At 37.9% G+C, this 57,671-nt stretch carries 51 protein-coding genes, 1 tRNA gene and 4 pseudogenes (2 of these 56 cut by a window edge); 17 read left to right on the forward strand and 39 right to left on the reverse strand.

The features are described 5' to 3' along the window. Positions 1–88 carry the start of a ParB N-terminal domain-containing protein gene (locus tag ACM03V_RS19745; protein ID WP_414622503.1) on the reverse strand. 173 nt of this gene lie to the left of the window's left edge, so only the first 88 of its 261 coding nucleotides appear in the window; it begins with the start codon at positions 86–88; its stop codon lies off the left edge, out of view. Positions 89–318: 230 nt separating this feature from the next. Between ACM03V_RS19745 and ACM03V_RS19750 the strand changes: the two genes are divergently transcribed. Further along, positions 319–1,920: a SpoIID/LytB domain-containing protein gene (locus tag ACM03V_RS19750; protein WP_414622504.1), complete on the forward strand. Its 1,602-nt coding sequence runs from the start codon at positions 319–321 to the stop codon at positions 1,918–1,920. A gap of 222 nt (positions 1,921–2,142) precedes the next feature. Here the strand turns inward: ACM03V_RS19750 and ACM03V_RS19755 are convergent, their stop codons facing one another. After that, on the reverse strand, positions 2,143–2,442 hold the full coding sequence (locus ACM03V_RS19755; RefSeq protein ID WP_414622505.1) for a ferredoxin: 300 nt from the start codon (positions 2,440–2,442) through the stop codon (positions 2,143–2,145). A gap of 396 nt (positions 2,443–2,838) precedes the next feature. Between ACM03V_RS19755 and ACM03V_RS19760 the strand changes: the two genes are divergently transcribed. Then, the gene (locus tag ACM03V_RS19760) at positions 2,839–3,801 is read left to right on the forward strand and encodes a Gfo/Idh/MocA family protein (protein ID WP_414622506.1); all 963 of its coding nucleotides are present in this window, start codon (positions 2,839–2,841) and stop codon (positions 3,799–3,801) included. Between the two features lie 326 nt (positions 3,802–4,127). After that, positions 4,128–6,005 (forward strand): DUF3352 domain-containing protein, encoded by a 1,878-nt coding sequence (locus ACM03V_RS19765; RefSeq protein WP_414622507.1) that lies wholly within the window; start codon positions 4,128–4,130, stop codon positions 6,003–6,005. Between the two features lie 11 nt (positions 6,006–6,016). Here ACM03V_RS19765 and ACM03V_RS19770 read toward each other — a convergent pair whose 3' ends face one another. From ACM03V_RS19770 to ACM03V_RS19790, 5 genes and pseudogenes are all read right to left on the reverse strand, one after another. Then, a complete protein-coding gene (locus ACM03V_RS19770) occupies positions 6,017–6,277 on the reverse strand; it encodes a type II toxin-antitoxin system RelE family toxin (RefSeq protein ID WP_414622508.1) in 261 nt (86 codons plus the stop codon). Next, on the reverse strand, positions 6,270–6,500 hold the full coding sequence (locus ACM03V_RS19775) for a hypothetical protein (RefSeq protein WP_414622509.1): 231 nt from the start codon (positions 6,498–6,500) through the stop codon (positions 6,270–6,272). The genes ACM03V_RS19770 and ACM03V_RS19775 overlap by 8 nt, the downstream gene beginning before the upstream one ends. A 42-nt stretch (positions 6,501–6,542) precedes the next feature. Continuing rightward, positions 6,543–6,710: pseudogene (locus tag ACM03V_RS19780) on the reverse strand (type II toxin-antitoxin system HicB family antitoxin); the annotation flags it as partial. Continuing rightward, on the reverse strand, positions 6,697–6,834 hold the full coding sequence (locus ACM03V_RS19785) for a type II toxin-antitoxin system HicA family toxin (protein WP_414622510.1): 138 nt from the start codon (positions 6,832–6,834) through the stop codon (positions 6,697–6,699). The pseudogene ACM03V_RS19780 and the gene ACM03V_RS19785, both read right to left, overlap by 14 nt. A 69-nt stretch (positions 6,835–6,903) precedes the next feature. Then, positions 6,904–7,215, reverse strand: coding sequence for a TIGR03792 family protein (locus tag ACM03V_RS19790; RefSeq protein WP_414622511.1), 312 nt, complete (start codon positions 7,213–7,215; stop codon positions 6,904–6,906). Between the two features lie 136 nt (positions 7,216–7,351). Here ACM03V_RS19790 and ACM03V_RS19795 point away from each other — a divergent pair, with 136 nt between their 5' ends. From ACM03V_RS19795 to ACM03V_RS19805, 3 genes are all read left to right on the forward strand, one after another. Next, the gene (locus tag ACM03V_RS19795; protein WP_414622512.1) at positions 7,352–7,675 is read left to right on the forward strand and encodes a phasin family protein; all 324 of its coding nucleotides are present in this window, start codon (positions 7,352–7,354) and stop codon (positions 7,673–7,675) included. Between the two features lie 161 nt (positions 7,676–7,836). Beyond that, positions 7,837–8,373 carry an FKBP-type peptidyl-prolyl cis-trans isomerase gene (locus ACM03V_RS19800; RefSeq protein WP_414622556.1) on the forward strand — a complete coding sequence of 179 codons (537 nt, stop codon included), beginning with the start codon at positions 7,837–7,839 and terminating at the stop codon, positions 8,371–8,373. Positions 8,374–9,256: 883 nt separating this feature from the next. Next, on the forward strand, positions 9,257–12,355 hold the full coding sequence (locus tag ACM03V_RS19805) for a DUF4114 domain-containing protein (protein WP_414622513.1): 3,099 nt from the start codon (positions 9,257–9,259) through the stop codon (positions 12,353–12,355). Between the two features lie 329 nt (positions 12,356–12,684). Here the strand turns inward: ACM03V_RS19805 and ACM03V_RS19810 are convergent, their stop codons facing one another. The 7 genes from ACM03V_RS19810 to ACM03V_RS19840 all read right to left on the reverse strand — a co-directional run bounded on the left by ACM03V_RS19810 (position 12,685) and on the right by ACM03V_RS19840 (position 17,167). Continuing rightward, complete coding sequence (locus ACM03V_RS19810; protein WP_414622514.1) at positions 12,685–13,299, reverse strand: Uma2 family endonuclease; 615 nt, start codon at positions 13,297–13,299, stop codon at positions 12,685–12,687. A gap of 83 nt (positions 13,300–13,382) precedes the next feature. Continuing rightward, entirely contained in the window at positions 13,383–13,607 is a 225-nt protein-coding gene (locus ACM03V_RS19815; protein ID WP_414622557.1) for an ATP-binding protein, read from the reverse strand. Between the two features lie 72 nt (positions 13,608–13,679). Further along, complete coding sequence (locus ACM03V_RS19820) at positions 13,680–13,859, reverse strand: hypothetical protein (RefSeq protein WP_414622515.1); 180 nt, start codon at positions 13,857–13,859, stop codon at positions 13,680–13,682. A 162-nt stretch (positions 13,860–14,021) separates the two neighbouring features. After that, positions 14,022–15,002, reverse strand: coding sequence for a glutathione S-transferase family protein (locus ACM03V_RS19825; RefSeq protein ID WP_414622516.1), 981 nt, complete (start codon positions 15,000–15,002; stop codon positions 14,022–14,024). 243 nt (positions 15,003–15,245) lie between these two features. Then, a complete protein-coding gene (locus tag ACM03V_RS19830) occupies positions 15,246–15,518 on the reverse strand; it encodes a transposase (protein WP_414622517.1) in 273 nt (90 codons plus the stop codon). A gap of 107 nt (positions 15,519–15,625) precedes the next feature. Beyond that, on the reverse strand, positions 15,626–16,513 hold the full coding sequence (locus tag ACM03V_RS19835) for a HAMP domain-containing protein (protein ID WP_414622518.1): 888 nt from the start codon (positions 16,511–16,513) through the stop codon (positions 15,626–15,628). Beyond that, complete coding sequence (locus ACM03V_RS19840) at positions 16,514–17,167, reverse strand: response regulator transcription factor (RefSeq protein ID WP_414622558.1); 654 nt, start codon at positions 17,165–17,167, stop codon at positions 16,514–16,516. Positions 17,168–17,179: 12 nt separating this feature from the next. Between ACM03V_RS19840 and ACM03V_RS19845 the strand changes: the two genes are divergently transcribed. Continuing rightward, complete coding sequence (locus ACM03V_RS19845; RefSeq protein ID WP_414622519.1) at positions 17,180–17,578, forward strand: hypothetical protein; 399 nt, start codon at positions 17,180–17,182, stop codon at positions 17,576–17,578. Positions 17,579–18,202: 624 nt separating this feature from the next. On the opposite strand, the gene ACM03V_RS19850 is transcribed toward ACM03V_RS19845, so the two are convergent. From ACM03V_RS19850 to ACM03V_RS19880, 7 genes and pseudogenes are all read right to left on the reverse strand, one after another. Continuing rightward, positions 18,203–19,342, reverse strand: coding sequence for an alkene reductase (locus ACM03V_RS19850; protein WP_414622520.1), 1,140 nt, complete (start codon positions 19,340–19,342; stop codon positions 18,203–18,205). 312 nt (positions 19,343–19,654) lie between these two features. Next, positions 19,655–20,392, reverse strand: a complete 738-nt coding sequence (locus tag ACM03V_RS19855) for an SDR family oxidoreductase (protein WP_414622521.1) — start codon at positions 20,390–20,392, stop codon at positions 19,655–19,657. A 98-nt stretch (positions 20,393–20,490) separates the two neighbouring features. Then, positions 20,491–21,087 carry a TetR family transcriptional regulator C-terminal domain-containing protein gene (locus ACM03V_RS19860; protein ID WP_414622522.1) on the reverse strand — a complete coding sequence of 199 codons (597 nt, stop codon included), beginning with the start codon at positions 21,085–21,087 and terminating at the stop codon, positions 20,491–20,493. A gap of 493 nt (positions 21,088–21,580) precedes the next feature. Next, a pseudogene (locus ACM03V_RS19865) lies at positions 21,581–22,178 on the reverse strand (Uma2 family endonuclease). Between the two features lie 726 nt (positions 22,179–22,904). Further along, positions 22,905–23,033 (reverse strand): hypothetical protein, encoded by a 129-nt coding sequence (locus ACM03V_RS19870; protein WP_414622523.1) that lies wholly within the window; start codon positions 23,031–23,033, stop codon positions 22,905–22,907. 286 nt (positions 23,034–23,319) lie between these two features. After that, positions 23,320–23,958, reverse strand: a complete 639-nt coding sequence (locus tag ACM03V_RS19875) for a histidine phosphatase family protein (RefSeq protein ID WP_414622524.1) — start codon at positions 23,956–23,958, stop codon at positions 23,320–23,322. A 118-nt stretch (positions 23,959–24,076) separates the two neighbouring features. Then, positions 24,077–25,936, reverse strand: a complete 1,860-nt coding sequence (locus ACM03V_RS19880; RefSeq protein ID WP_414622525.1) for a CPBP family intramembrane glutamate endopeptidase — start codon at positions 25,934–25,936, stop codon at positions 24,077–24,079. A gap of 164 nt (positions 25,937–26,100) precedes the next feature. Here ACM03V_RS19880 and ACM03V_RS19885 point away from each other — a divergent pair, with 164 nt between their 5' ends. Together ACM03V_RS19885 and ACM03V_RS19890 are read left to right on the forward strand one after the other, a co-directional pair. Further along, complete coding sequence (locus ACM03V_RS19885; RefSeq protein WP_414622526.1) at positions 26,101–27,000, forward strand: amino acid ABC transporter substrate-binding protein; 900 nt, start codon at positions 26,101–26,103, stop codon at positions 26,998–27,000. A 635-nt stretch (positions 27,001–27,635) separates the two neighbouring features. Continuing rightward, a complete protein-coding gene (locus ACM03V_RS19890; RefSeq protein WP_414622527.1) occupies positions 27,636–28,949 on the forward strand; it encodes an AAA-like domain-containing protein in 1,314 nt (437 codons plus the stop codon). Positions 28,950–29,252: 303 nt separating this feature from the next. Here the strand turns inward: ACM03V_RS19890 and ftsH2 are convergent, their stop codons facing one another. After that, a complete protein-coding gene (gene ftsH2 / locus ACM03V_RS19895; RefSeq protein WP_414622528.1) occupies positions 29,253–31,139 on the reverse strand; it encodes an ATP-dependent zinc metalloprotease FtsH2 in 1,887 nt (628 codons plus the stop codon). A 397-nt stretch (positions 31,140–31,536) separates the two neighbouring features. Here ftsH2 and ACM03V_RS19900 point away from each other — a divergent pair, with 397 nt between their 5' ends. Beyond that, positions 31,537–32,727, forward strand: a complete 1,191-nt coding sequence (locus tag ACM03V_RS19900; RefSeq protein ID WP_414622529.1) for an RNA-guided endonuclease InsQ/TnpB family protein — start codon at positions 31,537–31,539, stop codon at positions 32,725–32,727. Positions 32,728–32,809: 82 nt separating this feature from the next. On the opposite strand, the gene ACM03V_RS19905 is transcribed toward ACM03V_RS19900, so the two are convergent. The 6 genes from ACM03V_RS19905 to ACM03V_RS19930 all read right to left on the reverse strand — a co-directional run bounded on the left by ACM03V_RS19905 (position 32,810) and on the right by ACM03V_RS19930 (position 40,649). Then, positions 32,810–33,307 carry a hypothetical protein gene (locus ACM03V_RS19905; protein ID WP_414622530.1) on the reverse strand — a complete coding sequence of 166 codons (498 nt, stop codon included), beginning with the start codon at positions 33,305–33,307 and terminating at the stop codon, positions 32,810–32,812. A 329-nt stretch (positions 33,308–33,636) separates the two neighbouring features. Continuing rightward, positions 33,637–35,079, reverse strand: coding sequence for a glutamate--tRNA ligase (gene gltX, locus ACM03V_RS19910; protein WP_414622531.1), 1,443 nt, complete (start codon positions 35,077–35,079; stop codon positions 33,637–33,639). A gap of 270 nt (positions 35,080–35,349) precedes the next feature. Then, positions 35,350–35,423 (reverse strand) — tRNA-Asp (locus ACM03V_RS19915). A 157-nt stretch (positions 35,424–35,580) separates the two neighbouring features. Beyond that, positions 35,581–37,188 (reverse strand): serine/threonine protein kinase, encoded by a 1,608-nt coding sequence (locus ACM03V_RS19920; RefSeq protein WP_414622532.1) that lies wholly within the window; start codon positions 37,186–37,188, stop codon positions 35,581–35,583. 568 nt (positions 37,189–37,756) lie between these two features. Then, positions 37,757–38,932 (reverse strand): esterase-like activity of phytase family protein, encoded by a 1,176-nt coding sequence (locus tag ACM03V_RS19925; RefSeq protein WP_414622533.1) that lies wholly within the window; start codon positions 38,930–38,932, stop codon positions 37,757–37,759. 145 nt (positions 38,933–39,077) lie between these two features. Then, complete coding sequence (locus ACM03V_RS19930; RefSeq protein ID WP_414622534.1) at positions 39,078–40,649, reverse strand: TM0106 family RecB-like putative nuclease; 1,572 nt, start codon at positions 40,647–40,649, stop codon at positions 39,078–39,080. 413 nt (positions 40,650–41,062) lie between these two features. Between ACM03V_RS19930 and ACM03V_RS19935 the strand changes: the two genes are divergently transcribed. The 3 genes from ACM03V_RS19935 to ACM03V_RS19945 all read left to right on the forward strand — a co-directional run bounded on the left by ACM03V_RS19935 (position 41,063) and on the right by ACM03V_RS19945 (position 43,722). Beyond that, entirely contained in the window at positions 41,063–42,250 is a 1,188-nt protein-coding gene (locus ACM03V_RS19935; RefSeq protein WP_414622535.1) for an aminotransferase class V-fold PLP-dependent enzyme, read from the forward strand. A 238-nt stretch (positions 42,251–42,488) separates the two neighbouring features. Continuing rightward, positions 42,489–43,586 carry a glycosyl transferase gene (locus tag ACM03V_RS19940; RefSeq protein WP_414622536.1) on the forward strand — a complete coding sequence of 366 codons (1,098 nt, stop codon included), beginning with the start codon at positions 42,489–42,491 and terminating at the stop codon, positions 43,584–43,586. Beyond that, the gene (locus ACM03V_RS19945; protein ID WP_414622537.1) at positions 43,576–43,722 is read left to right on the forward strand and encodes a hypothetical protein; all 147 of its coding nucleotides are present in this window, start codon (positions 43,576–43,578) and stop codon (positions 43,720–43,722) included. Before ACM03V_RS19940 ends, ACM03V_RS19945 begins: the two co-directional genes overlap by 11 nt. Position 43,723: 1 nt before the next feature. Here ACM03V_RS19945 and ACM03V_RS19950 read toward each other — a convergent pair whose 3' ends face one another. The 6 genes and pseudogenes from ACM03V_RS19950 to ACM03V_RS19975 form a co-directional block, all read right to left on the reverse strand. Further along, positions 43,724–44,098: an XRE family transcriptional regulator gene (locus ACM03V_RS19950; RefSeq protein ID WP_414622538.1), complete on the reverse strand. Its 375-nt coding sequence runs from the start codon at positions 44,096–44,098 to the stop codon at positions 43,724–43,726. Further along, positions 44,088–44,255: pseudogene (locus ACM03V_RS19955) on the reverse strand (type II toxin-antitoxin system RelE/ParE family toxin); the annotation flags it as partial. The gene ACM03V_RS19950 and the pseudogene ACM03V_RS19955, both read right to left, overlap by 11 nt. Before the next feature lie 5 nt (positions 44,256–44,260). Next, the gene (locus ACM03V_RS19960) at positions 44,261–44,527 is read right to left on the reverse strand and encodes a type II toxin-antitoxin system ParD family antitoxin (protein WP_414622539.1); all 267 of its coding nucleotides are present in this window, start codon (positions 44,525–44,527) and stop codon (positions 44,261–44,263) included. A gap of 2 nt (positions 44,528–44,529) precedes the next feature. Beyond that, positions 44,530–44,826, reverse strand: a complete 297-nt coding sequence (locus ACM03V_RS19965) for a type II toxin-antitoxin system RelE/ParE family toxin (RefSeq protein WP_414622540.1) — start codon at positions 44,824–44,826, stop codon at positions 44,530–44,532. After that, positions 44,823–45,080 carry a type II toxin-antitoxin system ParD family antitoxin gene (locus ACM03V_RS19970; protein ID WP_414622559.1) on the reverse strand — a complete coding sequence of 86 codons (258 nt, stop codon included), beginning with the start codon at positions 45,078–45,080 and terminating at the stop codon, positions 44,823–44,825. Before ACM03V_RS19970 ends, ACM03V_RS19965 begins: the two co-directional genes overlap by 4 nt. 387 nt (positions 45,081–45,467) lie before the next feature. Beyond that, entirely contained in the window at positions 45,468–45,698 is a 231-nt protein-coding gene (locus ACM03V_RS19975) for a helix-turn-helix domain-containing protein (protein ID WP_414622541.1), read from the reverse strand. Between the two features lie 566 nt (positions 45,699–46,264). On the opposite strand from ACM03V_RS19975, the gene ACM03V_RS19980 reads away from it, so the two are divergent. Both ACM03V_RS19980 and ACM03V_RS19985 read left to right on the forward strand, forming a co-directional pair. Next, positions 46,265–46,624, forward strand: coding sequence for a hypothetical protein (locus tag ACM03V_RS19980; RefSeq protein ID WP_414622542.1), 360 nt, complete (start codon positions 46,265–46,267; stop codon positions 46,622–46,624). A gap of 222 nt (positions 46,625–46,846) precedes the next feature. Continuing rightward, positions 46,847–48,592: a vWA domain-containing protein gene (locus ACM03V_RS19985; RefSeq protein ID WP_414622543.1), complete on the forward strand. Its 1,746-nt coding sequence runs from the start codon at positions 46,847–46,849 to the stop codon at positions 48,590–48,592. A gap of 224 nt (positions 48,593–48,816) precedes the next feature. Here the strand turns inward: ACM03V_RS19985 and glgB are convergent, their stop codons facing one another. The 3 genes from glgB to ACM03V_RS20000 form a co-directional block, all read right to left on the reverse strand. Beyond that, the gene (gene glgB, locus ACM03V_RS19990) at positions 48,817–51,117 is read right to left on the reverse strand and encodes a 1,4-alpha-glucan branching enzyme (protein WP_414622544.1); all 2,301 of its coding nucleotides are present in this window, start codon (positions 51,115–51,117) and stop codon (positions 48,817–48,819) included. 181 nt (positions 51,118–51,298) lie between these two features. Beyond that, positions 51,299–51,634, reverse strand: a complete 336-nt coding sequence (locus ACM03V_RS19995) for a hypothetical protein (protein WP_414622545.1) — start codon at positions 51,632–51,634, stop codon at positions 51,299–51,301. A gap of 564 nt (positions 51,635–52,198) precedes the next feature. Further along, positions 52,199–52,360 (reverse strand): hypothetical protein, encoded by a 162-nt coding sequence (locus ACM03V_RS20000; RefSeq protein WP_414622546.1) that lies wholly within the window; start codon positions 52,358–52,360, stop codon positions 52,199–52,201. A 489-nt stretch (positions 52,361–52,849) separates the two neighbouring features. Between ACM03V_RS20000 and ACM03V_RS20005 the strand changes: the two genes are divergently transcribed. Both ACM03V_RS20005 and ACM03V_RS20010 read left to right on the forward strand, forming a co-directional pair. Continuing rightward, the gene (locus ACM03V_RS20005; RefSeq protein WP_414622547.1) at positions 52,850–53,509 is read left to right on the forward strand and encodes a hypothetical protein; all 660 of its coding nucleotides are present in this window, start codon (positions 52,850–52,852) and stop codon (positions 53,507–53,509) included. Positions 53,510–53,762: 253 nt separating this feature from the next. Then, positions 53,763–55,592, forward strand: a complete 1,830-nt coding sequence (locus tag ACM03V_RS20010; protein ID WP_414622548.1) for a peptidoglycan D,D-transpeptidase FtsI family protein — start codon at positions 53,763–53,765, stop codon at positions 55,590–55,592. A gap of 221 nt (positions 55,593–55,813) precedes the next feature. Here ACM03V_RS20010 and ACM03V_RS20015 read toward each other — a convergent pair. Together ACM03V_RS20015 and ACM03V_RS20020 are read right to left on the reverse strand one after the other, a co-directional pair. Next, positions 55,814–56,862 (reverse strand): annotated as a pseudogene (locus ACM03V_RS20015) (ParA family protein). A gap of 112 nt (positions 56,863–56,974) precedes the next feature. Further along, positions 56,975–57,671, reverse strand: partial view of an exonuclease domain-containing protein gene (locus ACM03V_RS20020; protein ID WP_414622549.1) — the 3' portion only. Its footprint extends 113 nt past the window's final position; only the last 697 of its 810 coding nucleotides appear in the window; its start codon lies off the right edge, out of view — the gene reads right to left on this strand; it ends in the stop codon at positions 56,975–56,977.

Genomic DNA, 57,671 nt, shown 5'->3' on the forward strand with positions numbered 1-57,671 from the left:
ACTTCATCAAAGCTTCTACTTTCTCTTGGTCATTTTGACTCTTAAGTGGTCGTATTATTTGATTTAGCGGGATTTCTTCAATTTTCATAATCGCGTTAAGCGCAGCTCTACTTTATGTAATCGCCGCCTCCATAATTTATGTTGTTTTATGTTCTTAATTAATCATACTCATTACGACTTTGTTTTGCAACTAGATTATTTGTTAAAAATTGCTAATGGTATCGTTAGGCATTTTATACACTAATAGTAATAAGCAGCGTCTGCTTTTTTGAAACAACCTTTTATATCGCGAGCGGGCACCCCTAGTTTTGAATTTCTATGAAAATTTCCTTAGAGCGTTTATCTTGTACCATACTGACAGCTTCGTGTTTATTAGGACTTACAGGGGCATCGGTTCCTGCCACGAAGGTTTCTGATGTTGAACTTAAAATTGGGATTGTGCAGCGATTTGCGTCCCTACCCGATGATGAGTTGATCCTCGAACCTACCGAAGGCGATAAATTAAAGTTAACTTTTAATTCGGATAAAAGGCCCCAAACCGTGGTGACTACCCAGCCTGTAAAGATACAGACGGCGATGCAGCCTTTAGAGCAGCCTGTACTTGATGAACGGCTGGTTTTAGGAACATACCGTACTTTTGAAACTGCGGAACACAGCGCCGAAATGTGGCGTAAGAAAGGGATAGAAGTAGAAATTGCTCAACCCGAACGCTGGCAGGTGTGGGCTAAAAGAGAGGTTTATAATACACCTTTATTGCGACGCTTGTTATTAAAAAGCGTCAAAGAGTCTGGTAAAAAAACAGCATTTGTCGATAGTAAAGTTTTACGGCGAGTACCCCAAGCAAGTTGGGTAATAAATGGATATCGCTACAATCGAAACTATTTAAAAATTAGTAGTGATAAAAATTTAATTAAGGTAAATAATAAAAGCGGAGAATCCAAATCCAAACGTGTTTATGCTGGCAGGCTGCAATTACAGCCCAATGCTTACGGGACTTATTCCTTGGTGAATGATGTACCATTAGAAACATATTTACGTGGAGTAGTGCCTTATGAAATTGGTGCGAACGCTCCCAAAGCAGCGATGGAAGCGCAGACGATTATTGCTCGTACTTACGCTCTGAGAAATTTACGTAGATTTGAGGTGGATGATTATGAATTATGTGCCGATACTCACTGTCAAGTTTATTACGGAGTCCAAGGAGCTACAGAAAAAACAGATCGGGCGATCGCCGCAACCAGGGGTATGGTATTAACCTATAAAGATATGTTGGTAGACGCGCTGTACTCTTCAACAACAGGTGGTGTTACCGCCTCTTTCACCAGCGTCTGGAATGGGGAAAACCGCCCTTATTTGAAACCAGTAGTAGATACGCCGAAGGAATTTTGGAATTTATCTCAACAAAGCTTAGCGGATGAAAAGAATTTTCGTTTGTTTATGAGCTTGAATAAAGGATTTAACGAAAGCGAGCAAGAATGGTTTCGGTGGCGTAGAGAAAGCAGTTTAGATAATATCACCAAGGGATTGCAGAAATTTTTAAAAGTTAAAAACAGTCCCTTTGCTAAATTCAAAACTGTCAAAGATATTCAAGTAGTCGAACGCAGTAAAGGCGGAAGAATCCTTAAACTAGCCGTTAAAACAGATATCGGCACTTTCCATCTATATAAAGACGAAGTTCGTAGCGCCTTCTTTGCACCCAGAAGCACCTTATTTTATCTAAAAGCACTCAACAAAGGAAAACCCGGAATTTGGGGATACGAATTTGTTGGTGGTGGATTAGGGCATGGAGTAGGTTTGAGTCAAATTGGCGCGATGAATCTAGCTAATTTAGGTTGGAAAAATGGAGAAATCCTTAAATTTTACTATCCCGGTACTCAGATTCAGATGCTCAGTGATGCCGTGAAGGTTGGCAAGAAATAGGGAATGGGGAGATGGGGAGATGGGGAGACAAGGTGAGAAGAACTTACTTGCTACTCGCTACTAACTCTTACCAATTACCGATTACCGATTACCTATTCCCAATTCCCAAATAAAAAAGCAGTCACTGCGAATGGGAACATTTCCCGATACAGTGCTGCTTTTAAAGAAGTATTTAACTACAAAGGTAACTCTTGCATTTACGGCTGTGAGTTGTCTTTGTTTTTAGTAAAGTTCTTCTTCTTTATGGGTTTCGATGGTGCAGTCAGAAGTTGGGTAAGCGACGCAAGTCAATACATATCCACCTTCCATCTGATCATCGTCCAAGAAAGACTGATCGGACTGATCTACCGAACCGGAGGTAATCTTACCAGCGCAGGTGGAACAAGCACCAGCACGGCAAGAGTAAGGTAAGTCCAACCCAGCTTCTTCAGCTGCGTCTAAAATATAAGTATCGTCATCACAGTCGATAGTTTGGTCTAAACCTTCGGCTTCGCTCTTGAGTGTGACTTTGAATGTTGGCATTTTGTAAATCCTCTCTTTTTTGCAAACGGCAGTATAAGTTATCCTCAAGCAAACCATGCGGCTGCTCCTAAAGGAATAGCCGTTTTTTTATATTTGCTTCAATTCTGATACTACGAGAAAAATCGGACTTTGTTACTAGTTTTTTGTCTCGATTAGTAATGAAATAAGTACAGACCATATAGATAAGTTAAGCTTATGCTTTTTAGCTGGTTTTAGTTAGACTATTAAAAATTTTTATATACATGAACAATTTTTATGATTTTGTAAATCAGTTATCAGGTAGATTTAGGGAATTAATGATATATCTGATAGGTTTGCTTGATAAAGACTGATGCGAAAAGCCTTTGATAATACTGTATAATCCTTTGACCGTTTGGGCTGTAGAGGATTTTAAAAGTGCGGGTAGGCTTAGTTGGTACGGGTTACGCGGCAAAATTAAGGGCGCAGACGCTCTTGAACGATGAAAGGGCTGAATTAATTGCTGTTGTGGGAGGAAATACACTTTCCAAAACAGAAGCTTTTGCTAGAGATTTTCAGTGTCAGGTATTAGATTCCTCCCAGCAACTAATAGAACAAGAAGATATTGAGTTAGTAATAGTTAGTAATGTTAATAGCGAGCATGGGGAAATAGCGCGTGCAGCTTTGGAAGCTGATAAACACGTTGTTATCGAATATCCTCTGAGTTTGGATTTAGTAGAAGCATCGGAATTGATCGATTTAGCGAAGTCTAAACAGGTGCTGCTTCATGTCGAGCATATTGAACTTTTAGGTGGTTTGCATCAAGCTTTAAAACGAAATTTAGATAAAGTAGGCGAAGTTTTTTACGTGCGCTACAGCACTATTAAGCCCGAAAATCCAGCACCTCGTAAGTGGACTTACAGTCATAATTTGTTTGGTTTCCCGTTGATGGGTGCTATTTCAAGATTGCATCGATTAACTAATTTATTTGGTGAAGTCATGGCTGTTAATTGTCACAATCGATTTTGGGAAACGGAAGTCGAATTTTACCAATCTTGTTTTTGTACAGCCCAACTTAACTTTACCAGCGGACTTTTAGCTGAAGTTGTATACGCGAAAGGTGAAACCGTGTGGGAAGCAGAACGAAAATTTGAAGTACACGGTAAAAATGGCGGATTGATTTTCAATTCTCAGGAAGGATTTTTATTTGAGTTACAACAAACAACACCCATAGAAGTTGCTAGCCGTCGCGGTTTATTCGCCAAAGATACAGCTATGGTTTTAGATTATCTTTTTGATGGAACTCCTTTATATGTAACTCCAGAAGAAAGTTTATATGCTCTCAAAGTTGCGGATGCTGCAAGACGCTCGGCTGAAATGGGGATTACAATCGCGGTTTAGAAGCTATTCGATTTTCGATTAAAGAGTTAGGAATTAGGGGTAATTAAGGTCAAAGGTTAAAGGTTAAAGGTTCAAGGTTCAAATTCTCCTTATCTCCCCTTCCCCCCATCCCCTTGTCTCCCCCCTCTTCCCTGTTCCCAATTCCCCATTCCCCTTATAAAATCACTTCATAACTACTTCACAAATATAAATATTTTGATTTATTAATTCTTGATTATTAAGCATTTATCTTCATTGACGCTTCACTAAAATCTTACATAATACTACTAAGTGATTTATTTTTCTTTTCTGTTAGAAAAAAGACGTGTAGTGTTGAGGAATGCGTTATGAAATCGTTAGTCAGAGTAGGAGCAATAGCTACGTTAAATTTGCTCTGCTGCTCAAGTTTTGCTCAAGCGGTAGATGCTACAAATAAGGTCGAAGTACAATCGAATATTTATCAAACAACTGTATTAAAAAGTACGCTGGCTCAAAATGTAACACCTGGCAGCTTAAAAAATCGATTGCAATCAACTGGGACAAATACTGAATTTGCGAATTTTCTACCGAGCGATGCACCATTGGTAGCAATGGTTGATACATCTTCAGCAACTTGGAGAAAAGCTGGAAATTTTCAATTGTTTCAAGCAGCTTGGAATGGAATCTCTTTCTTAATACCACCGCAAATCAAAAATGGATATGCAACAGATATTGAACCTTGGTTGGGAGAGCAAATAGCCTTTGCATTTTTACCAAAACGTGGTTCTTCTCAAGTCACTGTGGATTCCAATTTTGTTACTTTGGTTCCGGTGAAAGACGAAGCGGGTTTGCAGAGATTTTTAAATAAACTTAAAGCTGGTGGAAATTTGAATCAGCGACAGTATAAAGGAATTACGATTTTAGAAACTAAAACAGGTTCTCCCTCGCAAGATAATACAATACCTCCGGTTCCTAAGTCTCCTATAAATAAAGCTATTAAATCAAATATTTTAAAAAAACCAAGCTTTAAAAAACCACAAGTAAGAAAGCAAAGAAGTTTAGCTATAGGTATTTTTCCGGGACATTTGGCAATTGGTTATTCAAACAAATCTATTGAAAGAGTAATTAATACCAATAGAGAAAAATCTGCCACTTTAGCACAAAATTCTCAGTTTCAGAAAACAATTAGACAACCTCAAACAGGTAAACCGCTGTTTGCAATGTATCAAGATCCGGCTGGCTATATTGATTTTGTAAAAGAGATAATTAAAGATCCTAGTTTGGGTTTACCCACTTTTGATTTAGATAGTATTCTTTCTTCAGAACAACTAAAAAAATATCAAAGTCTCGGCTCTTTCGTTACGGTTCAAAAAGAAGGAATTCGTTTTCAGGTAAATGCTTATCTTTCACCTGATTTCAATAGAAATAATCTTGCCGATAATATCAAAACTCAAACGATATTGTCCCGAATGCCAGCAGCGACATATTCTGCTATTAACGGAAAAAATCTTAATCAAAGATGGCAAACCATATCTAAGCTATTAAGCTCTCAAAAAGAATTTAAAGATGGTTTAACAACTTTGCGTGGACTTATCCGCAGCAATACCGGGCTGGATTTAGAACGCGATATTATTAGCTGGATGGATGGGGAATTTGCCTTTTTTATGTATCCTACCAAGGGCGGATTTTTTCAAGCTATGAAACAAGGTTTAGATATGGGAATCGGTTTAGCTGTTGAAACAAGTAACCGAGCCGCTGCTGAAAATACTTTGAACAAGTTAGGAGATTTAATTGCATCTGTATCCAAGGGAGAAGTCAAGATTGCCCAAAAAAGTATTAAAAACCAAGCTGTAACTAGTTGGGATGTAGATGGAGATTCCGCAAAAAGCCTACTTGCTTACAGTTGGGTAGACAACAATACTTTAATTGTGACGACGGGATATGGAGCGATTGCAGATTTAGTACCGCAGCCTTATGTAGCTTTGTCTTCAGCTTATAACTTCAATACAGCAACTAGTTCTCTTCCCAGCCCAAATAATGGTTATTTTTACATGAATATGGGTTCTTTGCTGTCATGGGTTTACGGTTTTGTACCGCAGCAATATACTAATAATCCGTATTTTAATATGTTTAAACAAGCTATTGGTTCGGTTTATAGCATTAGTGCCACAACTTCTTCTAATGTTGACAGAGAACAATCGGATTTTCTAATTGTTTTGGCACCTGTGAGGAAGAAGATAAGGTAATTTTTTGAACTTTATTCATAAGCTTCCGACCTATGAACAATAGTACTAATAATTACCTGTTTGTTTTCATCATCAATTTGGTAAATTACTCGATAATCACCAATACGATAACGAGAATATCCAGCTAAGTTACCTTTTAGAGATTTAATATTAGGATGAAAATAAGGATTTTTTTCTAATTGCTCAAAACATCGAGCAATTTTTTTAGCTAATACTTGGTCTGCTGAAGCATAAATTTCTTCTGCTTCAGCGGATAAAATTACTTCATACATCAGACCTAATAGTTCTCCAATTTTTTACACGTCCTTGAGCAATATCTTTTTGTCCTTTTTCAAAAGATTCAATAAAACCAGGAATATCTAGCAATTCTTGAGTTGCTGCTTCACTTTCTTTATCTTCTAAATAAGCTAAAAAATCGGCTACCATATGCAAGCGTTCGGAAGTTAAACCATCAAGATATTTATTAATTTTTTGACGAATTTCAGTAGTATTCATAGATTGAATTTATTTTTTATATGTTTTATATATATTTTACCTTTATGCAACTTTAAATGATTGTCCCCAGGTTTTAGGTTCTGGTAAAGTTTCGCCATCTTCTAAAGCCGACTCGATGAGCATTTCTAACACTTCTTGAGCATTTTTTACTGCTTCTTCGTAAGTATCACCGTGGGTATGACAAAATTCTCCCCATTCAGGAAGACTTACCTGACAAAGTTACTTTTCCAGGTAATAAAGGATGATACCAATTTGTATGACTACCTTTTCTCCAACGACTAGTAAATCCTGCTTTAAGTAATAAACTTTTCAATTCCCTAATTTTTTTAGGCATATTATTCAGTAACCAGTTTTATAACTCCTAACTCCTAACAGACGTAGCAGTGCTACGTCTCTACACTCCCTAATCCTTGTTGGGAAATTTCCGTACCTGATATTCGGATGACTCTACCATCTCGTAAGTAAATCCCAAGTCTTTATCAAACTTTTCTTCAATAGCGTCTAGCTCTTCTTGCTGAATCGATTTCCACTGTTCTCTGGTTTCCCAGCGAATCACCATAACAAGCTCTGTGGGGTCATTTGGGTTAATCCACAGTTCTTTTCCTAAAAATCCGGGATAGTTAACCAGTGCTGCCGTCCAAATTTCAGCGTCTCTTTGAATGTACTTTTCCCGCTGTTTGGGCGCTATTTTAAACTTAAGTAACTCAATTACCACCCTATTTCATTCTCCGTGCTACTTTGCCACAATAGAATTAGCATATTTGCTAAAGTTTAATTCTCAGCATAGCTTTATTGTTACAAGCAAGGGCTAAACGGCAAAATAAAGAAGGGAGAACTAGTAGGAGCGTGGTATGGAAAACAATAACTGGATGCAACAATTGTTGATGCTCGGTATCGGTACAACTTCGGTTGTAGCCGACAAAATCAAGGAAGCCAGCGAGCAATTAGTTAAAGATGGCAAACTCGATCCAGAACAAGCGAAAGCTGTTATGGATGATGTGGTACAGGAGTTGAAGTCCGAGCAGGGCAACTGGGATAAGAATATGCAGCGACAAATGAAAAATATGCTGCAAGATTTGGGAGTTGCGCGTCAGTCGGAAGTAGACGAATTGCGCGGTAGAATTGACCGTTTAGAGCGTCAAGTGCGCGATTTGGAAAATAAACTTTGGAAATAGGGGTTAGGAATTAGGAGTTAGGAGTTAAGAGTTAGGAGTTAGGAGTTAGGAGTTAGGAGTTAGGAGTTATAAATATAAAACTGCTCACTGTTCACTGGTAACTGTTCTGATTTACACTTAATTTTGTTCTATTGGTAATTTTATTTTTGGAATATGAAATGATGGGGAGAATACCTCAATTGAAGGCAATTTTTAAGCGTGTGGGTTTCATATTGCTTTGTGTTGTATTTTTTGGGTGCGCTCAAATTTCGACTGAAGCACCGGAGACTAATGCTTCACAAAACACTATTCAAGAATCACCAGCGTCTACTACAGTAGCTGATAGTACCACTACAAAAGCGAGCGATAATATGTCTGACGCAGTTACTACTCCTTCGGGATTAAAGTATGAAGTTATCAAGGAAGGAACTGGAGCAACTCCTAAACCCGGACAAACTGTAACCGTTCACTATACGGGTACTTTAGAAGATGGAACTCAGTTTGATAGCTCAAGAGATCGCGGTCAACCTTTCGAGTTTACAATCGGTCAAGGACAGGTAATCCAGGGTTGGGATGAAGGACTCGGTATTATGAAAGTTGGCGGTCGTCGTAAATTAATCATCCCCCCAGAGTTAGGTTATGGTTCTCGCGGTGCGGGTGGTGTTATTCCCCCCAATGCAACTCTAATCTTTGATGTGGAATTATTGGGAGTTAATTAAGAGTTGGGAGTTATAAAATTACCTTTAATGTTGTAATTTTTGACCTTTTTCTAATAATATAAAAAGCCTGGTTTTCATAGAAGAAACCGGGCTTTTTAAACTTTGAATTGTTGAACTTTTATATAGGTTTACTAATTGACAAAGTTTAAATGAGGAATATCTTGGGTAGAACACCTTCATTAGCCCACCTTACGGTGGGCTTCGTTGCTGTAGCGATACCCTTCTAAGGTATTGATACCTGTCTAAAATACATCAGCGCGATCGCAATTATTTTTCAGTATTTTCGTTCAATTGTCGTATAAATCACTATAATTACTAGAATAAATAAGTAAAATTAACATCATTAACGTAAAATTATCCTGAAGTATCGGGCTTGATATAGAAAGCAGGGACAGTCTAATTTAGCGCGAATTTCAGTCATTACTTTTGATATTAAAGTTGTTTATTTAATTTCACATCTTGCACCATTCTTGCCTTTGCCCACATTCCCACCTTGTAAGCCGGAGGCTTTCTAGCCCGCACGCTCCGCGTGAACGCAGAGAAATCAATTGATGCGGCTTATATACCGGCATAGGTTAAAACGCACTAAAAGTCTTATTCAGTCGTGTTTAGACGACTTAGTTTTTGAGCGGGGGGAATTTATTCCAAGGTGGTTGTTGAAAATGGTGCAAGATGGGAGTTTAATACAGCTTTGACTAAAATAAATATTTCAATATGAGGCTACGTTTTCACGTACCCATCTGTTACTCTGTCAGCTACACGAAGCATTTTCACATTCAATTCTGAATATTATGCTGCGTCTAATAGGATATCCAAATTTTAGATTGTAAATTAAAATCTAAAATCCAAAATCGAATGACGTACATAATATTCAAATTGCATTATGAATAATTCAGAAAATCCGATAGTTAATTTCGAGAATACTGACCTTTTATCAGTTAATAGCTCGTTAAATCCAGATATTTTATCTGATGATAACAATAATCTTTCGACAAGTTTTCAGAACCCTATCTTATCAGAAGAAAATTTTACCGAAGCTTCCCTTAATTTAGATAATCAAAATAGTCCTCAGCCTCAAGCTGCTTTAAGTTCAAATATAACTGATAATGGTGTCTTTACTGTAAATTCGACGGGTGTATTTACCATTGATTTCCTATTTGATGCGGGTGGTTATCAAAGCGAACTCGGCGTTTTTTCTATTACGGGAATGGAAAATTTAGATTCCGGTTCCGATGAATTTATTCAGGAAGCTGCTCGTCGTGTTTTGAGTAATTCGACAAACGGTTATATTGCTATTAATGATGATTCTGAAGCTGCTAGGTTTACGGGAGAATTGGGGGAAAAAGATAGAGATAAGGGTAATTACGAGGGAATAAAAACTTTTAGCATGAATCCTGGAGATAATTTTGCTTTGATGTTAGTTCCCCAAGGTAAAGTTGAAGAAGTATTAGATAATCCAGCAGTTGATAATAGTAAACGTCCTTTATTTTCCCTGTCATCAGCTAACCCTGACAATGCAATTCAAATTATGCAGTTGGTGGAGGGGACGGGTGTATTTGGAATGGAAGATTTACGTTTAGATGAAAATTCCGATACCGATTACAACGATATTATTTTTCAGGTTAAAGGTGCAACTGGTACAGCGACTCCTTTTAAAGAAGTAAGTTCTAATAATTGGAATGAAACTGAAGCCGGAAAACAGTTAATTGAATTTGCTCGGAATAATAACGTTAATGCTGCGAGTGACAATCCTGGTAAAATCCAGTTTGAAAAAGCTGAATTTAATACTTTTGAATCGGGAATTCCTACTTTATCAGCTAAGGTGATTCGTACTGATGGGGATTTAGGAGAAGTTAGCGCCACAGTTAATTTAACAAACGGTACTGCTTCTGCTGGTGAAGATTTTGATAATACTCCTATTGTGCTTAACTTTGCAGATGGAGAAATCGAGAAAAATGTCACTATTCCTATCTTCAGCGACGATTTAAAGGAAGGTAGCGAAACTGTTAATTTATCTTTAGAAAAGTTGACGGGTGGTGCAATATTAGGAAATCAAAATACTGCCATTCTTAATATTGGTGATGAAGATACAAGTAATATTATCTCCCAAACTAGCAGCGAAGATTCGGCATTATCTTTAGATACGGTAAATGTATTTTTGAAACCAGAAGAAGAGTTAAATTTTGAGCTTACAGTCACCACACCCGAAGCATCTGCAAATATCTCCTCACCTACACCTCAGAATGCAAATAGCAATCAAATAAATATTACAACCGTTGGTGATGATGCTGGTTACATCAAAGAAATTACACCAACCAAAATAGAAGGAAACAAGCAGACATATAACGTCAAACTTGCATCTGATGGTACTGGTGGTAATCAAACCATGATGTTGCAAGCAGAGGGTTCCGAAACAACAATTAATGCAATTACGGGTTTAGAAGGGCCTTATAATAGTTCTCCAAATCCCCAATCGGGTACTTTACCAGTTCAAGGATTTGTAACGGGGGGAAGCGAAGAAGGGGTTTTACTCAATCAAACTGTAGAAAATAATCCCAGTCTGCGTAAAGTTGGATTTTTAGAAGTTAATAATCCCACAGATGCAGAACAAACCTGGCTGATAATTCACGGTTGGAATGACGCACCCGAAGGAAAATTTACCGACGTAGCTCAAGAAATTGCTAATACAAAACCAGGCGATCGCGTTTTATTATTAGATTGGAGAGAAGCAGCTTACAACAACTCGGAATCATTAGGAGTTGAGTTTGGTGTTCCCGGTAGGGGAAATTTCCGCGCAGCGACTTGGATTAGCCCGGTTGCAGAATTTGCTGTCAAAGCTTTAAATGATTTTTACGGAATTAGCACTCAAGAAGCTTCCCAAAGTTTAAACTTAATCGGTCATAGTTTGGGTTCTTTGGTAAATGCTGAAATGGGAAGAATTTACCGAGACGGACTTTTATTAGAAAATAATAACTTTTTATCAGGTAATACCGAAGGTGCTAGAACAATTACCGCTTTAGATCCACCATCAGCAAGAAATCGCGATGAAAACCCATTGTTTGACGATCCAGATGAAGATATCTACGATGTAGATGGTAGAGAAGAAGGTATTCAAGCACCCGAAAAATTCGCCGATGTCTCGGTATTTTCCCGCAGCTTTGTAGGAGAAAAAAGCATTGCTGGAAATCCAGAATTAGCGATTACCGCCGACGAAGCTTTTCAAATGGATTTCGGCACAATATCTGAATTTGCTACCGATTTTGGCAGCGAACACGCTAGAGTAGTTAAAGCTTTTACTAATACAGTTAATCAGCAAGGTTTAATCGGTGATTTACTTGGTATTAGAGCTTATGATTCGATAAATGAATTACCCATTGAAGATTTTGACAAATTAAGAATCCGTCAAGAAGACAACGGAGCTTATACGGGAATCGTTGACGTTAATAAAGATAACGAAGCAATTTTATTAATTGGCAAAGCAAAAACGGGTAACAAAGACGATATAGTTATCGGTAGTTTTGTAAATCAAGAAATTAACGGTGCCGATTTTGCAGGGCTTGGTGGAGATAATCGCTACACGGGAGACGGAAATGATATCTTCTTCGGTGAAGCTGGTAACGATACTCTTATTGGTAATGACAACGATGATATTCTTTTTGGTGGCAAAGGTAAAGATAAATTAGATGGTGGCTCTGGAATAGATACATTTATTTTGCAGCTTGGTGACGGTGGTGCAAGTAAAGATGAAGCCGATACAATTGAAGATTTTCAACCAGGAACCGATAAAATTGGTTTGATTAATCTTAACTTTGGACAATTAACCTATCAAGAATCGCGCAGTGGATTTTTAGGACGTTCTAGAGATACTGCTATTATTGCTAACTCCGAATTTTTGGCATTACTTAAAGATACTAAAGTAGAAGAAATTCAGAAACCGGAATATTTTGTAGTTATTGATGAAGATGAATTGCGAATTGGGTAATTGGAAAACCTAACCCCCCTGCCCCCCTTCCCTGCAAGGGAATGGGGGTTTTAAAGCCTCTTTCCTTTTAGGAGAGAGGTTTGGAGAGAGGTCAAAATCTGGTTTATTTACCTGAAGTTAGTAGGTTGGGTTAGACACGAAAACAAATTTGATAAACATGGATAATTTATCATATAGTGTTGTAACCCAACATTAATATTTTGGATAAATAGAGATATTGCTAAATACCTACAATCTAGATGTTGGGTTACGACGCAATATTTATCTCGGGTTAACAACTATTATTCGCCCTGCGTCTAACCCAACCTACTACTAAGAATTTAAATATGTTATATAGCAGAATCAAAGATTTGTTGTGCTGTAAGATTTAGATCGGGAAATAAGGGAGACACTATTGGCTTATTACCTTGAAATTGAGTAGTTTGATATTCGCCATCAACCAGTTCGCAAATCGTGATAGTTTGTTGTTTAGGGTTGCCAATAAACCGTTTACCACCCAAAGCTGCATAATCTACAATCCAGTATTCAGGGATACCCATTTCTTCGTAATCCCCAAACTTGTCGTGGTAATCATCTCGCCAGTTGGTACTTACAACCTCAACTACTAAGGGAATTGATGCAGATCGAATGAGTGTAGATTGTTTCTTCCATAAAGGTTCATTGACGAGATTATCATGATTAACTAACAAAATATCTGGACAATAGGTTGAGTTATTATCAGCAGTTTTGACAAGTCCTGTTTTGGGTATACGGTAAGGTAATCCTTTCTGTAAATACACAAGAGCTATCTGTCCAACCAAAAAGCCAATTACATTTTCATGTTCGCCATTAGGTGGTGGCATTTCGACAATTACCCCTTTGTGCAATTCGTAGCGTATCCCGTTATCAGGATACCATTCAATGAATTCCTCAAAGCTTGTTAATTTGTTTATTGCTTGCGTCATACAATTTTAGTTTTAAGCCTTTGAAATAATGATATAATTACTGCTTATTTTTCTCTAGGGATAAATCCTGCTAGCTCAATCTTTCACAAAACCATCGGTAAACTCACTGTAAAAGAAGTTTTCCCCTCCAACGCTGGATCGAGCATCAATTCCCCATGATGGGCGCGAACGATTTCACGAGCCAGACTTAATCCCAATCCAATTCCTTCTATTTTACGGTTGCGAGATGGATCTCCGCGATGGAAACGGTCAAAAATTAAAGCGCGATCGCCTGAATTTATTCCCTCTGATGCATTGACAATTGTTATTTTAAGTAGGTTATTATTTGCTTGGCATTAACTTTTATCCAGCCGTCAGCAAGATTATATTTGATCGCGTTACTAAATAGATTTTGCAGAACCTGCATTAATAAATCGCGATCGCCTTGTTGTTAATTGTCTATTTTTTAACAAGTAAAGCATCTGTAATCGCTCTTTACTGCTCGCTTGTCTAACACCATTTAAAGCTTTTTGCAAAACTTCGAAACTTTCTTTTATTTCAACTTCCAATCTAAGACCCATTATTTTATTCCAACACTAAATACACCCTTACAAATAATTTAACGCAGCTTCATACAGAAATGGTATAGAATCCGGTTTATCAAGTTTCTTGCAACTTGAATTGGAAAGACGTAGCAGTGCTACGTCTCTAAATTATTTTTAATAGACGCGAAAAACTATTTGCTAAGCTGTGACAGCCACAGAAATTTGATCGCGGTTGTGGGGTTCGTTGAAATTAATTATCGGTCCCTTCGGTACAATTTGATGGGGGTTTACATTGGGATGACTGATATAATAATGCCGCTTAATATGGTCAAGATTGCAAGTTTCTTTAACTCCCGGTATTTGATATAGTTCTTTAAGATAGTTCCATAAATTAGGATAATCTACAATACGATGTAGATTACATTTAAAATGCACGTAATAAACTGCATCGAAACGAAATAAAGTAGTAAACATACACCAGTCGGCTTCGGTAACTTTATTTCCACAAAGATAACGTTGTTTGCCTAATATTTTTTCCCAATGGTCAAGTGCATCAAATAATTCAGTAACAGCTTCATCATATGCTGATTGGGAAGTAGCAAATCCGGCTCGATATACACCATTATTAATTGGTTGATAAATTGCATCTATTGTTTCATCAACAACTTTTTGCAAATCTTGAGGATAAAAATCTGCATCTTGCTGAGCAAATTTCTCGAATTCGGTATCAAACATCCGAATAATTTCGCGGGATTCGTTATTAACAATTGTCTCTTTTTGCTTATCCCATAAAACCGGAACCGTAACTCTTCCCGTATAATCTGAGTGGGCTTTTAAATATAGTTGCCACAAATAATCTGTATGATTAACTCTATCGGGAATAGCGCCAGGTTCATCAGAGAATTCCCAGCTATTTTCGTGAATTTCAGCAGCTACTACCGATAATCCAATAATATCTTCAAGTCCTTTTAACTGCCGCATAATTGCAGTCCGACAAGCCCAAGGACAAGCCCAAGATATATACAAATGATAGCGTCCTGGTTCTGCTTTAAATCCACTCGAACCATCAGCCGTAATTTTGTCGCGAAAAGTTGTTGATGGACGGATAAATTTACCTTCCGAGTCTTCTTGTTCCCGTCGAGATATCCATTTACCATCTTTGAGAATTCCCAAACCCATAATTTGATTCCTTTAAATCTTCTAACTATTGCCACACATTATAGTTTGATAAACATCAGTCTTGGGAGGGAATGGGGCATAGAGAACAGGGAAATCCCTGACTCCTAACTCTAGCAACTTGGTTGCAGGGGTAGCCCACGAAGTTAACATTAGAGAGTAAGCATGGTAGAGATTTAAGCTAAATTGATGAATTTTTAACTATTGATATCTGGATACCTAGAAATAAACCATAATACCAGTTCTTTATGAAGCTGCGCTAAATAAACCTTCAAGAATGAAGTTATAAGAGGTAAGAGAAATAACCACTTCCGGTGTAATAGTTTCTAAAACCTCAGCTAATTTCTCGCGTAGTTGAGAAAGAGTTTTACAATTCTCCCATTGTAGTTTGGTCTTGAGAAACTCCCAAAATCGTTCAATCGGGTTTAATTCTGGAGAATGAGGTGGCTGAAAAATCGGTATAATATTTAAGCCAGTAGAGCATTTGTAATCGTTCCTTACTGCTTGCCGTTTTCGCATATTTAACTGCTTTTTCCAATTCTTCAAGGCTTTCTTTAATCTCCACTTGTAATCTTAAGCCCATAACCTTTAATCCAAACGCACCCTTCTTTTAATTTAGCGCAGCTTCATACAGAAATGGTATGAGCAGCATCACCACTGAAGCGAGAAGCTTGATGAAAACTGCGTTCTAAACGTTCCAACATCTGGTTAAATACCCGAATCAATTCCACGAATTCCACATCTGTTTTATCAAGGGGAATTCTTCTATCTAATCCTTTTGCACTTAAGAGTTGAATTTCGCTGGTTAATTGATTTATCGGACTTAATACACTCCCAGATAACAACCATGCACCAATTGTAATTAATAGCAACACCCCAGGAATAGAAATCAAGAAAATATTGTTAATCGTAGCCATCTCGCGATCAACAATTTGCAAATTAACCGCGATCGCAATTTGAATATCATTTCTCTCTTTACTTCTTTCCTCTGCGTACTCAGCGTCTCTGCGGTTTCTATTTTGAAAATCTTCTGGTGGAAAGCGAATAGGATGTTTAACCGCACCGATTCGCCAAGTTCCTGTTTTTATTGTTTCTGTAATTAAAGTAGGTGGAGGTGGAGGGGATGGTTTGCGAGCAAAGGGTTTTGTTAACTCTAATCTTTTAACTAATAGACGATATAAATCTTTATTTTTAACTACTTCTTGAGATTGGTAACTTATATTATCTGCATCAAATACTAAAAGCGCGATCGCAATTTTTGTGTTAGCTGCCAAACCATCAGATAGTGGTTTTAAGTACATATCCCAATTGTTTTCACCGTAAAATTGCGGTGGCTTTCTTCCAGGTGGACGCATTGGTGGACGCATTAATTGATTTACGATTTGTGCATCCAAGCGGTTAACTTTAGCGTTATAAATCTGGAACCAGGAAACCGCAGCAAACCCGATTAAAGCAGTACCAGCAAGAGTTGCAGAAAATAAAGCAATTCGTAGACGGAACGAAGGTAATTTCATTTATCTAATATCCGGTTGGCGAAACCGATAACCAACCCCACGAATACTTTCAATCGATTCTTCTTTATTAATAGGGTCAATTTTTTTACGAATCCGCTGGATGCAAACATCTACAACATTAGTATTGGGATTAAAATCATAACCCCAAACGTGTTCCAAAATTTGGGTACGAGTAAAAACCCTTCCAGGCGATCGCATCAAATATTCCAGCAGATTAAACTCGCGGGTGGTAAGTTCAATCGCTTTTTGATGACAAGTAACTTCCCTGGTAATTCTATCTAACTTTAAAGAACCTACCGAAATAAAATTTTGACGCTCTCCCACACCACGACGAATCACAGCATGAATCCGAGCTACCAATTCTTCGACAAAAAACGGTTTGGCAATATAATCATCAGCACCCAAATTTAATCCTTGTAAGCGATCGTCAAGTTCGTTGCGAGCCGTTAGTAAAATTATCGGAGTATTTCGACCTTCCCGACGCAAATGTTTGAGAATTGATAACCCATCCTTTCCCGGCACCATAATATCTAAAACAATTGCATCATATTCATTATCTAAAGCTTGCAAATAACCATCATTCCCGTTATCACAGTAATCTACCGTAAATCCCTGCTCCTTCAAACCAGCCCTGACAAAATCAGCAATTAACAGTTAAAAGATGCCTTGGGTAAACCACGAGGAGGACATCACCGTAGACCAGATTTTGCAGCAGCAGCAACAAAGTTGGGAGTTACCGAACAACAGGTAAAAGATGCTTTAGGAAAACCACCCTTACCCGACTTCCAAGCAGCAGCAACTAAGTTGGGAATTACCGAACAACAGTTAAAAGATGCTCTGGGAGTACCCGAAAATCTTTCCGAATTACCTGAAGGAGAAAAACCGCAACGACCGGATTTTGAAGCAGCAGCAACTAAATTAGGAATTACAAAGCAACAGTTAAAAGATGCTTTGGGAAGACGACCAAAACCAGATTTTGCAGCAGCAGCAGCGAAGTTAGGAGTTACCGAACAGCAATTTAAAGATGCTTTAGGATTTTCCGAACGTCCCGAACGTCCGGAATAACTCTTAACTGACAAATTGATTTGCACAAACCAATACCTTTGCCAAAATAAGAGCCTACGAAAATTTTGGCAGTACTTTGAAATTGTTCGTTCATCTGTAATGAATATGAACCGTTTGTTTCGTAAATACCACCGCTGGCTTGCGATTGTCTGTGTATTTCCCCTACTTCTGACGGTCATAACCGGAATGCTTTTTCCCATCGCGAAAGCATTTCATCAGCGTCAACTCGCAGGTTTTCTCATCCATCTGCATACCCTAGAAACCTTTGGGTTAGAAAGTTTCTTTCCCATCATTAACGGGATTGGGCTGTTAGGGCTACTTATTACTGGCATTTATATGACCAATCTGTTTCAAGAACGGCGTGTTCCCTCAAATACAAAGTAGTTTGGACTCTCAAACCCTCGTAAATTTGCGAAGGTATTGAGAGACGTAAAATTTTTACGTCTCCACATTAGACATCTCCGGAAAACATTATATAGTTTTAAATTTACACTTTGACCTAACCCCCCTGCCCCCCTTCCCTACGAGGGAAGGGGGGTTTTAAAGCCTCTCTCCTACTAGGAGAGAGGTTTGGAGAGAGGTATTTTTCATTTCCGGAGATGTCTATTTATGGAATAACTATTCCTACACAGCTACCTCAGATTCTTGATAGGTGGGAAAATCTGTATAGCCTTCAGCCTCAAAGGAATACCAAATAGCTGGTTCTGGATCGGGATTAAGTTCCCAATTATTGGCAAAACGAGCAACTAAATCGGGATTGCTAATAATTGGTCTGCCAAAAGCAATTAAATCGGCATCACCTGAAGCGTTAAGCGAAGCTCTACCGAAGGTAATCGCCTTTTCTGCACTTTCAAAGTCGTAACCGCAATTACCGATCAAATTACCATCATAGATTTTTCTCAATTCAGCTAAAGTCATTGGCTCTCCTAATTCGTGGAAACCAAAACCCAAACCGTCAAGTACGTGGAGATAAGCTAATTGATATTGATTTAACTGCTCGATTACATAGGTAAAAGTTTCCCGATAATCTGGCGAACCCATATCATTGTAATTACCATTCGGTGAAAGTCTAACTCCCACTCTTCCCGCATCCCATACGCTAAGAATCGATTCGATAATTTCTTTCAAAAAACGAAAGCGATTTTCTAAACTACCACCATATTTATCTGTACGCTGATTGGTTTTAGATTGCAAAAATTCATCGATAATGTAGCCGTTAGCACCGTGAATTTCTACTCCATCAAAACCAGCTTGTTTGGCATTGGCTGCCGCTTGACGATAATCTTCCACAACTTGGGAAACTTCTGCTGTTTGTAGCGCTCTAGGAATTTCATGAGGCTGTTTACCTTCTGGTGTATGAGCTTCCGAGCCTTCAAGTTTAATTGCCGATGGTGCAACGGGAAGCTGATTATTTTCCTGAAAACTGCTGTGAGAAGCTCTACCAGTATGCCATAATTGCAGAAAAATCGGCGTACCTTTGGCGTGTACGGCATCAACTACTTGTTTCCAAGCTTCTATTTGCTCTTCTGTATAAATACCAGGAGTATGCAGCCAGCCATTTGCTTGTTTAGAAATAGTTGTTCCTTCAGTAATAATTAAACCCACACCCGCACGTTGAGCATAATATTCTGCCATCAAAGCGTTGGGCATTCTTTCCACACCCGCACGAGAGCGAGTTAAGGGAGCCATTACCACGCGGTTTTTTAAGGATAAATTATTCAGATTGAAAGGGCTGAGAAGATGCGGAAGATTTTTAGAAGTCATGCGATTTTAACAACGGATGTGTTTGTGCAGGGATTATATTAAGTTCGGATCGGTACTTATAATATAGGGTTTGTAGTTGCGCTTCAGCACTTCCGATAAGAGGCGATTGACATACCTCCTCGTCCTAAAAGAGCGAGGATTCCTTGACACTTCGCCCGGATGCGCTAATTAAATTAGTCTTACCTTCCCTCCATGTCCGTTTAAAGTCTCCCAATGCCCTATGGCGACTAGCTCAATTTTACCAGAAAGCCGATGCTTCTAGCACGGGGCTTGTATCCCATTATTTTCGGTCAATTGCAAGAAAGGTTATTTCTAAAGTTCTTGTTTGGTAGGACGAATAATCATCTCGTTCACATCAACATCCCCCGGTTGCTCGATCGCATAGGTAATAGCACGAGCGATCGCATCCGCATCGATGGCTACTGAGTACATTTTGTCAACATTTTTAGCTGTCTCTTCGTGAGAAATTGTATTAGTTAACTCGGTATCTACGGCACCAGGGGAAATATTCGTCGCACGAATTTCACCATTAGATTCGAGTCTAATCCCTTCCGAAATAGCTTTAACCGCAAACTTGGTAGCGCAATAAACGGTACCCCCAGGAAATACTTGATGTCCCGCTACTGAAGAAAGGTTAATTATATGACCGGATTTTTGCTGCCGCATTATCGGCAATACCGCAGCGATCGCATATAAAACCCCTTTGATATTCACATCTACCATCTTGTCCCATTCATCAACCTTTATTTCATCTAAAGGTGATAAAGGCATTAAACCGGCATTGTTAACTAAAACATCTATCCGCTCGTAAGCTTGATGGGTGGCTTTCGCTAATGCTTCTACTTGAGATTTATCTGTGACATCTGTGACTTGATATTTAGCCGTACCGCCATCTTTTTGAATCTCAGCAACCAACTCCTTGAGACGCTCTTCCCGTCTGGCAGCAAGCATTAATTTAGCACCATTTTTAGCCAATCTACGGGCAGTGGCTTCACCTAAACCGCTGCTCGCTCCTGTAATAATCACAACTTTATTTTCGATCTCGGACATAATTTATTTTTACTTTATTAGGATATAGATCGTAAAAAACTAGTAGACCAGTCGTCTATGAACAGCTAAATAGTAATAATTTAAACATTTGACTAAATCTAGCTGGAGGTAGATTTACCTAAAACCTGATGGAATAGAATCTCAACAAAGGTTTGCATCGGTAAAACAGATTTCGTCACTTTAGCTTGTAAAATAGCTCCTTCCCAACTAGACAAAATAAACCGAGCTAAATCCGAGAGATTACTATCTTGAGAGATTTCTCCCGCTTGGCAAGCTGCTCTTAAGCAGCAAGCAAAATATTCTTCCCATTGGGCAAAAACTTGATTAAGGCGATCGCGAAACAATTCATTTTGCGCTGATAACTCTTGAGCAAGATTGCCAATCAAACAGCCATCAGTACAGTCACCAGCTTCCATTTCAGCAATTTTTAACTCGAAATAATTACGCAATCTGGTTAAAGGAGAATATTGCACGTCATCCAAAAGATGTTTTAGCCTATCCCGATATTGAAGGGCAAAATCATCAATAATCGCCAGTCCAAAATCTTCTTTGCTAGAAAAATAATAATAAAACGAACCTTTGGGAACGCTTGCAGTAGTCAATATATCGTTAAGACTTGCCGAATTAAATCCTCGCTGGACAATAATTTCTCTGCCAACGCGAATTAATTCACTACGTTTATCAGTACGCTTCATAATCCAAAATAGTAGACCAGTCGTCTATATTTGTCAATCATGCAGAGGTTTACTCTATTAAACATATAATCATAACCTCAAGCAATACGAGTCTAAGCTTCAATTAAATATTTTTATGTAAAAAAGTTAACCTATCGAAATATTTCGCAATGTTTCTCACCTTTATTGATGCTATTATCAATAGTCCAACAGCAGTATAGGAGTTACAGTATGTAACATACTATTTGTAGGCTGGCGAAAGTAATGCGCTGTTTTAATTTGACTACTTTAAAGCTCGATAAATCGTTGTTTTTTTGTAGCACGCAGCTTGTTTTTTGAAGGTTTTACAAAAGTTAACCGAGTTGTTGTTTACATAAGTTCATTTTAGGTAAATATCTATTTGATTTAATTAGAAAATTATGATACAATAAAGGGTTTGATAAACGCAGAGTGACGCAAAGGTAAGCGCAAAGGTACGCTGAGTTTTGAGAGGGAGATGAAGGGAAAAGATTAATTACCAAATTTCTGATAAATCCAAAACGAATCCTGGTAAAACGTCTTCTCCGGAAAGGGTTTGTGGAGATTCAAGAATTTCAACTTCTTGGTTTGGACGATAGATTTCAATTTGCTGCTGTTTGCGGTTAATTAACCATCCCAATCTTGCGCCATTGTCCATATATTCCTGAATTTTGGCTCTTGTTTTTTCAAGGGTATCGCTGGGGGACATTAATTCAACGACGGTTGGGGGGACATAAAGGAGCAAATCTTTCTTTTTCATCTTGAGTTAAAGCATTCCATCGTTCCATTTTTACCCAAGAGGCATCTGGGGAACGTTGTGCGCGGTTAGGTAGTATAAAGCCACCAGAGGAGTCAAAGCATTTTCCGAGTTTATTTTGACGATTCCAACCTCTAAGCTGATAATTCAAATCGGAATTTTTATCGCTGGTGATACTTCCAGTTGGTGGCATGATAATTAATTCTCCTGAAGCAGTGCGCTCGAATCTTAAATCTGGGTTGTTTTGACAAAGCTGAAAAAATTGCTCGTCTGTTAAGTTGATGTCTTGAATATCTAATTCCAGGATGGAAGGTAGATTAATTGTGACGGTATTCATGATGTTGGTGAAAATGTCCTAAACGCTTCTTTGATTTTATCTTTTCAATTTACGCCTGATCTACCTAAATATCTCTAGCGCCACGTCATCCCATGATAAAAAATAATTCAAATTTTTATCAATTTTATTTGATTGAAAAAAATTTTAAATGGTGAAAATATGAGATAATTAGAATAATAAATAAAAAAGTTTCATAATCGGACTATTACCTACATTTTTATTTAAAGCAAGCCTCACCATTATAAAAATATCTCTAATATAAATAATACCATGAAATGAAAGCGTTACTAATAAAAAATTTCGCGTTATTTTTATTAAAAAAAATGAGTAGTTATATATACCGTATTGACGAAAAAATAAGTAATTATCTCATAAAAAGCGGAATTATATAGGATGTGTTTGTAAAAAAGGTTTCACTTTTTAAGTAAGGGCATCGGAATTAACAATCCCATATTCAAAAAAGATTTTTAGATGATTTTTAGAACGCAAAATCATTTTAGCCGATACAGTAGAAATAAGAATATTTTCGGTCAACCATATATTTTAAGACTTCAAGAGCCTGCTCTTCCTCTATTGACCTTAAATACTTAATAATCACTTTTTGTTCATTAGAACATAATCCTCTATATCTACTAAATTGGATTAATTTTTCAACATCACCCTTGATTAAAAAACTCCGCGTTACTCCGCGTTACCTTTGCGCTCCTCTGCGTTAAAAATTTATTCTCATCCAAACTCCTTAACCACCTCAATCAAACCAACAAGATTAGAATTAAACTTTAATAAATCTTCCGCAGGAATCCAGTATTCTTGATGTCGAGAAGCACCAACAACTTGCACCGAATAATTACTCAAAAATTCCTTCTCCTGCAAACGAATTAAAACTTAAATCCTGCCACTTTTCGCGATCGCGTATATTTAACAGCAGCTTTTGCATTCCCGCACCTTCCAATTTATAATCTCTTTCAATATATTAGAATGCCTAACCCACCCTACAAATAACTACAAAAAAACCCACGCAGGTGGGTTTCGCTTGTGTAGACAAGCCATTGCGTTGCGGAGGTTTCCGCAGTACGTAGCAAATGGCGTGCGATTTGAATTGCCGGATATCTTTAATCCCCAATCCCCAATTACCTAAATCTTAAGTCCCTTTCCGACTACGAATATGTTCCGGCATATGATAGCGATCGCCTAAAATTTCCAATAAGGGGCCGTGAACATCGAACTTAACCATACTCACCGACGCAACTAAAATATTAATCCGGTAACGGTAACGTCCCAAATCAATACCTAATAAACTGCAAAGCATAATCCGAATCGTAGCTTTGTGAGAAACCACCAAAACATTACCTTGAGGATGCTTCTTCTGAATTTCCGCAATTACAGGCATAGCGCGGTTAGCTATATCTTCGGCAGTTTCTCCACCCTTCGGCGCATTCCAAGCAGGCTCTGTTAACCAATTTATATAATTTTCCGTGTAATTTTCTTGAGCAAATTCCTTACTTTTACCTTCCCATTCGCCATAACTACCTTCCCGAAGTCCATCACGCAACTGCATATCAATTCCCATCGCATTGCAAAACGGCTTTGCAGTCGCCACAGTACGCTTCATCGGACTTGCATAAACTGCTTCCCACTTCAACTTCTTATAAGCATCAGCAAAACCCTCCGCCATATCTACCCCTTCCGGCGTTAGCTCCGCATTAGTTTCGCCGCAAAAATCACCACTTTGGCTAAAAGTAGTTTCTCCATGTCGCAGAAAATATAAATTAAGAGTCATAAAATGTATCGCGATTAAAGCAACGAATAATGTACCTAGCAATCCTATCGAATATTAAGGGAAACAGTTATCAGTTAACAGTGAACAGTGAGCAGTTATCAGTTTTGATTCATAACTCCTAACTTTTAAATAAAGTCGTCGGTGCAACGGGTGCAATATTATCGTCAAATCCTCCTACCTGATTGCTTCTTAAAACCCATAACAAGGCATTTTGCTTGAGAAAGATTTTAGCGGTTTCGTCTTGCGCTCTTTTAGGAAATACGGTGCGCCAACTTTTGAGCATATTTATGGCAATTGAAAAAACATTGTCGTTTTTATTATTAGTACCGAATAAATCCTGAATATTTTTTTGCCAATCTCGCCGCAAAACTCCGAGGGGAATTAACTGTTTTTCTAAGATATTTCCTAAAGTAATTAATTCGTTAAAATACTGAGTTTGCTTATCTTCTGGATGCTTTTGTAACCATTGATTAATTGTGGTATTTGATTCAAATAATTTCCGTATATCGTATATTGTGGCGTAAAGTGCTTGATTAGAATCTTGAACGCAGGAAGCTGTTGGTGTGATTAATGATGCACCAGTTCCATCTCCGACGCGATAACGGGCTGTAATTTCCCTAAGTTCTTCAATCAATTCTTTTAGAGGAGATAATTTAACTCCATCAAAATCATAATCGCTAGTTATCGGCTCGTATTTTACCAAAATATCGCTTACCGGACGATTTCCCAACCATCCCTGCCACAAAGAACCCATATAAGTAGCCCAAGTTGAACTGCCGCTGATGATTCCGTCTGCATTATGACCGTAAACTTGGTAGTAAACGATATCAAAACGTAATTCCGACGTAATGCGATCGCGCACAACCTCTGCAATCCCGTAGGAAAAATGACCTGCAACCGGAAGCCAAGCTGGTGCTTCGGCTTTTTTACCACCGATACCGCCAAATAAATGCATTGCCAAAGCTTTATCCCCTAAACGCCATTCAGATACGGCGCTTTTGGGATTTTCTCTATTTGGTGCTAATAAAACTGTTTGGCACTTTCCTTTTTGCAATTTAATTTTTGCCCACATTCCTCGTTTTATATATTTAAAGATTTCTGAAGATTTCGTAATAACTTTTTGTGGTTCTAATTTAACTAAAGCGCGGGGTTCAATAGCCTGTACGATAAAAGTACCTTCATTATTAGGTGCCCCGTAAATATACCAACCTTGAAAATTCAGTAGCGATTTTTCAATATCTTTATTAGTAGAACGAGAAATCCCCCGCGTGTCTTTTGGTACTTGCGGTATGCAAATCGTTTCTTCAATTCCCCTGTAAAAGTTTTTAGTTGCTTTGTTGTAGTGACAAACTTTAAATAAATCGCTGTATGATTCTACTCTTGCTAAAATTTTTACCAACCCAACGAAACGCCCTGCGATCTGAATGGGTTCTTCTTTAATAATTAATTGCGTCTCTCCGGCTGCATTAATTTCTACTTCTGGCTGCAATAGCATCACGCAGACATCATCCATCGTCCTTGCACCTGCTAAAGATTCCAAAGGATCGACTTGAGAACGTCCATCTAATCTTACAGGATGAACTTTACCTGCTTGATGACTTTTCTTCGCAAGAGGGGTAAAGTTAACGTCAAAGCTTACCCGTTTGACATATTCTTGTACTAAGGTATCATTACTCCATTTTAATTTCACCACCTTTCCAAGTAAATGCATATATGAATCGGGAGCATTTTGAACTTCAAATTCTACAAAACGCTCATTTTGACGTTCGACTGGTAAAATTAAACGCCCGCTCCATTCTGCAACAGGTTGATATTGTTGATTAACTGTTTGATTGATGGGATAATATTCGCTATGAAATAAAGGCGAATTGCTGTTAATTTTATAGTTCGATGATTTCTGTGAAGACTTTTTAGAGAGAAGTCGATAAACAATAAAGCCAATTGTCAGCCAGACTACAAATATTATTATTTCTGTCATATTTTTTAATAAATTGTTATGCCGTACTTTTTTTATTTAATCGATGTGAAAATATAAAAAATTGTGACTTGTATCATCTTAACTTGTAATTCTACCGGGTAATTACTGTATTTTTAACCTACGTAGAAATTTAAAAATAAACCCTGGTGGTATTATGAGTGAGAATGTCTCAAAAAATTGCAATAACAACCTTAAGTTTGCTATTAACAGCAGCGCTACCTGGTGTTGCTTCAGCGGAAACCGTGATGCAAAAGGTAAAACGCACGGGTGTACTGACAGCAGGAACCAGTAAAGATGCTTTCCCTTTTGCTTATAAAAACAAGGAAGGGCAATTAATTGGTTATTCTGTGGATATGCTCCAACTTATCCAGCAGCAGTTAGAAAAAGAACTCGGTAAAAAAATTCAACTTAAATTAGTCGCACTCCCCCCAGCCGGACGCATTCCTAATATAGTTAATAGAAAGGTTGATATTGTTTGCGATGCCAGCAGCTTTACCTGGGAACGTAATAAAAATGTAGATTTTTCCTTTAGTTATGGTGCAACTGGTACTAATTTATTAGTTAAGAAAGCCAGTAATCTAGGCTCTCCGAAAAGCTTAATTGGCAAGAAAATCGGAGTTTTAGCAAAAACCACAAACGAACAAGCTATTAAGCAGGCGCAACCACAAGCAAAACTTGTATATTTAAAAGATAGATCGCAAGGATATACAGCTTTGCAACAAGGAAAAATAGATGCTTTTGCTGACGATGGTATTCTTTTAGAAGCGTGGTTAGGTAGAAAACAAAATTTTAATAGTTATAAAGTAGTACCAGATCGACCATTATCTAGAGAAGGTATTGCCTGCATGGTTCCCGAAAATAATTCCGATTTCCTCGATACCGTAAACTATACATTCTACGGGTTTATGCAAGGATTTGTAAATAATCAAAGTAAATACGTAACCATATTCGATCGCTGGTTTGGAGAAAGAGGAGCAATTCCTTTAAACCGCGATTTACGGGAACTCACAGTGGAAACGATGCGAATAGTTATAGATTCCCATCAAGATATTCGGGAAAAATGATTAATCTATGCCTAACGGGATATTGAATTTTACTTAAAAACAACGCTAACATATTTTTATACCGCCAGATTACTCGGAGTAACCTGACGGTATATAGGGAACACACTAAACACATTAATAGTCTTCCAGGGAAGAAAACTACTCGGTTTGCTAGTAAATTGGGTATTTGATTGAGTCTTTATTTTGGCATATACAAATAATTACCTTCAATAGCAGTTAAGCCAGTTAAGACACCATTAAGGATTTTTATTGCTTTTAACCAAACAACTATAGTTATTCAGCGTCTAGTATGCAGAAGTCTCAGTGAAAATCGCGGTTAGAGGATGGCCGGAAAAGTCATAAATAAAACCCCACTAACTTTTGAGATCCCCCTTAACAAGGGGGACTTTAACCCCCCTTTTTAAGGGGGGAAGGGGGGATCAAAGCAATAATTAAGTTAAGAACGATACTTCTCAAGTATCCTCTTAAGAATCACATTATTATTAATAACGTCTTTTTACCCAATTCCCTGTTCCCTATTCCCTATTCCCTAAAACACCATACAACCATTTGATAATTTGATAGTTGCAATAGCTGTTAACTCTTAGTTAATACGTTAAGATTTTTAGTAGAGGCTGATTAGGTACCGATCAAAAATGGAGGCGGCGAAACAAAGGCGAAGACGAGGTATAGTACTGACTGCAACGGGTTTAAAACGGTTGCAAACAGCGATACAGTCAGCCCAATTGCAAGAAAATGATGGCATACGCTTTACCCAGGAAGAATTAAGCATTCGCATCGGCGTTTCCACCAATACTTTATCGCGATTGTGGTCTTTGAAAACCGGATTAGATTCGCGATCGGTGAAACTTTGCTTCAGTGCTTTTGATTTAGATTTAACTGAGTCTGACTACACCACCGGGGAAGAAGTAGAACAATTTGATGGAATTGAATATCCTAGTGGACCTGTATCGGTATACTCAAAATTGTATATCCCTCGTCCTCCGATTGAGCATTCAATTAGTCAAGAAATTTCTCGTCCTGGATGTATAATTCGTATCAAAGCTCCTAAAGGAATGGGAAAAACTTCTTTGAAGTTTAGGACGCTAGATTATGCAAAAACACTGAGTTATTATACAGTACATCTCGATTTAAAATTAGTAGATACTGATAAATTTCTGGATTTGGATACTTTTTTACGCTGGTTGTGCAGTATACTTTCTAAAAGTTTGGATATAGAACCCCAGCTTGATGAATATTGGGATAAAGAAATAGGTAGTAAATTAAGCTGTACTCTTTATTTTGAGGCTTGTATATTAGAAGTTCTTAATAATCCTTTTATTTTATCGTTTGACGAACTAAATCGCGTTTTTGAATATCCAAAATTAGCTCAAGAATTCTTACCATTATTACGTTCTTGGCATGAAAAGGCGCAGTATAATCCGGTTTGGTACAAATTGCGTTTAATTATGGATTATTCAACTGATATTTATGTGCCTTTAGATATAAATCATTCGCCATTTAATATTGGATTACCCATCAAATTACCTGAATTTACTGATTCGCAAATAGAAGAATTAGCATCACGTTACGGGCTAGATTGGCAACAAGGGCAAGCTCAAAAATTAATGGAAGTAATAGGGGGACAACCGGCTTTAGTTAATATTGCATTTTATCATTTAAGTCAAGAAAAATTAACTTTAGAAGAGTTATTAGAACAAGCAACTACGGAAAGAGGAATTTATCGGCATCATTTACGAGAAAAATTAGACGATTTACTTGCAAATCCTGATTTAGCAGCAGCATTCGCTGAAATATTGACAGCCCAAACATCTGTAAATCTTTCACCTACAGTTGCCTATAAATTAGAAAGTATTGGACTAATTAAATTAACTCCTGATGGTGCAATTGTGAGTAGAGAATTATATCGTTCCTATTTTTCTCAAAATTTAGACGAAATCCTTCAATAAGCAAGTTTTACTTAAGAGGAATTGTAATCACAAACTCAGTTCCTTTACCCAATTCCGAATTTACTTCTAATTTTAATAAATGCTCGCCGCACTGATGAATGATACTTATATTATTCCCATCTTCATCTTTTTAATAACACCCCATAAAAAATGTAAAGACGCGATACCCTTGCGTCTCTACACCAGTTTTCGATTTTTATCGCCAAAAAAAAGGACGCGATATCACCGCATCCCCTTAATTTTTAAAATCTTCAACTTTTATCAACCAAACTTCTCAAATGTGAGAAAAATGATTAAGAAATATTACAAAGATGGAACGTATTGTGGTTTTTCTGGTACTTCTGCGTACTCAGCCACAATTTGACGAAACTCATCGCCATCAATGGTTTCTTTTTCAATTAATAGATCGACTAATCTATCCATCAAGCTGCGATTTTCGCGCATCATTTGTAAAGTAGCTTGAAACTGTTCTTCAACAATTGCACGAACTTGAGAATCAATCCGAGCTGCAATTGATTCAGAATATTCGGAGCGTGTTGTCCAGTCACGCCCAAGGAATACTTCTCCCTGCTGACTTTCCAATGACAATGGCCCCAAATTGGACATCCCGAATCTTGTTACCATTTGTCGTGCCATACCAGTTACCTGTTGCAGGTCATTTCCGGCACCAGTAGTAATTTCATCTCTACCAAAAATTACCTGTTCGGCAGCACGTCCGCCCAAAGCACCGGCAATTCTGGCTTTCAACTGAGAACGGCTAATTAAACCTTGGTCTTCACTAGGAGTAAACCAAGTTAAACCCTGTGCCTGTCCGCGAGGAATCAAGGTAACTTTTTGTACCGGGTCGTGGTCTTTGATTAAAGTTCCAACCAAAGCATGACCGACTTCATGGTAAGCAATCAAGCGCTTGCTCTTACTGTCTACCAAAGGTGTGCCTTCCATACCGGCAACTACCCGATCTACAGCGTCATCAATTTCTGTAAGCGTAATACCTTCTTTGCGCCGTCTAGCGGTAAGAATCGCCGCTTCGTTAAGCAAGTTAGCTAAATCCGCACCCGTGAAACCAGGAGTACGGCGAGCGATCGCCTCTAAGGATACACCTGGATCTAATTTCTTGTTGCGTGCGTGGACTTCCAAAATTTCCAAACGTCCTTTGATATCAGGTGCATCAACCATCACCTGTCTGTCAAAGCGTCCGGGACGCAATAACGCTGCGTCTAATACGTCGGGACGGTTGGTAGCAGCAATAATAATGATGCCGGTGTTACCTTCAAAACCATCCATCTCAGTTAGTAACTGGTTGAGGGTTTGTTCGCGCTCATCGTTACCACCACCGATACCCGCACCACGCTGTCTTCCTACAGCATCAATTTCATCAATAAAGATGATACAAGGAGCGTTATCTTTAGCTTTCTTGAACAAATCGCGAACGCGGGAAGCACCCACACCCACAAACATTTCCACGAACTCGGAACCAGAAATACTGAAGAAAGGTACGCCAGCTTCACCAGCAATTGCTTTTGCTAATAAGGTTTTACCAGTTCCTGGAGGTCCTACTAACAATACACCTTTAGGAATGCGTGCGCCGACAGCAGTAAATTTCTCAGGCTGCTTGAGGAAGGTAACAACTTCACCGAGTTCTTCCTTAGCTTCTTCAATTCCGGCTACATCATCAAACATGACTCCAGTTTTCGCTTCCATTTGGAAACGCGCCCGTGACTTACCAAAATTCATGGCTTGTCCGGGGCCACCTGGAAGATTGCTGGAACGGCGGAACAAAAGGAACAGTCCGCTAATCAATAAGATTGGGAAAACTAAATTGCCCAACAAACCCCAGATAGCTCCATCATTTCTTGCAGGATGGGCATCAAAGCTGACGTTTTCTTCCTTGAGCTTAGTAATCAATTCTGGAGCGCTAGCAGGTAAATCAACACGAACGCGCTGAATCCGACCATCAAGGTCTGGGTCAACAGCTTCTACGATAGCCGTTCTACCACCTTCATACAAATCCACCATCGTTACCCGACCAGCGTCTAAGTATTCCAGAAAACGACCGTAGGTCATGCGAGTACTAGCTGCATTTTTACCCATATCAGCAGGAGTATTCGCAAACGCTCCCTGCCAAAAGAAAAAGCCTATCACTAATGCAGGCAAGGTCCAAAGAACCAGGACTCTCCAAGAGAATTTCATTTTTAATTTGCCTCTAGATACCAATGGGATGCATCACCCCGTTAACATGATTAATGTGAAACGGATGTATATAAATCCCGAGAAAGTTTAATTTTCTTCTTTATGTATGACTTGTCATCTTAACCCGATTGAGCTATACGACATTTGCCAAAACATTATTATTATTCTTAATTAAATGTAACTTAATTTTAAGACTTTTTACCAAGGAATGGGGAATGGGGAATAGAAAATGGGTAATAGAAAATGGGTAATAGGGAATGGGGAGCAGTGAATAGTCTAAATATTCTAATTTACCGGAATTAATGGGTTTAAAGCCCCGTCCTTCCAGGACGGCTTTATATTGTATTTACTTAAATTTTATACCATGTGTGGTAGTATAAGATTGGAGGTAAAAAAGATGCTTGTTTTTGAGTTCAAAGCCTACGGGAAATCAGCGCAACTAACCGCAGTGGACGATGCAATTCGTACAGCTAAATTTATCCGTAATAGCTGCATTCGGCTATGGATGGATGTTAAAGGTACTGGTAAAAACGATTTGCAGAAATTTTGTGCTGTGCTTGCTGCTAAATTTCCGTTTGCGAAGGAACTAAACTCAATGGCTAGACAAGCTAGTGCCGAAAGAGCATGGTCATCAATCAACCGTTTTTATGAGAATTGCAAGAAAGGGATTCCGGGTAAAAAGGGATTCCCGCAATTCCAAAAAGATTGTCGTTCTCTTGAATACAAAACATCAGGATGGAAGCTTGCAGATAATCGTAAATCAATAACTTTCACCGACAAGAAAGGAATTGGACGATTAAAGTTGAAAGGTACTCGTGATTTGCACTTTTATCAAACCGACCAGATAAAACGGGTAAGACTAGTAAAACGTGCTGATGGGGTATACGTTCAGTTTTGTATTAATGTAAATCGTTCAGAAAACATTGAGCCTACTGGTAACACAGTCGGTCTAGATGTAGGGCTAAAGGAATACTACACCGATTCAAACGGTAAAGTAATCAAGAATCCAACATTCCTACGCATTAGCGAAAAAGTACTTAAACGCGCTCAACGTCATGTTTCTAAGAAGATAAAAGGTTCAATCAATAGAAAAAAAGCTAGACAAGTTTTAGGTAAGCGCCATCTCAAAATAAGTAGGCAACGTAAAGACCATGCTGTGAAATTGGCACGGTGCGTAGTTCAGTCTAACGACTTGATAGCTTATGAAGATTTGAGAATAAAGAATATGGTGAAAAATCATTGTTTAGCTAAGTCCATTAATGACGCATCTTGGTATCAGTTCCGTATCTGGCTTGAATACTTTGGGAAAGTATTTAAGCGTGTAACGGTTGCGGTAAATCCGCAGCATACTAGTCAAGAATGCTCTAGCTGCGGTGAAATTGTAAAGAAAACGCTATCTACCAGGACACACGTTTGTAAGTGTGGTTGTCTAATGGATAGGGATGAAAACGCAGCTAGAATTATCCTTAGTCGAGGATTGGGTATGGCGGGGCACGTCGGAACCTTCATGCTAGACATGAGCAACGCTTTAGGAGAATCGACCTCTACATTGGTTGGAGAAATCCAGTCTGTGCAAGTTGGCTCGTAGATTAAAGAATCCCCGTGCGTTCACGCCGGGGAGTGTCAATCACCCATTCCCTGTTCCCTGTTCCCTGTTCCCTGCTAACTGCTCACTGAGCTTCGGTAATTTTTAAAGTATAAGGAGAATAATCATCTTTCTTATAAGAGCCGACCCAAACTTGGTAGTTTCCTTCGAGCCATTCGCCAACAATACCGGGATTTTTGCCTTCAAATTCGTCATTACACCACGTACCACCGGGACCTTTAATTATTAAAGTGGTATCTTGAGAACTTTCTATTACCAGTTTCATGTAATCAAATTTATTTTTTAAACGCAAGGTGTGATCTGGTTCTTTATCCATATAACCAGTACAGGCTCCCGTTGGCGTGTCTGTTCTATTAGAAATAATTTTTCCTTCTATAGCACCACCACTCATTCCGCGAACTGTGAGGGGATCTTTTGATAAAGGACGGTTTATGGTTATATCCCCAAATATTGGCGGAGGAGCTGCCTGAGCATTAACTCGGGTGTTTATTCCGGATACTGCACTCAGCGATAAGAATACAAATGATAGCTTTATGACTCTACTTAACAATTTATTAGACATTTTGATTACATTTTTATCTAAGTGTTTAGAATGACAATAAAATTACATATATTGTTCCTTTATCTAAGAGTAATTACTATTCTTTAATGAAATGATAATTACATACAGCAGTTGATATATCGGTTAGAAATGCATAGAAAATAAAGTGCATAAAACCGCTCGCTGCTTTCTTTAAGATTAGTTTTTAAAACTTAACAATTATTACAGTTCAATATCTTTTTTTACTTTATGAGAATAAATTGGGGCACTGCCGAATGTGCCCCAAAGTAATTAATTATTCAAGATTTTGACTTGCTGCACCCGATTAAAATGCTTTTCTTCATGGAAAATTAATCAGCCGCTAAAGCGATCGCCTTTTCCAACCGAAGCTTATCTAAGCCAGTATTATTCAGCAGTACCCAGGAATCTACAATATCTGGGCCATTCATTTCTCCGGTTAAAGCAGCCCGCAAACTCCGCATCAGTAAACCTTTTTTGACGTTTTGCTCTTTAACTACCCGTTTGATGATGTCTTTGGCATTTGCAGCATCAATTTCACTATCTAAAGCCGCGACAACTCCTTGAAGAGCGCTTTTGACTTGTTCTTTTTGCAGTTGTTCCGTTGCTTCAGAATCAAAATCAACTGTATCGGTAGAAAATATTGAAGCTACATCTACAGCTTCAGTCAAACGAGATATACCGGGTTGAATTAAAGCTACTAATTTTTCAATCCAATCACGCTCTTTAGTTTGGGAAAAGTTATACCCAGCTTCTTCCCAGAAAGGTATTAGTAAATCGGTAAGTTTATCTACCGCCATACTGTGAATATACTGACTGTTGACCCAATCTAATTTTGCCCAATCGAATTTTGCACCAGCTTTATTAACCCGCTCAAAAGTAAACTCTTTGGCGGCTGATTCTAAGGTAAAAATTTCCTGCGTAGAATCCGGTGGCGACCATCCGAGCAAGGTCATATAGTTAACCAAACCTTCTGGGGTAAAACCCATTTTCTGAAAGTCAGAAATCGAGGTAACGCCATCTCGTTTGGAAAGTTTACGGCCTTCCTCATTCAAAATTAAAGGAGTATGAGAAAATTCTGGAACCTTGGCACCGAAAGCTTCGTAAAGTAAAATTTGTTTGGCAGTATTGGCAATATGGTCTTCTCCGCGAATCACATGGGTAATTTGCATATCCATGTCATCGACCACCACGGCAAAATTATACAGCGGTTGACCTATCCCATCTTCAGTAGCACGAGCGATAACCATATCACCACCCAAGTCGCTACCTTGCCAACTCATCTCTCCCCGTACCAAGTCATTCCATTTAATCTCGCGGCTGTCATCAATTTTAAAGCGAATTACAAAACTGCGTCCTTCAGCTTTTAACTCCGCTTCTTTTTCCGGTGTCAAATCGCGGTGACGATTATCATAACGAGGGGCTTGATTTCTAGCTTTTTGAGATACTCGTAAAGCTTCCAATTCCTCAGAAGTAGTGTAACAGCGATAAGCCAATCCCTTATCTAGCAAACCCTGCACCGCTTGCTTATACATTTCTAAGCGCTCGGTTTGGAAAAATGGGCCTTCATCCCAATTCAACCCCAACCAACGCAATCCTTCAAGAATACTATCTGTATATTCCGAACGCGATCGCTCTGTATCGGTATCTTCGATTCGTAAAATAAATTTGCCATTATTATGACGAGCAAACAACCAGTTAAATACAGCTGTTCTCGCCGTACCAATATGTAAATTCCCCGTTGGACTCGGAGCAATACGCACTCTGAAAGTCATATAATTCGTAATATTTGAGATTTGGGATTCACTAACAATTTCGAGAAAACTGTCCGTTGAGACTTACTCGATGATTGTGAGTGATGCGATCGTCAATTTTGATTTATCTAATTAACAATTGCAATAGTGACATAAATTTAAACCCTCACCGTTTCTAAAAAAGGTAAAGGTTTATTTCCCGTAATTGAAATTTTACCCTTTGGATAACCTATCCAACATTCAAATCAAACCAACAAAGGTTTATTCTACAACCCATATTTAACATTAGAACGGGACCGACGGGATTCGAACCCGCAACTTCCGCCGTGACAGGGCGGTGCTCTAACCAGTTGAACTACGGTCCCATGTATTTGCGACTTTAGTAAGTATGCCTCTTTTCAACTTGTTTGTCAAGGGGTAATTTTGATTATTTTTGGTAGAGGGATGGAGAGAAGAATAATTAACTAACTACCTACTCCTAACTTCTAACTCCTAACTCCTAACTATTCCCTGCGGCCCAAATTATTTAAACAGCTTGTGGAATAAATCAGATATCCAACTTTTCATGGCTGATTTTTTGGATTGATTTTGGACTAATTTTTGCAGGATTTTGGGTTGAATTTTTTCGTATTGGGCTTTGAGAATGCTTTTACTTTGGTTAGGAGATATAAAACTTTTATAATTTTGACTGGCTTCCAACCAATTAAATAATTGTTCGCGCTGATGTGGTGTAATTGCGATTGTTGTTACATGAGCGCATTTTGTTGGTTCTTCTAATGCAAAAAAGAGTAAATGGTAATAGCCTTTTTCTGCTAGGTGCTTAATCATTCTTTCTCCTGCTTTATCTTTGATATCTAAGAAGCAAGAAAGCCAACGTGTTAAAGAGGAATTTGTATCGTGCAAAACTGTTACCCACATAATCATTGGGTAAACATTGATTTTTTGGATAAATTCTGTAGTATTTTTTTGTTCTAAAAACTTGGATATTTCTACTTGAGGCAACATTGCCCAAAAAGTAGGCACTTTACCTTGTACGGTGTAGAGTAAATGAGGAAATACAATCGGTGCGATCGGCTTGCAGGTAGGCCAAGTTTTTTGTAAGCAAATATGTTTGGATATTAATGTTGATGGTGTTAAATCTACCGCAGATAGATTTGCGACAAATTTATCATCTTTTTCTTGATATTTACTAGATTGACGCTGAACTGATTCTAATTTGTCTAGTATCTCTGTAATATTTTCAGGTCGATTGTTTACTTCTTTGGCTAAACAACTAATTACCAGTTTTTCCAAATCAAGAGGAATCTTAGCCTCTGGAATTACCTCATTTAATAAAGCTGGTGTTTCAAAACGATGAGCTTGATACCATTCACCAAAAGAGTAACTTTTTAGCTGGAAGGGATGCTTTCCATAAAGCATTTGATACATGAGAATTCCCAAACTATAAATATCGCAGCGTATATCTAATAGCTTGCGTCCTTCCATATGTTCTGGAGAACAATAAGGTAGACTGCTGATAAAAGATTGAGAAAGTGTTGCTCCGGCTCTTTCTTTTAAAAATTTAGCAATACCAAAGTCTAATACTTTAACTATTTTACTTTTTTTTCCGTCTTCAATAATAAAGATATTTTCTGGCTTGATATCTCGGTGAATAACTGGGCAATTTTCCCCTTTAATACTGACACCTTGATGAGCGCATTGCAGAGCTAAACAAATTTGATAGGAAATATCTAAGAATTTATCTAATGATAAAGGTTGATTATTAATTACTTCTAATAAATTTTGACCTTGAAGATATTCCATTACGTAAAATGGAACTTTATCATCAGTAATACCGTAGCCTAATAATCTTACAATATGTTGGCTTTTACGTCCTAATTGAGTGCCAATAAAAACTTCTCTCGCAAAGCGTTGAGATATCGTTCGATTATCCAACTTCAAAGACAGCATTTTTACCGCTACTGGCATTCCACCATTCGTACAGTCTTCTGCTAAATATACTTTACCTCCTCCCCCTTTACCAATTAAATCCCTGATTAAGTAACGGTGATTTACAAATTTGCCAATATAAGGATCTAATTCTGTTTTATGTTTTTGAGTAAACATCTTATGAATTTCTTGTTGCAACATAAATCAATGAATTAATACATTTTCAAGGTTTGGAGAGGGAATAGAAAGTTTAGTAAGTATTACTGAAAATTTCAATCATGTTTTTACAGGAATTTAGCTTTGGTTTTTGAATATATAAAGTTTTGATCAAATTCACCGAGATTACTAGGAAACGCACTAAATATTATGTAACACAGGCAATTAGCAAAGCCTATGAGAAATTGTACTGAAACGCCTGTAAGTACTACGTGGAGTTAAGGAACTGTTCTCAGTGAATATACTGCGATATCTCAGATTATAAATGAATTTATCAGACGCGAAAGCTTTGTATTGAAAGGTTATTCAATGATTATCCAAGTAGTTAACTGTTTAAATCTATTCTATGGATTTAAACATTTATTTTTAAGATATCAGAGGAAATATACGCAGGTTGGCTAAGTATTTATAATTACGGTAGTGGTTCGGCACATTAATTTTGCGGAGTAATAGATTCGTTCGTAGTAGCGTTACTCTATCTCCCGGAGGGAGACGCTTCGCTAACGAGAAGCGCTACTACGAACCTTGATTGCCCCTTACCTTAAAATTCTATTCACGAAAAACGTTCGCGAATTAAACGTAAGAATCTTTCAAGACGCGATTCAATCTCAAGTTGGAATGCTAAAAACTGAGTTCGTTGCAGATTAATAAAGTTATTGTCACTGACTAAAATTAGCGAAGGTTGCCCGTTTGCTAAAGTGGCACCAATAGTTAAGCCTTCGGTGTTATCTAATGCAATTTCTAATTGTCCTAAATTCAATAGCAATTCTTTCTTTACAGGTTTAATAGTTTGATAATCAACTTGTTTAAGACTATCAATATTTTTGATATCCTCAGCTTTTGATAAAGAAACTTTGAACAATGAATTAATAAATCCAAATCCAGTAAATGTTCTTTCTATACTTAAAAAATGCCCTTTACTGTCCAGTGCTATTAGATCGGTTAAGCCGCTTGAAAATCTACCACCAAGTTTAAAAAAAGGTTTCACTAGTTTAGTAGGATAGAGAAATTCTTTTTCTAGTTTTTTAGTCAGTAAATTGTATTGCAAAATTCTACATAGACTGCTCTGATTAGGTTTAGCTTCTTCTCCATCTTGAATCAATGCATTTTCGGTAGCTGTAAATAAATACTTTTTATCGGGTGTAATAGTTAAACTTTCAAAAGCTAAGTTATTACGAATACCCCGCTTTTTATCTTGAGATGGTAAAAATTTTTGAGGTATCGGTAAACTAAAAATTTCTTGTCCAGAATCGAGTGAAAACTCTTTGATAAATGGATTAATTCCTTTATCTGCATCACCTTCAGATGAAACGAATATAGATGAATTATTTAGTGCAATTCCTTCTGGATCTATAGTCCCAGCAGAAAAACTTTTGCCATTTTTATCTTTTAAAGTTGTTACCGCAACAGGCTCAATATCACCTTTTTGAAAAGAATCCTCATTAAGATTAATTTTAAAAGTGTAGAATCTCGCTGCTGATTTTTGAGAACGGTCATCGGATATAGCATAATAAAGTTGATTCCCAGCATCATAAGTTATTCCCGACAACCCTCCTAATTCGGTATTTTCAAAATCCGTACCTGTAGGTAAAGTTGCTTCTCCGATAAAATCGATAGCCGTCACCTCTACAGCAGAAGGGGTTAAATTTGTGAAAATAAGCGTAACTACTATAATTGTCAGAAAAAATACAATAATTAACGGTAATTTCAATACTTTTTTAATTCGCACGGTACATTATTAATCGTCTGTGAAAAGTCACAAATACGATATCACAGGAGATGGAGAGATGGGGAGAGGGGGAGATGGGGAGAGGGGGAGATAGGGAGACAAGGAGAGATTCAACCTTTAACCTTTGTTACTCCTAACTCCTAACTCATTCCTCGTCGTATTGGCTTTCAAAAAAGTTGACAATCCAGTCTTTGACGCTGTGGGTAGCGCGACAGTCATCTTCGTTGTAACGTTTGATGATTTCTAATAAAGTGCGATCGCCATTTTGCAACCATTTGTCGTACCAGTAAATACACTTAGCCCCACTAGCTTCTTTATCACGCCATTCAAATCCCAACCACCGAGCAATTGATTTTAAAGCGTAGCTTTCTAATGGTAGTACTAATGTCTGAGTAAGTTGTTCGTAAATATCTACGAATCGATCTAACACTGGTAATACCCTTTTGGAAGGGGTACGGTAAAGTTTTGCAAGTCGTTGAACTGTATCGAACTCATAAACGCAAAAATGATAAATTGGTGCGTCGGGATATTGCCAAACTAATTCTAAAAATTGCTGCCAAATTAATTCTTCTTCCGATGGTTTTTCTGCTAAAAAAGAATAAAATTGTTCGGTGTTGTTTTCTCTGTCAACAACTAAAACCCCTAACAAATAATTCAAATTCAAATCTGGCTGGGCTTCGATGTCAAAGTAAAGTTCTATAGGGGCTGTATAAGTAATTGTTTCGTATACTACTGGATCGATTTCTATAGTTGTTGGATATTCTATTATTGCTTTGTCGCTTGTTTGTGGTAAAGTCAGCAATTCTCGATACTCGATGTGCAATTCTTGATTAATTGTTGGTTCAATTAGTGCTTCTGGTAAGAGAAGCGGGCGATTTTTGAGTAAAGATTTTGCTTGTAAAACAAGATCGATCGCTACTTTACTACCAAAGCCGGGTAAATCTTCTATTTCTGAAGGTAAGGTTTGAGTAAGCGATCTTAAAGTTGTAATATCAAGAGTTTTTAACTGATTGTAACGTCCTGGAGTTACTCCCGGTACCAGCGAAAGATGTTTCTGTTGGGAAGCAGTTTGATGACAGCTGCTGTACCAATTACAGAGACTGCACTTTTGCCGCGAAATAAACACTTCCGGAGGTGTTGGTAAGTGCAATGTTTGGATGCATTCGTTTAAAATTTCTTGCATCCGAGGAATCCATTTGTCCAAATCGACATCATATTTCGTTTCTTTTCCCCGCAGCATTAACCAAGCTGTTTCCGATTCAACTTGCTGCACCGCTGCCAAAACAAAAGCATAAAATGCGGCAATAACTTGGTATTCTTGTTTGGGACGTTTACCTAATTCAACTCTGGCGGGAACGTATATCCAATCTCCGAATCTGGAATTTCCTGCTTGTTTAATAAGTAAATCCGGACGCGCTAACAAAGTATGATTGTCTTCATAACTTGTTTTAAGCAATCCTCCGTAAATACATTCAACTCCCTGCTGCATCAACTGTAAAGTTGCGGCAAATCCTGTTAGTGGTTCTTCTTTGGAGAATTTCGGACGCTGATAATCAAGCTTTTCTAAAACCTTTTTCTTATGGACGTATTTATCCTGATACAGCTTCAACAACAAGTCATTAGGGGCATCTTGCTGAGTTTTATCGCCGCGAACATTCAAAAAAGGTCGGCGTTTACATTTTTGATATTGCAGCAGTAGTTCGGCATTAATTAACATTCTTTTAAATTAACAATAATTAGCGCTTGGCGGGGAGTAATAAAGGTAACTAAAATTGACGTTGTGTAAAAAACATCGCTTTTAACACTGCCTCCGAAAATTTATTTGTTGAGAGAAGCATATGTATGTTTAGGAAGAAGAATATTTTTGTAATATTTAAAAGTTGAATATCCATAAAAACCAGTAATCCAGCTATTTAATCCAGCTTTACAAAGTCAAAAAATCCTAACTTTTAAGTTGTTTTCTAATCCCAAATACGTTCTGTTAAAAGTAATTCTATATATGGTAAATGCCTTTTGTGTGCCATTATCCATATACTTAATCTTGTTCTTCAAATCTCACGTCTAAAATTTGTCGAAGATGTGCTGGAAGAAAAATGTTCTTCTAAACTTAGTCCAAAATCCAAAATTGATATGACGAGTATATCTGCTACACAAACCGATTTGCATCAGTACCGACAACAATTTCCAGCTTTAGCTAATAAAGCTTATTTTAATTTTGGAGGTCAAGGGCCAATGCCTTCATCGGCTATGAATGCTGTAATTCAAGCCCAAGACGATATTCAAAGAATAGGTCCTTTTGGTAATGAAATTAACGCTTGGCTAATTCAACAAACTAAAGCCACCAGAGTAGCAATTGCAACTGAATTAAATGTACCATCAGAAACCATCACTCTTACCGAAGATGTAACAGTTGGTTGTAATATTGCCATGTGGGGCATCGACTGGAAAGCAGGCGACCATATACTGCTTACAGACTGCGAACATCCAGGAATTATTGCCACAGCCCAGGAAATAGCACGCAGATTTTCCGTGGAAGTTAGTACTTGCCCAATAATGGCAACTTTAAATGATGGCGACCCTGTAGCAATTATTGCCCAGCATTTGCGACCCAGTACCCGTATGGTAGTTTTAAGTCACGTACTTTGGAACACAGGACAAGTTTTACCATTAGAGAAAATAGTAGAAGCTTGTAGAAACAATAATACAAAATTAATGGTAGACGCAGCACAATCTGTAGGATTATTACCATTAAATCTAAGCGAATTAGGAGTAGATTTTTACGCTTTTACAGGTCACAAATGGTTGTGCGGCCCTCCCGGCGTGGGCGGTTTGTACGTGCGTCCCCAAGCACGAGAGAGTCTTTTCCCTACCTTTGTAGGTTGGCGTAGCGTAGTTATTGACGGTAGAGCTAAACCAGTAAAATGGCAGGAAAGTGGAGAAAGATATGAAATTGCAACTTCCGCTTATCCTTTTTATATTAGTTTAACTCAAGCAATTGCAGTACATCAAAAATGGGGAACACCGCAAAAACGTTATGAACAAATTTGTCATAATAGCGAGTACCTATGGCAGAAATTGATGGCAGTGTCGGGTATAAAATGCTTGAAAAATTCTCCCCCCGAATCCGGTTTAGTTTCTTTTCAACTAGAAACCAGTCAATCTAAAACCAGCATAGAATTAGTAAAATTCTTAGAATCAAAAGCAATATTTACCCGAACAATAGCAGATCCCGATTGCGTCCGTGCTTGCGTCCACTACTTCACTTTAGAGTCGGAAATGGATCGGTTGGTTGAGGAGATTCGGAATTTTGGGGAATAGGGCATGGGGCATGGGTCACTGGGCATGGGAAGTATAAAATTTGAATTTTATACTAAGTATAAAAACTGGCTCTGTTGAGAATGATTAAACTACTAAAAGAGTAGTCGTCTCACATAAGTTAACTAGGCGCAATTTAGCCGAAGCATATAAAGTGTTAAAGGGTAAAGGGGGACAGGTGAAATAACGAATCATTTTGATCTATTCCCCATGCCCAATGCCCAATGCCCTATCCCCAAATATGCAACGTCCTATCATATATATTGCGATTACTAATCACGGTTTCGGACACGCGACTCGCACTGCTGCGGTGGCGGCGACTATTCAGGAGTTATGTCCGGAAGCATTGTTGATTATGGTGACAACCGCACCGCGTTGGTTGTTGGAATGTTATATCAAAGGTGATTTTATTCATCGCCCCCGTGCTTACGATTTGGGGGTAGTGCAGGCTGATAGTTTCAAGATGGATAAACCAGCTACTTTAGAGAAATTATTAGAAATTAAGAAAAATCAGCGTTCGATCGTTGCTTCTGAAGTTGATTTTATTCGTCAAAACAAGGTTGATTTAATTTTGGCGGATATTCCATTCTTAGCTGCCGAAATTGGTAAAGCTGCTAATGTTCCTTGCTGGGCAATTAGTAATTTTGGCTGGGATTTTATTTACCGAGAATGGGGCGGTGATTTTGTTGACATTGCTGATTGGATTGGTGAATGTTACGGAAAGTGCGATCGCCTTTTTCGACTTCCTTTTCACGAACCGATGCAGGCGTTCGATAATATAAAAAATATTACTGATGTCGGTTTAACTGGTGGCTCTCCTTTTATCGATGCGGATGAGATCAAATCTAAGTATGAGATAAATACACCACGCGAAAAAACTATACTGCTTACTTTTGGCGGTTTGGGTTTACAGCAAATACCTTACGATAACCTCAGAAAATATCCAGATTGGCAATTCATCACCTTTGATAAATCGGCTCCAGAATTACCAAATTTAATCAAAGTTAAAGACTTAAAAACCCGTCCCGTTGATTTTATGCCAATTTGCGGGAGAGTCGTTTCTAAACCAGGTTTCAGTACTTTTGCGGAAGCGACTAAATTAGGTGTGCCGATTGTTTCTGTAACTAGAGACAACTTTGCAGAAGCAGCTTATCTAATAGAAGGAATATCCGACTACAATTATCATCAAATTCTTACTCCTGCGGAATTATTTGAAAGCTCCTGGGAATTTCTTAAGCAGCCATTAGAGCCACCGCGTTGTAAAGACAAGATTGCCATTGATGGGAATGAAGCGATCGCGAAAACAGTAGTGGATTTTTTTGAGAAGAATGTTTCTTGAAGAAAGCGATCGGTTACGATTAGCTGAATTAGTGGTTGCACTGCGAACTGATGACCGTTTGTGTATTGTAAGCGAAGAGGTAGAAAAACGCGAACCTCAGATTATTTGTTCTTTGGGGTTGTTTAAGGAAAAATAATTTAATCTTCAGCTTGTGGGTAAGCAACTTTATGCTCAGAATAATTCTGATCATTCTCATCATTTAATTCTGCAAGCCCAGTCAGTACAACAGGTAATCTGTCAGGAAACTCTACAACTAGTTGAAGTTCCCCTCCCATTGCATTTATGTAACTACGGAGAGTTGAAAGAAGAAGATCACTACGTTTTTCGAGTCTTGAAACGCTATCTTGGCGAATCCCGAGTAATTCTGCCATACGCTCTTGAGTAAGTTCCCTTGCCTTTCTTACATCGCGAAGCGTCATATGTTCTGCGATTAGTTCAGCCGCTCGCGCTTCAATCTTATCTCGACGTTCCTGTGGAAGTTTTTGCAGTATCTCCGACAGTTTAATTTCCATCGTCTTTTTCTCCTTTTTCTTTTAACTGACCAAGATGTTTTTCAAATCGTTTATCTGCCTTTGCTATAAGTTGTTTGTAGAACCGCTTTTGACTTATTCCTACTTTGTTACCAGCCACAAGTAAAATTGCTTTCCGTTCTGGATCGAAAGCAAAAGCTTTACTTATTCTTGTCTGGAACGCGCTTTTTGAAATCTTTCTAATATCTGTGTCACTACGGTTTCGCCATCTTTACCTTCCCCATGTTCTAGTTCTGCGATAGCAACATCAACATAGTAACGAGTTTCTTCTATCCATTCAGTATATTCATCATTTAACTTTTCTAGTATTTGAAATGCTGTATCAGCCACTTCTTGTGGATTTTTATATTTACCTGTTGCAATTTGCGCGATTATGAATTGTTCGTGTTCTGGTTTTATTTTGATATCCATAATTACTCATCAGAAAATAATGATTCCAAATCTCGATAACCGCTTGCTACACGAGTTATATTTATTCCGTCTTCTTTAGGGTAGTAAAATACAATGTAATCATCTATAACAAACCCACGTAGATTTGGTGCAAGTCTTCCATAATTCTTCCCCATGTTAGGAAAATCAGCTACTAACTTACACTTTTTACGTATGTCATCAAAAAGCTTGCTAGCAGCTTTAGAATTACTGCGAGCAATATATTCGCAAATTTCATCTAAATCTTGGATTGCTTCATCTGAAAATGAATAATTACTCATTCTTCTGATTCTGAGGCAATTTTACGTATTTTTTCTTGCAATCGTGCAAAAACTATCTCGCCATCTGTAACTCTTCCTTGTTCAATTTGTTCGGTTCCAACTGCAATTTTCTGGCGCAATTCTTCCAACCTTCTTTCTCGTTCTTCTAGCAGTTTAAACGCTTCATTGATGACATCTTCTGCTGACGTAAATCGACCTGTTGCAATTTGTGCTTGAATAAATTGTTCCTGTTCTGATTTGATTTGGATATGCATCATATTTCCGTCCTTATTTATAAAAGCGGCTGTACTCTTGTTTTAACAATTTCACCACATAGGAAGCAATTCTTTCTTCTAATAAAGGCTTCCACATTTATGTCAAGCATCTGAGGTCTGAAACATTTTAGGATTTGAGATTTTGTTTCTGGGATTACTTACATTATATTTTGTAGGTAAAGGTAGCTTTTTTCACTCCCACGCCAGATGATTTATCTGCACAATTCTTTTGGCTATCGCGCCCTCTGTTAGTGCGAAGGTTGTTGCAAGCCCTACGAGGGCATTTCGATTGATGGGAGGCGCTGAAGAAGGAGAATGAACCTTTTTGATAGCGAGGTATCATCATTATCGATAGTTATGTTGGTATGCTCAGCAGATTTTCAACCTTCAATGACTAGCTGCTGCATTACCATTTGGCGCACGCTCAATTAGTTCACTTAGCTCGCATTCCAAAGCATTGCACAATTTTTCCAACATATTCCCATCAATTGATGGCATTTCGTCAGTTCGGCGGAGGCGATAGATAGTATTTGGATGGACATTAAGTTCTTTCGCTAAGTCTTTTCCTGAAATACGTCGCTCTGCCATCAAACGGTTTAGTCTCCATTTAATAGTCATCTGAGTTGTTAGAAAGGAAACATATCTAAGGCTGAGTAAAGCAGCTACAAATACATTAGCATTTTTCCTTTTTGGAGGTGGAAATTAACAACAAAATGAAAATATTAACAAGAAGGATGTGAATTATTAAGAAATAAAATATTCGACCAAGCCGAAGAAAAATTTGATGAAGCTAAGAGACTTGACAGTCAATCACCAGAACCTTGGTATTGGAAAGCTCAAGTTGCTATTGCTAAAGATAATAAACCAGTTGCACTTGGGTATATCCGTAAAGCTTTGCAACTGAACTCCAGTCATATATCTAGTTTGGTGTTGCAAATTAAAATTTTGTTGTTGATGGGTGGTGATTGCAGGGTAGAAGCCGAAGAAAAAGCAAGTCAAATTTATGGTAAATATGATCAACTAAATTCCTGGTTGGACTGTTTAAAAAAAGAAAATATTTTTTCATCAATAGTTATAACAAGTTCTGAATTAGAGATAAGATGTCCAATTATCATAGATTAAGTAAAAACAGTATAGCCGCAAATGTGAAGATTATTTAATTAATGTCTAATGGAAGATAAATTATGACAAATATTGAACGTTTTGAGAACTATATCAATAGTCACCCAAATCAAAGTATCTGGGAATATATTCAAGATAATCCTGATACAACGCAGTTTTTTATAAATATGACCTATGAGCAATTACATGAGTTAATTACCGAGATGATATCACTATTTTCCCAAGTAATATCACTACACCAAGAAAATCCTTCAGTTAGAGAATTGATTAATAGATTAAGTAGTAGATTAGGAATCAATGAATTAGAACCCACTGGAGAAGAAATTTTATTACTAATTTTCAAGTTGAAGCCAGACTTGGATTTAGATTTTAAAACTCTTGGTCGATTATTTAATATGGTTCTTCAGCACTTGGTATGCTAACTAAATAATCGTAAAAAGGCAGAAGGCAGCTTTGCTGTAGGCAGAAGGGAAAAAAACGATTTTAGGAAGAAATCAAGTAAATAATAGTCAAAGTCTTTGCATAGTAAGTGTTGCAGCGATTTCTTGCTCATAATTTAGCATACTATGTAATGAAGAGCCTTTAATATTGAAGAATCTAGAGCTATAAGCATTTATAGATACTGGGAAGCAGTTACAGATATCTTGGTATCTTATGAACAACCAATGGTTTTGATAAAATTGCCTGAAGATAATGCAAATGTAGAGCGAGCATTTAATAGTATTAATAAAGTTCAAGGCGAATCTGAAAACAGCCAATCCCAATCTATCGAGTTTAATAATATTGCAAGAACCCAACCTTTACCGCTTAATCCAAAAAACCAACCTTTGCCACATGATGGGTTATTTATAAGAAGAAACAATCAATTTGGTACTAGGCTAAATGTTGGAATCAAAGACTTAATAGAACAAGGAGAATTGATTGACCAAAGGGATATTCGCTTCGATGATTTTATCAATAGTGAGCAAGTTCCTTCTCCTGAAGCCGGACATTCTCTAGCAGTTAGCTATGGAATCGCTCCAATTCCGCTGAGTCAGAAACGCGATGAACGAGCTACACATTATTTAGAAATTGCTTTAAAAACCTCAGATACTGCTCCATCAGAGCATCCTAATAACAAAGCACCATCGGCTAATTATATTTTCGTTATAGATACGAGTAGCTCAATGTCAGGGGAGAAATTGAATGATGTGAAGGCTTCAATCCAAGAATTATTTCAAAGAATGAAAGATGATGATGTGATTGGAGTTATTGCTTTTGATACACAGCCTAAAACTTTATTCAGAGCAACTCGTATTAGTAAAATTAATTTTGATAATTTTAGTCAAATTATCAGTGGGATGACCGCAGGTGGTGGAACAGATATTAATATAGCATTATCGTTTGGTATAGACGAGATAAACCGTTACGGAAATAATAATACTTTAAATCATATATATTTATTTTCGGATGGCGAGCCAACATCAGGAGAAACCAACTGGATCAAAATTAGACAAAATATAGATTCTAAAATACGCGGAAATATCCGCTTATCAACATTTGCATTTGGGTCAGATGCTAATATTAAAGAACTTGATGCTCTAGCAGGCTTAACGGGTGGTAAATCTACTTTTGTAAGGGATATTGATGATATTAAAAACAGCCTTCAAGAAGAATTGCACAGAAGAGAGCATTTAGCAGCTATTAATGTTCAAATTAAAGTAGATATTGAACAAGATATTGAGATTCTTTACTTGTATGGTCATGATTTAATTACAGAACCTGCAAAAAGGGCTGCTGTAATAGAAGACGCTCAGGAAGCAAAAAAGAAGGCACAACAAGAGTTTGGGGTTACATCAGAAGCTGATTTAATCACAGAAAAAGAAGGTATCAAAATTTTTGTTCCAGATTTAGCTGTTGGTGAAACATACTGGGTAGTTTTTGAGCTTGGTATACCTGAAGAAAAAAGCCAAATACCTGTTGGTAATGCGACAGTACAATATGTAGATACATTTGCTCGTAAAAGTCAGAAGCCAGAATTTAAATTAACGTTTCCTGGTAATTTACCATCGGATTTAGTGATTGAACATTCTCTCGCATTGTGGACTAGTGAAGTAGCGTTTTATGTGCTTGATGACCTCTACGATAAAGATATCAAGACAGCTCAAAAACGTATTGAAAAACATGTTTCTTTACTGAGAGCAGCTAGTTCTAATTTAGAATCGGATTATGTTGCTGATGACGCTGTTACACTTAGTAAATTTGCATCACTTTTTGAAAATCTTGGTCAAGTTCAATTAGTTTCAGATGTCACTCCTTCTCATCAGCCGCAGTATATCCTCTATTGTGGGCTTAGTGACTTTGGCAGAGTAAGAGGCGGTTTTCGACGAGCGGATTATTTCTCTGTATAACTCTGTGGTTCGTGAATAACTACAAAAATAGCGATTTTAATTTAAATCATAAGTAGTCGTACAAAATGAATTTTACCCGCACTGAAAACTTTAAGTCCCTGGGATTGCTTCGTTCCTCGCAATGACAATACACAATTAATTTTGTAATGGTACTTATCTTCCGGCCCAAAAAATGTAGAGACGTAGCAATGCTACGTCTCTGTACCATCGCAGCGATTTAAATTTTACTGCTCTTCCATCACCTCAGCAGTTCTATCTTTATCCAATTTCAAAACTAATACTCCTAAAGGTGGTAGACATAAATCCAAGGAGTGTTCTTGATTGTGCGTTGACCAGCTATCAGTCCATTTACCGCCTAAATTACCCATGTTGCTACCGCCATATTCTCGCGCATCGCTATTGAATAATTCGGTATAGAACCCAGATTCCGGTACGCCGATACGGTAGTGAGAATGGGGTTGTGGAGTAAAATTACAAACGGCAACGATAAAATCGTCTGAATCTTTATCCCGACGGATAAATGAAACTACGCTGTGACGATTATCGCTACAGTCAATCCACTCGAACCCAGGTTCTTCAAAGTCTTGAGTATATAAAGCAGGTTCGCTACGGTAAAGCTTATTTAAGTTTTGGAAGAATGTTTTTAACTGCTGATGTGGCTCAGATTGTAATAAATTCCATTGTAAATCTGTCCAATCATTCCATTCGCTCCACTGCCCAAATTCCATGCTCATAAACATGGTTTTCTTGCCGGGATGAGCGAACATAAAGGCAAACAAACAGCGCACGTTTGCTAGTTTTTGCCAGTTATCTCCAGGCATTTTACCGATGATATTACTCTTACCATGCACTACTTCGTCATGGGACAGCGCTAACATAAAGTTTTCGCTGTGGTGATACCACATACTAAAGGTCAGATTGTTTTGATGAAACTGACGGAACCAAGGGTCCATGCTGAAATAATCCAGCATATCGTGCATCCAACCCATGTTCCACTTCAAGTTAAAGCCCAATCCGCCGGTGTATGTGGGCCAAGATACCATCGGCCATGAAGTCGATTCTTCGGCAATGGAAAGCGAGCCGGGAAAATAACTAAATATCAGGTGATTTACACTGCGGATAAATTCTACTGCTTCTAAGTTTTCTCTACCACCATATTGGTTTGTATCCCACTCCCCAGGTTCGCGACAGTAGTCGAGATAAAGCATTGAAGCAACCGCATCAACGCGAATGCCATCAATATGGTATTTATCAAACCAAAATAAAGCATTAGATGTGAGGAAATTACGCACTTCATGGCGCGAATAATTAAATACCAGAGTTCCCCACCCTTTATGTTCGCCTTTGCGGGGATCTGAATGTTCGTAAAGATGAGTCCCGTCAAAGAAAGCTAAACCGTGTCCGTCTTTAGGAAAGTGACCGGGAACCCAATCAACAATTATGCCAAGGTCGTTTTTATGACATTCATCCACAAAGTACATAAAGTCTTCAGGACTACCAAAACGGGAAGTGGGAGCGTAATAACCAGTTACTTGATATCCCCAAGAACCATCAAAAGGGTGTTCGGCAATTGGGAGAACTTCAATATGGGTGTATCCCAATTCTTTAACATAAGGAATCAGTTTTTCTGCTAATTCCCGATAAGTAAGAAAACGTGCCCCCCCTTTCAGATCTGAAACAGGTACCACAGGCTCGGTTTTACCATTTGGTAATTTATGTGGTTCATCCGTCCCAGCGTGCAGCCAAGAACCCAAATGCACTTCATAAACTGAAATTGGTTGGGAAAGTTGATCGGTATGACGGCGTTTTTCCATCCATTCGCTGTCATTCCACTCATAAGTATCTAAGTCAGTGACAATAGACGCAGTTTTGGGTCGAACTTCTTGAGCAAAACCGTAAGGATCGGACTTTTCGTAAATATGTCCTGCGGGGTTTTTGATTTCGTATTTGTAGTGTTCTCCTACTTTCAATTCGGGAATAAATAATTCCCAAACTCCAACATCAGAGCTTTTACGCATTTGATGTTTGCGTCCATCCCAACTGTTGAAATCTCCCAACACCGACACATTGCGTGCATTTGGTGCCCAAACTGCAAAGTAAACACCTTTTACACCATTAATTTCAGTGAAATGCGCTCCTAATTTTTCGTAAATTCGGTGATGATTTCCTTCGTTAAACAGGTGTAAATCGAATTCCGTTAGTTTTGGAGAACGGAAAGCGTAAGGATCGTAAATTACCCGCTCTTGACCTTCTTCTTTAACCTTAAGCTGATAGTTGGCTAATTCTTCAGTATCTATAATACATTCAAAAAAGTTGGGGTCATGTACGCTTTGCATTTCTTCTTGCTTCCGCTCTTCCGGAAGAACTACCCATGCAGCACTAGCATTGGGTAGATAAGCTCGCACAACCCAGACGTGCTTGCCATCCTTTTCTACTTTATGGGAACCAAGTATCTCAAAAGGGTCATGATGTTGGTTCTTAATGATGCTGTTAACTTGTTCTGGGGCAATAGTGGTCATAGACATGGAGCTAATTACGTTGGATATTATGGAAACAGTGAATCTACTTTTCGTATATCTATATATATTCTTTACATTTATTTGCAATTTTTGCCCGCCTCTTGAGGAAGAAAGGTGGGAAGTTAGGAGTTATGAGGCGCGGAGTTAGGAATTTAATTTACCTTTAACCTATACCTCATTCCCAATCTTAAAAATCCACAAAGGGAAAAAGTGTTTTCAATATCTTGCGTAAGCGTAGCAGGAATACTGTTTCCCGGACTTTGGGGCTGAGCTTGGGGGGATAAGGACGTGTTTTAATTTGAGCCTGTAGCTGAGCATATTCTGCGGCGCTCAGAGGTTTACCGTCAATTGGCGATCGCGCTTCTAAAATAATTTCTGTTCGCAATATTTCTTCTGGAATATCAATACTTGGGGGTGATGCTATTACAAACGTTTTATGGTATGGAGTTAATTGGAATAAAATAAGTGATATAGCAGTTAAAAGTATTAAAAAGACTGCTTTTTGAGTTTTTTTTCTCCTCATTATTTCTTATTTCATCTATTTAGTTCAAAAATACTAAGAATTAATTTAGAGATTTTTAATTTTTAATTTAGAAATTTTTGATTTTTAATTTAGAAATTTTATTGTACAGTCTTTTATCCCTAAGCATATAGTAAACTCTCAATTTTCTTTCTCAATGCGACAAAATCGAGTTGAAAGTCTTGCTAAGTAGTTAAGCCTGCACTAATTGTATATTTAATACTCAGTTATATAGCTGTTCCCCGTTAATATTTCCCCATTCGCCATCCAAACGAAATGTTAAATTAAATGTTGGCACGGGTATTTCACAAATGACTATTTAAAATTTTACAACCATTAGCAGGATAAATATAAAAACCTGGCAATCTCGATAATCATTACCAGGTCTACTTTTTTTAAGCAAAGCTATAGGGGAATAGAAAAACATCAGTCCCAAAGCATGACACACAATTCTCAAATTGCTCAAAGCGACAATTAACTTTCTTCTGGCTTTTACGTAATAAAGCAAAAGAAAGTGAGGAACGACCTACAAAAAATAGCGGCAGTAGTTTAAATGCTTACTGTCAACTATGGGGTAGCAGTTGGTTCGGGGGAAACAATACCACCATCAGCAGGTTCTCCAACAGGTGGAGTTGCGTCGGTTGTAGGTGTTTCTTCAGCGTTTTCGCAAGCCCCAAGAATTGTAGCCAAACCTAACAATAAAGCAAAACCAAAAACTTTAATTTTCATAACTCCTCTTTCACCAATTTAGTCAAGAACTATTTTTAGCCTGTTGAATACGATACCTTATTTGATGATTTTTTTAAATATTGTAGTTCTAATTAGTTTTTACATAATAAATTATTCTTTTTTATACTGACCATTCCTTACGTAAGCGCTTTCTGTAGTTAATACAGGCGTTAGATGAGTGTAAATTTATTACTTGCCAACTCTTGCCGGTTGTTTTGATTATAAAACAGGTTATCATACCATAAATTATCATGTTGCGGAAGTACAGTGCCTGCGATCGATGGATATTCTCATACTAAGGATGCTATGATGCGGCGAACTAATTGTGAAATTATAGTAGTCGGAACATTCAAGCTAACTAAAGCCCTTTTTACAAACACTTGCAAAGGGGCGTTACAATTCTAAGTCAATGCTTTGTAAAAATTGTAATGCAAGTTACTTTTATATTTTATCTCTATCTAAACTACAGTATTTTTAATGTAAAAACTTATGGCTGCTATTCGTAAATCAAATTTAACAGGAAAAAAACGCTGGGTAGGGAGAGATTCAACTCGTCAAGAAAACAGTTTCAGGAGTTATAGAACTTCCGAACATACCAGCCTTCCACCTTTACCGAAATCCCAACAGGCATTAAGCAGAAGAAGAGGAACAACGTCTTCTTTTTTAAGAAAGAATAATTCGAGCGTTGTTTCAAATACTTCTTTAGAGGGAGTTAAACCCCAACGTCTAAATAATAAAAATTCTAGAACTCGCGATCGCGCCTCTATACCTGTAATGCCAGATGGCAGTAAAGTGCCCTTATGGTTGATGCGTTGGAACTCGCTGCACCGACACAGTGCGGCGATCGCTTTTTTGTTAGTGTGTGCAACTTTAGTAGTTTATGGTTGGACGGTATATTCTCAGCATCTTTGGAGTAGGTCGTATAAAAAGCTACAATATTTGCAGCGGGATGAGCGTCAGCTAACAAAACATGATGAGGCGCTCAAAAATAAAATGGCGCAAGAAGCTGAAAAACCACATTCTGGATTAGTATCACCGACTCCAGCAAACACCATTTTTTTGCAAGAAACTCCACCATCAAGTTCCCAACAGGTTGGTAAAGAGTCTTTAGGATCGGAGTCGCAACCTTCAAATGCAGTGGGATATTAAAATAGGCAATCTTGGATCGGACTTTTTCCCGTTTCCAATTCAAATACAATTTTCCCCTGCTTGGGTGTTAAAACAGAATACCGTTAAGTAAAAGAGCGGTTTTCTCACCCGATTAATTTTAGAATTTAAGTTTTGGATCTGGGAATAGAAAAATCTAAAATCTAAAATCCAAAATTCAAAATTCAAAATCCAAAATTATTAAAAGGGAATCGGCGCAAGTTTTCCTCAAGACTCTACGAAGGAGCAGCGATGTATGCAGAAGTTTCCAGGTAAAACCAGTAGAATTAGTAAAAAGGATTACACACAGTCGCGTTTGAATCGCGATGTTCCAAGAAGTAGAAATAATCGAAAATTTGCAGCAAAATCGTCCCAAATTTCAGCGAACCCGAAAAGACGATTATTTATAGTTTGGGGTGTATTAATAGCTGCTTGCTTAGGGTTGGGAATAAATTTATACCGTTTACAAATTGTTGATGGTGCCAAATTAACCAAAAAGGCGCGAAATCAGCAGATGTTTAGTATGCGTCCTTTTATTCCTCGTCGCCAAATAGTAGATCGGAATAAAAGGGTTGTAGCGATCGATCTGCCGATTTATACCTTGTACGTACATCCAAAGATGTTTGACAAAGATAAGTCTACATCTGATATTGCCCGCAAGCTTGCAACTATTTTGAATCAAGATGCTTCGGAATTAGAAGCAAAATTTAATAAACAAAAAAGCGGTATTTTTATTTCTTCTAAACTACAAGAAGAAGTTGCAGATCAAATTAGTGCGTTGCAGCTTAACGGTATAGATTTAAGAAAAAAATTCTCTCGATACTACCCTTCTGATAGTTTGTTCGCTGATATAGTTGGTTTTGTAAATTCAGATCGTCGCGGTAAAGCAGGAATAGAATATTCTCAAGAGAAGTTGCTCGAACGTTCCATGAAAACGGTACGTTTGTCAAGAGCGGGAAATGGAGCATTGATGCCAGATCATGCGCCGGATGGATTTCTTAATTTTGACAAATTACAGATGCAGTTAACTATTGATAGCCGTTTGCAACGAACTTCAAGATTGGCACTCCAAGAACAAATAGAGAAATTTAAAGCCAAGCGCGGAGCAGTAATAGTCATGGATGCGTGGGATGGTTCTATCCTCGCCTTAGTTTGTTCGCCAACTTACAACCCCAATCAAAAATTCACTAAAGACGATTATGCTTTATTTAGAAATTGGGCTGTAGCAGATTTATACGAACCCGGTTCAACCTTTAAACCATTAAATGTGGCGATCGCTTTAGAAACTGGTAGCATTCAGCCGAGTGACGTGTTCAATGATACAGGAATGATTAAAGTAGCAGATCGTGAAATTCGGAATGCGGAGAAAAACGCTAATGGAAGAATCAGCGTTGCTCAAATTCTGCAAACTTCCAGCAACATTGGTATGGTTAAAATTATCCAGCGAATGCAGCCAAGTATTTACTACGGTTGGTTGGAAAGATTGGGATTAAGGCAGAAATCCGAGACAGATTTACCATTTGAAACCACCAGTCGTCTCAAACCCCAAGAAGAATTTACCAATACGCCAATTGAGCCAGCAGCAGCTTCCTTCGGTCAAGGTTTTTCGCTAACACCATTACAATTAATTCAAATGCAGGGAGCATTAGCAAACGGTGGTAGATTGGTAACTCCCCATGTAGTGAAGGGGCTGATAGATGATAAAGATCAAATCCACGAAGAAAAAGATTTACCAGCATCTCGCCAAATTTTTTCGCCAACCACAACTCAAACAGTGTTGCAAATGATGGAAAGCGTGGTTAATAAGGGTTCGGGTAAGGCAGCACAAATTCCCGGATATCGGATTGCAGGTAAAACTGGTACAGCAGAAAAAGCTAGTGCTACTGGTGGCTACGATCCCGATTCAAGAATTACTAGCTTCGTGAGTATTTTGCCAGTAGAAACACCTCGCTATGTAGTTTTGACATTGGTAGACGAACCGCAAGGAGAAAATACTTTCGGTAGTACCGTTGCAGCACCGATCGCAAAAAAGGTAATGGAGTCGTTGATTAGTATCGAGAAAATCCCGCCTTCAGGTTCTCGGTGATTGTAGAGGATGTTTAAAAAGTCTAATTTAAAATTGACCCGGCGGTTGAAACCGCTGCTACATAAGCCAAACCCGCCTGCGCGGGTTCAAATTCATTAGTCCACGTTCACCGAAGGTGCGGCTCAGGTGGACTTTGCCTGTGTAGTCGCGAATTATGTTCGCCGGATACTTTTAAAACATCCTCTTACAGCAGATTTCATTTATCTAAAGCAAAATTGAATTTAAATATTAATTAAATGAGTAACTGTATTAGCTAGTTGTTTGAAAATTTCATCAAAATTATTGCGGTTTTTCTGCATTGTTTTTAATACGTTACCAGACTGTTCTATCTGCTCATCACTTAAAGTAAATACAGGTACATTATGCTTTTGAGACTGTGCAATTAGCGAATTAAAGTCAGGTATACTTACTAGGTTATAGGGAGTATCACCAGGATTAGAAGCATTAAAATCATCTTTTGATATTGCCATTCCGATATGAGACAAAGCAGGAACAAGCATATCATCAACGGTTTTTTTTATTTGTGTGATCCACATTTGGAATGAGGCTGCGGCGTTACCACTGCGGGGGCGATAACGTTGGGATATAATTCCAAGAAATTTAGGAGGATTGCTAGGCAAAGGGTAAGCAAGTCCAGGCTTTCGGAAAAATCCGATTGATTCATTCCACCTTGGTATTACGCGAGATAAAGAAATTATTGCTTGTTCACAAAAGTAATCAGGAAAAGTAGGAACAATAAAGTAATCACTACTCATTAAAAGGCATTGATTTAAAGCCCCTACACTCGGACTCATATCAATCAAAACAATATCTATTTCATTTTTATTGGCGGTTATTTTTAGAAGATGTCTTAGTGAACCTGGAAGATTAGTCAAAGCAGGTATAGCATTTCCAGTCTGGAGTGCAATACCTAGCTGTGCTTCACTTTCTGATAAATCTAAATGCCCAGCAAGTAAAAAAAGTTTGTTATTTGTTCCATCTATAGAAATTACTTCAGCAGGTTTTAGTGGGGATTGCATACCTTGAAAAGCTGGCTGGAGGCACGAACTCAAGTTTGAGTTTGGATATTTATCATAAAAAGTTTGAAAATCTATCTGCTTATTAAAGCCTAAAACCATCCCAGTTAAATTGCATTGCGGGTCACTGTCTACAATTAAGACTTTTTTCCTGTATCTGCCAATGCCCATCCCAAATTGAAAGTAGTCGTTGTTTTACTAACACCACCCTTGTGATTAAACAAAGAGATTAAGATCGGGTTTGTTTGTGACATATCATAGAGTAATATACTTCATTATTGTATGACAGTATAAACTCGTATAATCTCAAAGTCTATGGTAAAAAGCTACAATAACTGGATTGATGTTTGTAGATAAATTTAGACTTTAATCATCTTCTTGATTCATCGATTCCCAAATTTTAGTTACAGCTTTCTTTGTAAAAACAGAAAACTCCTTTTCCATCATCCACTTGTAATAATTAGGTTCTTTCTTGAATGATTCAGCTACAGATTTACCTTTGTATTTACCAAAATTAAAAATTATCTCGTTATTTTCATCGTAAATAACTCTTTTTGTGGGATCGAGAAAATCAAAAGGTATGAATTCTTGTAACTCATCCATATTGTTTTTTACAGGATAAGATAATTTACCATCTTTATCCTCATATTCTTCATTTTCGTAACGTTCTAATTGGGCTTTAAAAACTTCGTATGTAGCGCGGATATCGTTTTCAGCATCGTGAGCGCCGACCAATTTTTCTCCGCAATAATATCTGTAAGCGGCTCTTAAGGTACGAGGTTCCATTTTATGGAAAATGGTTTGTACGTCAATAATTCTTCTTCCTTCAAGTTTAAAATCGATATCAACACGGGAAAATTCTGCTATTAAGACAGGAATATCAAATCTATTTGAGTTGTATCCTGCTAAATCGCTATCATTAATGTAGTTTGCTAAACTATCAGCAATTTTTGCAAAAGTCGGTTTATCTTTTACGTCTTGGTCGTAAATGCCATGTATTTCCGATGAAGCATTAGGAATAGGAATAGTAGGATTTATTATCCAAGTTTTCATTTCTTCATTA

The organism is Calothrix sp. CCY 0018 (assembly GCF_963920925.1).
GTDB lineage: Bacteria > Cyanobacteriota > Cyanobacteriia > Cyanobacteriales > Nostocaceae > Rivularia.

What these genes read in the sequence shown, in the direction of transcription:
- ACM03V_RS19750 (WP_414622504.1), top strand. Translation starts at nt 319, where the DNA reads ATGAAAATTTCCTTAGAGCGTTTATCTTGTACCATACTGACAGCTTCG.
- ACM03V_RS19755 (WP_414622505.1), bottom strand. Translation starts at nt 2,442, where the DNA reads ATGCCAACATTCAAAGTCACACTCAAGAGCGAAGCCGAAGGTTTAGAC.
- ACM03V_RS19765 (WP_414622507.1), top strand. Translation starts at nt 4,128, where the DNA reads ATGAAATCGTTAGTCAGAGTAGGAGCAATAGCTACGTTAAATTTGCTC.
- ACM03V_RS19770 (WP_414622508.1), bottom strand. Translation starts at nt 6,277, where the DNA reads ATGTATGAAGTAATTTTATCCGCTGAAGCAGAAGAAATTTATGCTTCA.
- ACM03V_RS19775 (WP_414622509.1), bottom strand. Translation starts at nt 6,500, where the DNA reads ATGAATACTACTGAAATTCGTCAAAAAATTAATAAATATCTTGATGGT.
- ACM03V_RS19785 (WP_414622510.1), bottom strand. Translation starts at nt 6,834, where the DNA reads ATGCCTAAAAAAATTAGGGAATTGAAAAGTTTATTACTTAAAGCAGGA.
- ACM03V_RS19795 (WP_414622512.1), top strand. Translation starts at nt 7,352, where the DNA reads ATGGAAAACAATAACTGGATGCAACAATTGTTGATGCTCGGTATCGGT.
- ACM03V_RS19800 (WP_414622556.1), top strand. Translation starts at nt 7,837, where the DNA reads ATGGGGAGAATACCTCAATTGAAGGCAATTTTTAAGCGTGTGGGTTTC.
- ACM03V_RS19805 (WP_414622513.1), top strand. Translation starts at nt 9,257, where the DNA reads ATGAATAATTCAGAAAATCCGATAGTTAATTTCGAGAATACTGACCTT.
- ACM03V_RS19810 (WP_414622514.1), bottom strand. Translation starts at nt 13,299, where the DNA reads ATGACGCAAGCAATAAACAAATTAACAAGCTTTGAGGAATTCATTGAA.
- ACM03V_RS19820 (WP_414622515.1), bottom strand. Translation starts at nt 13,859, where the DNA reads ATGGGTCTTAGATTGGAAGTTGAAATAAAAGAAAGTTTCGAAGTTTTG.
- ACM03V_RS19825 (WP_414622516.1), bottom strand. Translation starts at nt 15,002, where the DNA reads ATGGGTTTGGGAATTCTCAAAGATGGTAAATGGATATCTCGACGGGAA.
- ACM03V_RS19830 (WP_414622517.1), bottom strand. Translation starts at nt 15,518, where the DNA reads ATGCGAAAACGGCAAGCAGTAAGGAACGATTACAAATGCTCTACTGGC.
- ACM03V_RS19835 (WP_414622518.1), bottom strand. Translation starts at nt 16,513, where the DNA reads ATGAAATTACCTTCGTTCCGTCTACGAATTGCTTTATTTTCTGCAACT.
- ACM03V_RS19850 (WP_414622520.1), bottom strand. Translation starts at nt 19,342, where the DNA reads ATGACTTCTAAAAATCTTCCGCATCTTCTCAGCCCTTTCAATCTGAAT.
- ACM03V_RS19855 (WP_414622521.1), bottom strand. Translation starts at nt 20,392, where the DNA reads ATGTCCGAGATCGAAAATAAAGTTGTGATTATTACAGGAGCGAGCAGC.
- ACM03V_RS19860 (WP_414622522.1), bottom strand. Translation starts at nt 21,087, where the DNA reads ATGAAGCGTACTGATAAACGTAGTGAATTAATTCGCGTTGGCAGAGAA.
- ACM03V_RS19875 (WP_414622524.1), bottom strand. Translation starts at nt 23,958, where the DNA reads ATGACTCTTAATTTATATTTTCTGCGACATGGAGAAACTACTTTTAGC.
- ACM03V_RS19880 (WP_414622525.1), bottom strand. Translation starts at nt 25,936, where the DNA reads ATGACAGAAATAATAATATTTGTAGTCTGGCTGACAATTGGCTTTATT.
- ACM03V_RS19885 (WP_414622526.1), top strand. Translation starts at nt 26,101, where the DNA reads ATGTCTCAAAAAATTGCAATAACAACCTTAAGTTTGCTATTAACAGCA.
- ACM03V_RS19890 (WP_414622527.1), top strand. Translation starts at nt 27,636, where the DNA reads ATGGAGGCGGCGAAACAAAGGCGAAGACGAGGTATAGTACTGACTGCA.
- ftsH2 (WP_414622528.1), bottom strand. Translation starts at nt 31,139, where the DNA reads ATGAAATTCTCTTGGAGAGTCCTGGTTCTTTGGACCTTGCCTGCATTA.
- ACM03V_RS19900 (WP_414622529.1), top strand. Translation starts at nt 31,537, where the DNA reads ATGCTTGTTTTTGAGTTCAAAGCCTACGGGAAATCAGCGCAACTAACC.
- ACM03V_RS19905 (WP_414622530.1), bottom strand. Translation starts at nt 33,307, where the DNA reads ATGTCTAATAAATTGTTAAGTAGAGTCATAAAGCTATCATTTGTATTC.
- gltX (WP_414622531.1), bottom strand. Translation starts at nt 35,079, where the DNA reads ATGACTTTCAGAGTGCGTATTGCTCCGAGTCCAACGGGGAATTTACAT.
- ACM03V_RS19920 (WP_414622532.1), bottom strand. Translation starts at nt 37,188, where the DNA reads ATGTTGCAACAAGAAATTCATAAGATGTTTACTCAAAAACATAAAACA.
- ACM03V_RS19930 (WP_414622534.1), bottom strand. Translation starts at nt 40,649, where the DNA reads ATGTTAATTAATGCCGAACTACTGCTGCAATATCAAAAATGTAAACGC.
- ACM03V_RS19935 (WP_414622535.1), top strand. Translation starts at nt 41,063, where the DNA reads ATGACGAGTATATCTGCTACACAAACCGATTTGCATCAGTACCGACAA.
- ACM03V_RS19940 (WP_414622536.1), top strand. Translation starts at nt 42,489, where the DNA reads ATGCAACGTCCTATCATATATATTGCGATTACTAATCACGGTTTCGGA.
- ACM03V_RS19945 (WP_414622537.1), top strand. Translation starts at nt 43,576, where the DNA reads ATGTTTCTTGAAGAAAGCGATCGGTTACGATTAGCTGAATTAGTGGTT.
- ACM03V_RS19950 (WP_414622538.1), bottom strand. Translation starts at nt 44,098, where the DNA reads ATGGAAATTAAACTGTCGGAGATACTGCAAAAACTTCCACAGGAACGT.
- ACM03V_RS19960 (WP_414622539.1), bottom strand. Translation starts at nt 44,527, where the DNA reads ATGGATATCAAAATAAAACCAGAACACGAACAATTCATAATCGCGCAA.
- ACM03V_RS19965 (WP_414622540.1), bottom strand. Translation starts at nt 44,826, where the DNA reads ATGAGTAATTATTCATTTTCAGATGAAGCAATCCAAGATTTAGATGAA.
- ACM03V_RS19970 (WP_414622559.1), bottom strand. Translation starts at nt 45,080, where the DNA reads ATGCATATCCAAATCAAATCAGAACAGGAACAATTTATTCAAGCACAA.
- ACM03V_RS19975 (WP_414622541.1), bottom strand. Translation starts at nt 45,698, where the DNA reads ATGACTATTAAATGGAGACTAAACCGTTTGATGGCAGAGCGACGTATT.
- ACM03V_RS19980 (WP_414622542.1), top strand. Translation starts at nt 46,265, where the DNA reads ATGACAAATATTGAACGTTTTGAGAACTATATCAATAGTCACCCAAAT.
- glgB (WP_414622544.1), bottom strand. Translation starts at nt 51,117, where the DNA reads ATGTCTATGACCACTATTGCCCCAGAACAAGTTAACAGCATCATTAAG.
- ACM03V_RS19995 (WP_414622545.1), bottom strand. Translation starts at nt 51,634, where the DNA reads ATGAGGAGAAAAAAAACTCAAAAAGCAGTCTTTTTAATACTTTTAACT.
- ACM03V_RS20000 (WP_414622546.1), bottom strand. Translation starts at nt 52,360, where the DNA reads ATGAAAATTAAAGTTTTTGGTTTTGCTTTATTGTTAGGTTTGGCTACA.
- ACM03V_RS20005 (WP_414622547.1), top strand. Translation starts at nt 52,850, where the DNA reads ATGGCTGCTATTCGTAAATCAAATTTAACAGGAAAAAAACGCTGGGTA.
- ACM03V_RS20010 (WP_414622548.1), top strand. Translation starts at nt 53,763, where the DNA reads ATGCAGAAGTTTCCAGGTAAAACCAGTAGAATTAGTAAAAAGGATTAC.